This window comes from uncultured Microbacterium sp., assembly GCF_900078385.1.
Classification (GTDB): Bacteria; Actinomycetota; Actinomycetes; order Actinomycetales; family Microbacteriaceae; genus Microbacterium.
In genome coordinates this window covers 1-55,899 of sequence record NZ_FLQR01000006.1, presented here as the reverse complement: position 1 = coordinate 55,899, position 55,899 = coordinate 1, and the positions used below count along the sequence as shown (strand labels likewise).

Annotated in this window: 50 protein-coding genes, 3 tRNA genes, 3 rRNA genes and 1 pseudogene (1 of these 57 only partly in view); 36 read left to right on the top strand and 21 right to left on the bottom strand. The window is 69.5% G+C overall.

Features of this window, described 5'->3' with window-relative positions; genetic code table 11:
• Together menD and QZL85_RS05205 are read left to right on the top strand one after the other, a co-directional pair.
• Positions 1-793, top strand: partial view of a 2-succinyl-5-enolpyruvyl-6-hydroxy-3-cyclohexene-1-carboxylic-acid synthase gene (gene menD, locus QZL85_RS05210; RefSeq protein WP_295574500.1) — the 3' portion only. Its footprint begins 1,022 nt before the window's first position; the window shows 793 of its 1,815 coding nt (coding positions 1,023-1,815); the start codon falls outside the window, past its left edge; it ends in the stop codon at positions 791-793.
• A gap of 25 nt (positions 794-818) precedes the next feature.
• Positions 819-1,682: a polyphosphate kinase 2 family protein gene (locus QZL85_RS05205; protein ID WP_295574497.1), complete on the top strand. Its 864-nt coding sequence runs from the start codon at positions 819-821 to the stop codon at positions 1,680-1,682.
• A 30-nt stretch (positions 1,683-1,712) separates the two neighbouring features.
• Here QZL85_RS05205 and QZL85_RS05200 read toward each other — a convergent pair whose 3' ends face one another.
• Positions 1,713-2,474: a class I SAM-dependent methyltransferase gene (locus tag QZL85_RS05200; RefSeq protein WP_295574495.1), complete on the bottom strand. Its 762-nt coding sequence runs from the start codon at positions 2,472-2,474 to the stop codon at positions 1,713-1,715.
• A gap of 18 nt (positions 2,475-2,492) precedes the next feature.
• A complete protein-coding gene (locus QZL85_RS05195; RefSeq protein WP_295574493.1) occupies positions 2,493-3,758 on the bottom strand; it encodes an isochorismate synthase MenF in 1,266 nt (421 codons plus the stop codon).
• Positions 3,759-3,813: 55 nt separating this feature from the next.
• On the opposite strand from QZL85_RS05195, the gene QZL85_RS05190 reads away from it, so the two are divergent.
• The 5 genes from QZL85_RS05190 to QZL85_RS05170 all read left to right on the top strand — a co-directional run bounded on the left by QZL85_RS05190 (position 3,814) and on the right by QZL85_RS05170 (position 8,035).
• Positions 3,814-4,356, top strand: coding sequence for a DUF402 domain-containing protein (locus QZL85_RS05190; protein WP_295574490.1), 543 nt, complete (start codon positions 3,814-3,816; stop codon positions 4,354-4,356).
• Positions 4,349-5,068 carry a class I SAM-dependent methyltransferase gene (locus QZL85_RS05185; RefSeq protein WP_295574488.1) on the top strand — a complete coding sequence of 240 codons (720 nt, stop codon included), beginning with the start codon at positions 4,349-4,351 and terminating at the stop codon, positions 5,066-5,068. The genes QZL85_RS05190 and QZL85_RS05185 overlap by 8 nt, the downstream gene beginning before the upstream one ends.
• Positions 5,069-5,174: 106 nt before the next feature.
• Positions 5,175-6,185: a polyprenyl synthetase family protein gene (locus tag QZL85_RS05180; RefSeq protein ID WP_295575638.1), complete on the top strand. Its 1,011-nt coding sequence runs from the start codon at positions 5,175-5,177 to the stop codon at positions 6,183-6,185.
• Between the two features lie 39 nt (positions 6,186-6,224).
• The gene (locus QZL85_RS05175; RefSeq protein ID WP_295574484.1) at positions 6,225-7,598 is read left to right on the top strand and encodes an FAD-dependent oxidoreductase; all 1,374 of its coding nucleotides are present in this window, start codon (positions 6,225-6,227) and stop codon (positions 7,596-7,598) included.
• A gap of 80 nt (positions 7,599-7,678) precedes the next feature.
• Positions 7,679-8,035, top strand: coding sequence for a hypothetical protein (locus QZL85_RS05170; RefSeq protein WP_295574481.1), 357 nt, complete (start codon positions 7,679-7,681; stop codon positions 8,033-8,035).
• Here the strand turns inward: QZL85_RS05170 and QZL85_RS05165 are convergent.
• The gene (locus tag QZL85_RS05165) at positions 8,022-10,169 is read right to left on the bottom strand and encodes an FG-GAP-like repeat-containing protein (RefSeq protein WP_295574479.1); all 2,148 of its coding nucleotides are present in this window, start codon (positions 10,167-10,169) and stop codon (positions 8,022-8,024) included. The genes QZL85_RS05170 and QZL85_RS05165 overlap by 14 nt on opposite strands.
• Before the next feature lie 121 nt (positions 10,170-10,290).
• Entirely contained in the window at positions 10,291-10,779 is a 489-nt protein-coding gene (locus QZL85_RS05160; RefSeq protein ID WP_295574476.1) for a YajQ family cyclic di-GMP-binding protein, read from the bottom strand.
• A gap of 77 nt (positions 10,780-10,856) precedes the next feature.
• On the opposite strand from QZL85_RS05160, the gene QZL85_RS05155 reads away from it, so the two are divergent.
• The 7 genes and pseudogenes from QZL85_RS05155 (at position 10,857) to QZL85_RS05125 (ending at position 15,163) form a co-directional block, all read left to right on the top strand.
• Positions 10,857-11,357, top strand: a complete 501-nt coding sequence (locus QZL85_RS05155) for an FBP domain-containing protein (RefSeq protein WP_295574474.1) — start codon at positions 10,857-10,859, stop codon at positions 11,355-11,357.
• Positions 11,358-11,430: 73 nt separating this feature from the next.
• Positions 11,431-11,515: transfer RNA gene (locus QZL85_RS05150), tRNA-Tyr, on the top strand.
• 212 nt (positions 11,516-11,727) lie between these two features.
• Positions 11,728-12,066, top strand: coding sequence for a hypothetical protein (locus tag QZL85_RS05145; protein WP_295574471.1), 339 nt, complete (start codon positions 11,728-11,730; stop codon positions 12,064-12,066).
• A gap of 37 nt (positions 12,067-12,103) precedes the next feature.
• Positions 12,104-12,949: pseudogene (locus QZL85_RS05140) on the top strand (family 78 glycoside hydrolase catalytic domain); the annotation flags it as partial.
• Between the two features lie 56 nt (positions 12,950-13,005).
• Positions 13,006-13,512: an SDR family NAD(P)-dependent oxidoreductase gene (locus QZL85_RS05135; protein ID WP_295575635.1), complete on the top strand. Its 507-nt coding sequence runs from the start codon at positions 13,006-13,008 to the stop codon at positions 13,510-13,512.
• A 95-nt stretch (positions 13,513-13,607) separates the two neighbouring features.
• Positions 13,608-14,534: a VOC family protein gene (locus QZL85_RS05130; RefSeq protein ID WP_295574470.1), complete on the top strand. Its 927-nt coding sequence runs from the start codon at positions 13,608-13,610 to the stop codon at positions 14,532-14,534.
• Positions 14,534-15,163: an alpha/beta hydrolase gene (locus QZL85_RS05125; RefSeq protein ID WP_295574467.1), complete on the top strand. Its 630-nt coding sequence runs from the start codon at positions 14,534-14,536 to the stop codon at positions 15,161-15,163. The genes QZL85_RS05130 and QZL85_RS05125 overlap by 1 nt, the downstream gene beginning before the upstream one ends.
• Positions 15,164-15,258: 95 nt before the next feature.
• Here QZL85_RS05125 and QZL85_RS05120 read toward each other — a convergent pair whose 3' ends face one another.
• On the bottom strand, positions 15,259-15,762 hold the full coding sequence (locus tag QZL85_RS05120) for a MarR family winged helix-turn-helix transcriptional regulator (RefSeq protein WP_295574463.1): 504 nt from the start codon (positions 15,760-15,762) through the stop codon (positions 15,259-15,261).
• Positions 15,763-15,859: 97 nt separating this feature from the next.
• Here QZL85_RS05120 and QZL85_RS05115 point away from each other — a divergent pair, with 97 nt between their 5' ends.
• Together QZL85_RS05115 and QZL85_RS05110 are read left to right on the top strand one after the other, a co-directional pair.
• Complete coding sequence (locus QZL85_RS05115; RefSeq protein ID WP_295574460.1) at positions 15,860-16,483, top strand: NADPH-dependent F420 reductase; 624 nt, start codon at positions 15,860-15,862, stop codon at positions 16,481-16,483.
• Between the two features lie 342 nt (positions 16,484-16,825).
• Positions 16,826-17,839, top strand: coding sequence for a hypothetical protein (locus QZL85_RS05110; RefSeq protein WP_295574457.1), 1,014 nt, complete (start codon positions 16,826-16,828; stop codon positions 17,837-17,839).
• Here QZL85_RS05110 and QZL85_RS05105 read toward each other — a convergent pair whose 3' ends face one another.
• Positions 17,840-19,399 carry an NAD(P)/FAD-dependent oxidoreductase gene (locus QZL85_RS05105; protein ID WP_295574454.1) on the bottom strand — a complete coding sequence of 520 codons (1,560 nt, stop codon included), beginning with the start codon at positions 19,397-19,399 and terminating at the stop codon, positions 17,840-17,842.
• Between the two features lie 32 nt (positions 19,400-19,431).
• Here QZL85_RS05105 and QZL85_RS05100 point away from each other — a divergent pair, with 32 nt between their 5' ends.
• The 5 genes from QZL85_RS05100 to QZL85_RS05080 all read left to right on the top strand — a co-directional run bounded on the left by QZL85_RS05100 (position 19,432) and on the right by QZL85_RS05080 (position 23,612).
• Entirely contained in the window at positions 19,432-20,223 is a 792-nt protein-coding gene (locus QZL85_RS05100) for an inositol monophosphatase family protein (protein ID WP_295574452.1), read from the top strand.
• Positions 20,224-20,446: 223 nt separating this feature from the next.
• Positions 20,447-21,625: a M23 family metallopeptidase gene (locus QZL85_RS05095; protein ID WP_295574450.1), complete on the top strand. Its 1,179-nt coding sequence runs from the start codon at positions 20,447-20,449 to the stop codon at positions 21,623-21,625.
• A 63-nt stretch (positions 21,626-21,688) separates the two neighbouring features.
• Positions 21,689-21,760 (top strand) — tRNA-Thr (locus QZL85_RS05090).
• Between the two features lie 23 nt (positions 21,761-21,783).
• Positions 21,784-21,857, top strand: a tRNA-Met gene (locus QZL85_RS05085).
• Positions 21,858-21,977: 120 nt separating this feature from the next.
• Complete coding sequence (locus QZL85_RS05080; RefSeq protein ID WP_295574446.1) at positions 21,978-23,612, top strand: DUF5597 domain-containing protein; 1,635 nt, start codon at positions 21,978-21,980, stop codon at positions 23,610-23,612.
• 16 nt (positions 23,613-23,628) lie between these two features.
• On the opposite strand, the gene QZL85_RS05075 is transcribed toward QZL85_RS05080, so the two are convergent.
• The 3 genes from QZL85_RS05075 to QZL85_RS05065 are packed head-to-tail and all read right to left on the bottom strand — an operon-like array spanning position 23,629 to position 26,313.
• Positions 23,629-24,411, bottom strand: coding sequence for an SDR family oxidoreductase (locus QZL85_RS05075; RefSeq protein ID WP_295574443.1), 783 nt, complete (start codon positions 24,409-24,411; stop codon positions 23,629-23,631).
• A 47-nt stretch (positions 24,412-24,458) separates the two neighbouring features.
• The gene (locus QZL85_RS05070) at positions 24,459-24,785 is read right to left on the bottom strand and encodes a carboxymuconolactone decarboxylase family protein (RefSeq protein ID WP_295574441.1); all 327 of its coding nucleotides are present in this window, start codon (positions 24,783-24,785) and stop codon (positions 24,459-24,461) included.
• A gap of 28 nt (positions 24,786-24,813) precedes the next feature.
• Complete coding sequence (locus QZL85_RS05065; RefSeq protein WP_295574439.1) at positions 24,814-26,313, bottom strand: MFS transporter; 1,500 nt, start codon at positions 26,311-26,313, stop codon at positions 24,814-24,816.
• A gap of 146 nt (positions 26,314-26,459) precedes the next feature.
• Between QZL85_RS05065 and QZL85_RS05060 the strand changes: the two genes are divergently transcribed.
• Complete coding sequence (locus QZL85_RS05060) at positions 26,460-26,888, top strand: cupin domain-containing protein (protein WP_295574438.1); 429 nt, start codon at positions 26,460-26,462, stop codon at positions 26,886-26,888.
• 15 nt (positions 26,889-26,903) lie between these two features.
• Here the strand turns inward: QZL85_RS05060 and QZL85_RS05055 are convergent, their stop codons facing one another.
• Positions 26,904-27,395 (bottom strand): DUF2231 domain-containing protein, encoded by a 492-nt coding sequence (locus QZL85_RS05055; RefSeq protein ID WP_295574435.1) that lies wholly within the window; start codon positions 27,393-27,395, stop codon positions 26,904-26,906.
• A gap of 93 nt (positions 27,396-27,488) precedes the next feature.
• Here QZL85_RS05055 and QZL85_RS05050 point away from each other — a divergent pair, with 93 nt between their 5' ends.
• The 3 genes from QZL85_RS05050 (at position 27,489) to QZL85_RS05040 (ending at position 29,239) form a co-directional block, all read left to right on the top strand.
• Positions 27,489-27,995, top strand: coding sequence for a sigma-70 family RNA polymerase sigma factor (locus QZL85_RS05050; protein ID WP_295574433.1), 507 nt, complete (start codon positions 27,489-27,491; stop codon positions 27,993-27,995).
• Positions 27,992-28,666, top strand: coding sequence for a zf-HC2 domain-containing protein (locus QZL85_RS05045; RefSeq protein WP_295574432.1), 675 nt, complete (start codon positions 27,992-27,994; stop codon positions 28,664-28,666). The genes QZL85_RS05050 and QZL85_RS05045 overlap by 4 nt, the downstream gene beginning before the upstream one ends.
• A gap of 66 nt (positions 28,667-28,732) precedes the next feature.
• Positions 28,733-29,239: a hypothetical protein gene (locus QZL85_RS05040; RefSeq protein WP_295574430.1), complete on the top strand. Its 507-nt coding sequence runs from the start codon at positions 28,733-28,735 to the stop codon at positions 29,237-29,239.
• Between the two features lie 58 nt (positions 29,240-29,297).
• On the opposite strand, the gene QZL85_RS05035 is transcribed toward QZL85_RS05040, so the two are convergent.
• From QZL85_RS05035 to QZL85_RS05010, 6 genes are all read right to left on the bottom strand, one after another.
• The gene (locus QZL85_RS05035) at positions 29,298-30,188 is read right to left on the bottom strand and encodes an aldo/keto reductase (RefSeq protein WP_295574428.1); all 891 of its coding nucleotides are present in this window, start codon (positions 30,186-30,188) and stop codon (positions 29,298-29,300) included.
• 97 nt (positions 30,189-30,285) lie between these two features.
• On the bottom strand, positions 30,286-31,695 hold the full coding sequence (locus QZL85_RS05030; protein WP_295574425.1) for an MBL fold metallo-hydrolase RNA specificity domain-containing protein: 1,410 nt from the start codon (positions 31,693-31,695) through the stop codon (positions 30,286-30,288).
• A gap of 139 nt (positions 31,696-31,834) precedes the next feature.
• A complete protein-coding gene (locus QZL85_RS05025; RefSeq protein WP_295574423.1) occupies positions 31,835-33,589 on the bottom strand; it encodes a beta-galactosidase in 1,755 nt (584 codons plus the stop codon).
• Between the two features lie 82 nt (positions 33,590-33,671).
• Positions 33,672-35,021, bottom strand: a complete 1,350-nt coding sequence (locus QZL85_RS05020) for a sugar ABC transporter substrate-binding protein (RefSeq protein WP_295574421.1) — start codon at positions 35,019-35,021, stop codon at positions 33,672-33,674.
• Between the two features lie 72 nt (positions 35,022-35,093).
• On the bottom strand, positions 35,094-35,903 hold the full coding sequence (locus QZL85_RS05015; protein ID WP_295575633.1) for a carbohydrate ABC transporter permease: 810 nt from the start codon (positions 35,901-35,903) through the stop codon (positions 35,094-35,096).
• A 121-nt stretch (positions 35,904-36,024) separates the two neighbouring features.
• Positions 36,025-36,948, bottom strand: a complete 924-nt coding sequence (locus tag QZL85_RS05010) for a carbohydrate ABC transporter permease (protein ID WP_295574420.1) — start codon at positions 36,946-36,948, stop codon at positions 36,025-36,027.
• Between the two features lie 120 nt (positions 36,949-37,068).
• Here QZL85_RS05010 and QZL85_RS05005 point away from each other — a divergent pair, with 120 nt between their 5' ends.
• Positions 37,069-38,103 carry a LacI family DNA-binding transcriptional regulator gene (locus QZL85_RS05005; protein ID WP_295574419.1) on the top strand — a complete coding sequence of 345 codons (1,035 nt, stop codon included), beginning with the start codon at positions 37,069-37,071 and terminating at the stop codon, positions 38,101-38,103.
• 9 nt (positions 38,104-38,112) lie between these two features.
• Here QZL85_RS05005 and QZL85_RS05000 read toward each other — a convergent pair whose 3' ends face one another.
• The gene (locus tag QZL85_RS05000) at positions 38,113-38,445 is read right to left on the bottom strand and encodes a peptide ABC transporter permease (RefSeq protein ID WP_295574416.1); all 333 of its coding nucleotides are present in this window, start codon (positions 38,443-38,445) and stop codon (positions 38,113-38,115) included.
• Between the two features lie 150 nt (positions 38,446-38,595).
• Here QZL85_RS05000 and QZL85_RS04995 point away from each other — a divergent pair, with 150 nt between their 5' ends.
• A complete protein-coding gene (locus QZL85_RS04995) occupies positions 38,596-39,144 on the top strand; it encodes a MarR family winged helix-turn-helix transcriptional regulator (protein WP_295574413.1) in 549 nt (182 codons plus the stop codon).
• A 52-nt stretch (positions 39,145-39,196) separates the two neighbouring features.
• Positions 39,197-39,544: a hypothetical protein gene (locus QZL85_RS04990; protein ID WP_295574412.1), complete on the top strand. Its 348-nt coding sequence runs from the start codon at positions 39,197-39,199 to the stop codon at positions 39,542-39,544.
• A 9-nt stretch (positions 39,545-39,553) separates the two neighbouring features.
• On the opposite strand, the gene QZL85_RS04985 is transcribed toward QZL85_RS04990, so the two are convergent.
• The 3 genes from QZL85_RS04985 to QZL85_RS04975 all read right to left on the bottom strand — a co-directional run bounded on the left by QZL85_RS04985 (position 39,554) and on the right by QZL85_RS04975 (position 42,800).
• The gene (locus QZL85_RS04985; protein ID WP_295574409.1) at positions 39,554-40,018 is read right to left on the bottom strand and encodes a hypothetical protein; all 465 of its coding nucleotides are present in this window, start codon (positions 40,016-40,018) and stop codon (positions 39,554-39,556) included.
• A gap of 161 nt (positions 40,019-40,179) precedes the next feature.
• On the bottom strand, positions 40,180-41,841 hold the full coding sequence (locus QZL85_RS04980) for an alpha-amylase family protein (RefSeq protein WP_295574405.1): 1,662 nt from the start codon (positions 41,839-41,841) through the stop codon (positions 40,180-40,182).
• Positions 41,838-42,800 (bottom strand): TIGR03885 family FMN-dependent LLM class oxidoreductase, encoded by a 963-nt coding sequence (locus QZL85_RS04975; protein WP_295574402.1) that lies wholly within the window; start codon positions 42,798-42,800, stop codon positions 41,838-41,840. Before QZL85_RS04975 ends, QZL85_RS04980 begins: the two co-directional genes overlap by 4 nt.
• Before the next feature lie 140 nt (positions 42,801-42,940).
• On the opposite strand from QZL85_RS04975, the gene argH reads away from it, so the two are divergent.
• The 5 genes from argH to QZL85_RS04950 all read left to right on the top strand — a co-directional run bounded on the left by argH (position 42,941) and on the right by QZL85_RS04950 (position 47,938).
• Positions 42,941-44,368, top strand: a complete 1,428-nt coding sequence (gene argH, locus QZL85_RS04970; protein ID WP_295575630.1) for an argininosuccinate lyase — start codon at positions 42,941-42,943, stop codon at positions 44,366-44,368.
• A 74-nt stretch (positions 44,369-44,442) separates the two neighbouring features.
• On the top strand, positions 44,443-45,090 hold the full coding sequence (locus QZL85_RS04965) for a SatD family protein (RefSeq protein WP_295574400.1): 648 nt from the start codon (positions 44,443-44,445) through the stop codon (positions 45,088-45,090).
• Positions 45,087-45,782, top strand: coding sequence for a hypothetical protein (locus QZL85_RS04960; protein WP_295574397.1), 696 nt, complete (start codon positions 45,087-45,089; stop codon positions 45,780-45,782). Before QZL85_RS04965 ends, QZL85_RS04960 begins: the two co-directional genes overlap by 4 nt.
• 36 nt (positions 45,783-45,818) lie before the next feature.
• A complete protein-coding gene (gene tyrS, locus QZL85_RS04955; RefSeq protein WP_295574395.1) occupies positions 45,819-47,126 on the top strand; it encodes a tyrosine--tRNA ligase in 1,308 nt (435 codons plus the stop codon).
• 8 nt (positions 47,127-47,134) lie between these two features.
• Positions 47,135-47,938 carry a DUF4184 family protein gene (locus QZL85_RS04950; protein ID WP_295574393.1) on the top strand — a complete coding sequence of 268 codons (804 nt, stop codon included), beginning with the start codon at positions 47,135-47,137 and terminating at the stop codon, positions 47,936-47,938.
• Between the two features lie 3 nt (positions 47,939-47,941).
• Here the strand turns inward: QZL85_RS04950 and QZL85_RS04945 are convergent, their stop codons facing one another.
• Positions 47,942-49,228 carry a CoA transferase gene (locus QZL85_RS04945; RefSeq protein WP_295574391.1) on the bottom strand — a complete coding sequence of 429 codons (1,287 nt, stop codon included), beginning with the start codon at positions 49,226-49,228 and terminating at the stop codon, positions 47,942-47,944.
• A gap of 728 nt (positions 49,229-49,956) precedes the next feature.
• Here QZL85_RS04945 and QZL85_RS04940 point away from each other — a divergent pair.
• From QZL85_RS04940 to rrf, 3 genes are all read left to right on the top strand, one after another.
• Positions 49,957-51,478 (top strand): 16S ribosomal RNA (locus tag QZL85_RS04940).
• A gap of 410 nt (positions 51,479-51,888) precedes the next feature.
• Positions 51,889-54,992, top strand: a 23S ribosomal RNA gene (locus QZL85_RS04935).
• Positions 54,993-55,092: 100 nt separating this feature from the next.
• A 5S ribosomal RNA gene (gene rrf, locus QZL85_RS04930) occupies positions 55,093-55,209 on the top strand.
• Together the 16S, 23S and 5S rRNA genes form the textbook arrangement of a ribosomal RNA operon.
• Positions 55,210-55,899 lie beyond the last annotated feature (690 nt).

Below are 55,899 nucleotides of genomic sequence, written 5' to 3'. Positions count from 1 at the left end.
CCTCGACGTGTTCGCGGTGCGCGGTCCCGGCGAGCCGCTGAATCTCAACGGCGCGACCACCGCCGTGGATGCCGTCGTCGCCGCGACCGGCGAGACCGACCGTGACTGGCTCGGCGGCTGGCTGCGCGCGTCGCGCGACGCGGCCGTCGACCTCACCCCCGCCGCCCCCGATGCCGACGCGCTCGCCTCGGCGGTCCCCGCGGAGCGGCTCGGCGCGATCGCCGCCGAACTGGACGTCATCCGCGCACCGCTGGACCGGCCCGCCCTCGTCGACGCGCTGTGGCGCGCGACCTGGCCGCACGACCGCCTCGTCTTCGCCTCCTCCCGTCTCGTGCGGGTCGCCGACCAGCTGCTCGGCGGCAAGAAGGTGCCGGTGCACTCCAACCGGGGTCTCGCCGGCATCGACGGGACCGTCGCGACGGCCCTGGGCATCGCCGCGGCCGCCCATGCCGCGGGCGTCGCCGGCATCACCCGGGTGCTCGTCGGCGACCTGGCCTTCCTGCACGACGTCGGTGCGCTGCTGCTCCCGCCGGGCGAGGGCGAGCCCCGCATCCAGATCGTGGTGGGCAACGACGGCGGCGGGACGATCTTCGACGGACTCGAGGTCGCCTCCGTGGCTCCCGCCGACGCGATGGACCGCGTGCTGTACACGCCGCAGGCGGTGCGCATCGAGCAGCTCGCGACGGCGTACGGCTGGGAGTATCAGCGCGTCACGACGCGCGCGGCGCTGGACCAGGCGCTGACGACCCCGGTCGGCGGGCGTCAGATCATCGAGGTCCCCCTGGTCCGCTGACCGGACGCTCGGCCATGATGTGTCCATGACCGCGAAGAGCCAGACGGAGTGGACCGGAGACCCGAGCGAGCTGATGCGGGTGGGGGAGGGCTTCCGTCTCGCCGACGTCGACGCCGACTCCACGCCCGGCTACGACGGGGGCAAGAAGGACGGTGCCGCCGACCTGGAGGCCGGCGCTGGTGAGCTCGACGAACTGCAGGAGCGCCTCTTCGCGCAGAGCCGCGTGATCGAGGACAGCCCGGCCGTGCTGCTGATCCTGCAGGCCATGGACTCGGCGGGGAAGGGCGGAATCGTCCGACACGTCATCGGTGCGACCGACCCGCAGGGGGCGCACCTGAAGGCGTTCAAGGCACCCACCGAGGAGGAGCGCGCGCACGACTTCCTGTGGCGGATCGAGAAGGAGGTGCCGCCGCCCGGCTTCATCGGTGTCTTCGACCGGTCGCACTACGAGGACGTGCTGATCGGGCGCGTCCGCGCGCTCGCGCCGCCGGAGGAGATCGAACGGCGCTACGACGCCATCAACGACTTCGAGGCGCGACTGGTCGAGCGGGGCATCCGCATCATCAAGGTCATGCTGCACATCTCGCCGGACGAGCAGAAGGCCCGGCTGATGGAGCGGCTCGAGCGGCCCGACAAGCACTGGAAGTACAACCCGGGCGACGTCGACGAGCGGCTGCGCTGGCCGCAGTACATGGACGCCTATCAAACGGTGTTCGAGCGCACGTCGACGCAGTACGCGCCCTGGCACGTCGTGCCCGCGAACGCGAAGTGGTACGCCCGCCTCGCGGTGCAGGCGCTGCTTCTGCAGGCGCTCGAGGACATCGACCCGCAGTGGCCGGCCGCCGACTTCGACGTCGACACGGAGAAGAAGCGGCTCGCGGCCAGCTGAGCTCGCGGCCCGGGGTCCGGAACCCCGTTCTCAGGGTGCGGTGCCGCGTGCCGCCCAGGCCGTCGCGGTGGTCCTGATCGGGCCCGAGCCGACGAGTTCCCAGGCCCGCATGCGCACCCGCTCGATCGTGGCGTCGTCGAGCCCGTCCAGCATCCGCCCCGTCGACCCGATGCCGAGCGCGTGCAGCTCCCACCACGCGTCGAAGTCGTCCGCGCCCTCCGTCACGGTGAGCTCCGTCTCGCGCACGTCCCGGCATCCCGCCGCCGTCAGCCGCGCGGCCAGGTCGCCGCGGAACGTGCCGGGGCGACGCGGCGACGGCGCGCGGTCCACGCTCTCGCGCACCGCCCGGAGGAACGGGGAGTGCGGGGCCCGATCGCCGTCGAAGTCCCATACGCACGCCGCCACGACGCCGCCGGAGCGCGTCACGCGGACCATCTCGGCGAACGCGGCATCCGGGTCGGCGAGGAAGTGCACGACCAATTCGCTTACGGTCGCGTCGAACGCGCCGTCGGCGAAGGGGAGCTCCTCCGCCCACGCGACGCGGGCATCCACGCCCGGCAGGCGGTCGCGCACCGTCGCGACGAACCCCTCGGCCGGATCGACCGCCGCGACCGCGGCCGGCCCGAGCCGATCCGCGAGGACGCGGGTCAGGGCGCCCGTCCCGCAGCCGACGTCGAGCGCGCGGGCCGGCGGGGCGATGCCCGCGACGTCGGCGAACAGGGCGCCGAGGGGCGCCGAGAACCGGCCCATGAACCGGTCGTAGTCCCCGGCCGCGACGTCCCCGAACGACATGCCCGGAGTCTAGGACCGTCAGGCGAGCGCGTCGATGATGGGCCGGAACTTGACGCGGGTCTCGAGCATCTCGGCCTCCGGGTCGCTGCCCGCCACGATGCCCGCGCCGGCGTGCGCCGTGAACGGGATGCGGTCGGCGGGGCCGGTCTCGAGGTCGAACTGCGCGCAGCGCAGCGCGATCGCCCACTCGCCGTCGCCGTGCGCGTCGATCCAGCCGACCGGGCCGGCGTAGCGCGCCCGGTCGAAGGGCTCGAGGCGCCGGATGAGCTCGATCGCGGACGGCGTCGGGGTGCCCGCGACGGCGGCGGTCGGGTGCAGGACTCCGAGCAGGTCGAGTGCCGACGCGTCGGCATCCAGGGCGCCCTCGACGTCCGTCGCGAGGTGCCAGACGTTCGGGAGCTTCAGCATGAACGGCTGCTCCTCGGCGACGAGGGCGCTCGTGTGCGGGCGCAGCGCGGCCAGCACGCTCTGCACCGCGTACTGGTGCTCGTCGAGGTCCTTCGCGCTCGTCGCGAGGGTGACGGAGGCCGCGGTGTCGGCGTCGGCGTCCGCGCCGCGGGCGATCGTGCCGGCGAGGACCCGCGCCGTCACCGTGCCGCCCGAGACGGTCACGAGCGTCTCCGGGCTCGCGCCGATGAGGCCGTCGACGGCGAACGTCCAGGTGTCGGGGTAGGCGGCTGCGAGAGCACGCACGAGCCGGCGGAGGTCGGAGCCGGCCGGGACGGAGCCGGCGAGGTCGCGCGCGAGCACGACCTTGCTGACCGCCCCTGCGCGGATCTCGTCGAGGCCGGCGCGGACGGCATCCTGATATCCGTCGGGCGTCAGCGTGCCGGGGCCGACCGTCGCGGACCAGTGCGGGCCGTACGGGGTCGGCTCGAGCGGGTCCTCGCGCTGCGTGTCCTCGACCCGGTGGATGCGGGTGACCCAGCTGCGGCCGTCGCGGCGGCCGAGGATCACCTCGGGCACGGTGAAGGAGGCCGTCGCCGCCGACTCGGCGTCGAACGGCAGGGTGCCGAAGGCGACCAGACCCGTGCCGGGGATGCCGACGGTGTCGTCGACCTCGGCCGCCGCGGTGACGTCATGCCACCACTGCGTGAGCACGGTGCCCTCACGCCGGGGTCTGCCCTGGAAGCTCACAGCCGAGCCGATGCCGACGAGCATGTCGCCGCGCCTCGACCACACCGTGGGATTGCGGGGCGACGCGTACTCGAGGAGGTCTTCGATCGCAGCGATCTCGCGGGTCACCGCTCGCAGCCGTGCGCGGCTGAACGAGGGGTCACTCACCCCTCCAGCCTATCGGCGCCGCCCGCCCCCGCGGCGGACCTGACAGACTCGCACCGTGACTGATCGCCCGGCCCCCGGCACGCCGCTCGCCTTCCGCTGGCGCAAGTGGGACGGCTCGCCGCACTGGGTGCACGAGTGCGTCTATCTCGGCGCCGATCAGTGGGGGGACTGGGTCGGCCAGCCCCCGGGTGCGCGCAGCGCCCGCCCGGGCCGCGAGGCCGTCGCGGAGGGCCCGAACGCCACCCTCATCCCGCCGAGCGGCGAGTACGCGGCGACCTTCAACCTCAGCCACCCGCGGGTGTGGATCTACATCGACATCGCGTGGGGTGTCGGCTGGGAGGGCGGTGAGCCGGTCGGCATCGACATGGACCTCGACGTCGTCAAGGCGCTCGACGAGCGCGGCATCTTCATCGACGACCGCGACGAGTGGGACGAGCACCGCGTCCGACACGGCTACCCGCCCGAGATCGTCGCGCGCCTCGAGCAGCTCGCGCTCGACCTGGAGGCACAGGTCACGGCGGCCGTCGCACCGTTCGACGAGGCCACCGCCGTCCGCTGGCTCGGGGTCCTCGCCGACATAGACTCGAACGGTGACTGACCAGCCGCATCGCGCCGATCTCGGCAAAGACCCCGCACGCGTGAGCGGCATGTTCGACGAGGTCGCGGCCGGTTACGACCGCACCAACACCGTCCTGAGCCTCGGCAACGACCGGCTCTGGCGGATCGCCACGACCCGCGCGATCGCCCCCAAGCCCGGCCAGAAGATCCTGGACCTCGCCGCCGGCACGGGCGCCAGCTCGGTCTCCCTCGCCCGCAGCGGCGCGGAGGTCGTCGCCGCCGACTTCTCTCCCGGCATGATCGCCGAGGGACAGCGCCGGCACAGCGGCATCCCGAACCTGCGCTTCGTCGAGGCGGACGCCACGGACCTGCCCTTCGCCGACGGGGAGTTCGACACCGTGACGATCTCGTTCGGGCTGCGCAACGTCAACGACCCGAAGAAGGCGCTCGCCGAGCTGCTGCGCGTGACGGCGCCCGGCGGCAAGCTCGTCATCTGCGAGTTCTCGCACCCGCCTCGCTCCGGCTTCCGCGCGCTCTACCGGTTCTACAACGACCGCATACTCCCCCTCGTCGCCCGCGGCGTCAGCTCGAACGCGGACGCGTACGACTACCTCAACGAGTCGATCCGCGACTGGCCCGACCAGGCGACGCTCTCCGGCTGGATCCGGGATGCCGGGTGGGTCGACGTGGCGCATCGCGACCTGTCCTTCGGCATCGTCGCGCTGCACCGCGCACACCGCCCGCGCAGCTGAGCCGAGCACCCCGCCCGGCCGACCGGGCCCGCGCGCACCCCGGTAGGCTGTCAGGGTGACCCCGCGATCCCACGCGTCCAGCTCGCAGCTGGCCAGCAGCCTCGGCATGACCGAGCGCATCTTCGTGGGGCCGCGGATGCGGAAGCTCGCCACCCATGTCGAGGACGGGCTCACCCGTGTCGAGGACACTCTGGCCGTCGAGCTGCGGGTCAGCGACGCGCTCGCCGACGCCACGACCCGCTACCTGTACGAGGCCGGCGGCAAGCGCCTGCGCCCCATGCTGACGCTGCTCACGGCGCAGCTCGGCGGGGGCGTGAACGACGACGTCATCTCCGGCGCCGCGGCGCTCGAGATGACCCACCTCGGGTCGCTGTACCACGACGACGTCATGGACGGCGCGGACGTCCGCCGCGGGGTGCCGAGCGCGCACGCCGTGTGGGGCAACAGCGTCGCCATCCTCACCGGCGACCTGCTCTTCTCCCGCGCGAGCCAGCTCATGGCGCAGATCGGCGAGCGGGCCATCCGCATGCAGGCCGACACGTTCGAGCGGCTGGTGCTCGGGCAGATGCACGAGACGGTCGGCGCGCAGCCGGGGGATGACCCCGTGGAGTTCTACATCCAGGTGCTCGCCGACAAGACCGGCTCGCTCATCGCCGCCGCCGCCCAGGCCGGCGTCGTGTTCTCCGGTGCGCCGGACGAGTACGAGCACGCCGTGCTGGAGTTCGGCGAGAAGGTCGGCGTCGCCTTCCAGCTGCTGGATGACGTCATCGATCTGTCGGCCGACCCCGAGGAGACCGGCAAGGTGCCCGGCACCGACCTGCGCGCCGGCGTCCCGACGATGCCGTACCTCCTGCTCGGCCGCGCCGCCGACCCCGCGTCGCGCGAACTGAAGGTGACGATCGACGACGGCGTCGCCCGCATCGCCGACGGCGCCGACCCCGCACTCCTGGACGATGCGCTCGGACGCCTGCGCGACCACGCCGCGACCGAGGCGACCCGTCGCCTCGCGCTGGAGTGGTCCGAGCAGGCCGTGGCAGCGCTCGCACCCCTGCCGGACGGACCCGTGCGCGACGCCCTCACGCGCTTCGCGCGCGTCGTCGTCGACCGTTCCAGCTGACATCGGGCGCTCGCCCGGCACCACCCTCGGAAGGACCCCATGACCAAGCTCAGGCTGGCCATCGTCGGCGCCGGACCCGCAGGCATCTACGCCGCGGACATCCTGCTGAAGGCGGAGCGGAAGTTCGACGTGTCGATCGACCTCTTCGACCAGCTGCCCGCCCCGTACGGGCTCGTCCGCTACGGCGTCGCCCCCGACCACCCCCGCATCAAGGGCATCATCACGGCGCTGCGCGACGTGCTCGACCGCGGCGACATCCGCATCTTCGGCAACGTCCGCTTCGGCGAGGACATCACCCTCGACGACCTCAAGCAGCACTACCACGCGGTCATCTTCTCCACCGGGGCGATCCGAGACGCCGACCTCGACATCGCCGGCATCGACGCAGCGGGCTCGTACGGCGCCGCGGACTTCGTCAGCTGGTACGACGGGCACCCCGACTTCCCCCGCGAGTGGCCGCTGGATGCGGCATCCGTCGCGGTGCTCGGCAACGGCAACGTCGCGCTCGACGTCGCCCGCATGCTCGCCAAGCACCCCGAGGATCTGCTCCCCACCGAGATCCCGGACAACGTCTTCGAGGGACTCAAGGCCTCGCCGGTCACCGACGTGCACGTCTTCGGGCGTCGCGGACCGGCCCAGGTGAAGTTCACGCCGCTCGAGCTGCGCGAGCTCGGCGAGCTGCGCGATGTCGACATGGTCGTCTACGACGAGGACTTCGACTACGACGAGGCCTCGCGCGCCGCGATCGCCTCGAACAAGCAGGTCATGGTCATCGACCGCGTGCTCCAGTCGTGGCGTCAGCGGCCGAGCGTCAACAACGCCGGCGGCGAGGCCAGCCGCCGCCTCCACCTGCACTTCTACGCGAAGCCCCTCGAGATCAGGAAGGATGCCGGCGGCCGCGTCGCCGCGCTCGTCTACGAGCGCACCCGTCCCGACGGCGAGGGCGGCGTGGTCGGCACCGGCGAGATCCGCGAGGTGGCGGTGCAGTCGCTGTACCGCGCGGTCGGCTACTTCGGCTCGCCGCTGCCCGGCGTCCCGTTCGACAAGCGGCACGGCGTCATTCCGAACCACGAAGGCCAGGTGCTCCGCAAGGACTCCAACGAGCGCGTCCCCGGCGTCTACGCGACCGGCTGGATCAAGCGCGGCCCCGTCGGCCTCATCGGCCACACGAAGTCCGACGCCATGGAGACGATCCGGCACCTCATCAACGACCAGGGCTCCTGGTGGCAGCCCGTCGACCCGTCCGAGGCGGCCATCCTCACGCTCCTCGCGTCGCGGGGCGTGCGGTGGACCGACCTCGAGGGCTGGCACCGGCTCGACCAGCACGAGGTCGCGCTCGGCGCTCCGCAGGAGCGCGCGCGGGTGAAGGTCGTGGACCGCGACGAGATGGTCCGGGTCTCGCGGGGGGAGTGAAGGCACGCGCGTCGGACCTTCCGATACGCGCTCTCGTCGGCAGGATCCACGCAGCGCCCGATTAGGCTGGCTCACCGGAGGTGCCCTTGTCCGACCCGAACGCCGATCCGCGCACGGAGTCCACCGAGAACGAGGACGGCGGCCTCGACTCGACCACCGCGTGGCTCGAGAAGATCATTCGCGACCCGATGGCGGATGCCGTGACCGGCCGGGTGCGGGTGCTGTCGGCGTCCGAGCCCGCCCGGCGAGGGCGGTATCAGGAGTGCCAGGTCGAACTGGCCGTGGAAGCCCCCGGCATCCCGACGACGGTGGCCCGTCAGTCCCTCGTCTTCCCGCGCAATCGGTGGCCGCGGGCCGGCGACATCGTGCCGGCGCGGATCTCCCGCTCGCAGCCCGACGCGCTGGAGGCGGACTGGGACCGGCTCAGCCCGCGTTGATCCCGCGGGGCTTGGTTCGCACGAGCCAGTGGCCGGTCGACTTCCCCCACCCGTACTGCGCGTTCCAGTGCGATGCAGCGCCGAAGCGGCTGCCGGTGCTGAGGGCGACGTGGACGCCGTGACGGGCAAACCCCACGATGTCGGCGCGATCATCGCCGTTGACGTCGGCGACGCCGCGCGGCATGACGCCGAGGGTCCACTCCGTCGATCCGTAGTCCGTGGTCCACCGTGCCGCTGAGGTGAAAGCGGACCCGGTGTTGCGCGCCACCCAGGCGCCGCCCGTGCGGAGTCCGACGATATCGGGCCTGCCGTCGCCGTTGACGTCGGCGAGGACGCGCGGATCGCGGGTCGTCTGCCATCCCCGCGATCCGGACGACAGCCCGAAGCTCGTGGTCCAGCGGCGGGCGGTGGCGAAGGACGAGCCCGTGTTCAGGGCGACGTACACCCCGTCGCGGCCGAAGCCGACGACATCGGGTCGGCCGTCGGCGTTCATGTCCGTCAGCTGTCGGGGGGTCACATCCACGCGCCAGCCCCGATCGAGTCCGAATGCCGCGCTCCACGACCTCGGCGCGGCGAACCCGTCGCCCGTGCTGAGGGCGACCTGCACACCCGACGCGCCGAAGCCGATGAGATCGGCCCGGCCGTCGCCGTTGACATCCCGCACGAACCGCTGATGACGCGTCGTATCCCAGGAGCCTGCGGCCTCCCCTCCCATGGCGTTCGACCACCGGCGCGGCGCCCCGAACGCACCACCCGTGTTGAGCGACACGGACACGCCGTACTTGCCGAAGCCGATGATGTCGCGCAGACCGTCGCCGTTGACGTCGGCGAGGGTGCGCACGTGCCCGGACAGCGACCAGCCGGAGCCCGCGCTGAAGGCGGTCGTCCATCGGCTGGGCGACCCGAAGCCTCCACTTCCGTTGCCGCGGGCCACGAACACCCCCGAACCGCCGAATCCGACGATGTCCGGTGCTCCGTCGCCCGTGACATCCATCACCGTGCGCAGCGACGTCGACGTCGACCATCCGGTCTCGGTGCCGAAGCTCGACAGAGCCCGGGTCGCGGTCGTGAACACGGATCCGGTGCTGCGGCTGACCATGACGCCCGTGGTGTCGAAGGCGACGATGTCTGCTCGCCCATCGCTGTTCAGATCCGTGTCCCACGGGTTGACCTCGGCGCGGTCGTCGATGCCGTTGCCGTTGGCGTCGGGAAGAACCGCCTTCGGACTGGACGGGCCGATCCGCGTGGATGCGGTGAGGCAGCACGTCACGCGCTCCGAGGTCAGCACCCGCGCCCCCGACATGTCGCGCCACACGCCGTTGTACGCGCCGCTCGAGTCGTAGAGCTCGTAACGGTCGAACTGGATGCCGCTCACGGGGATGTACTGCCGCTTGCCGCTCGGAACGTCGACGACCTCGTTGAGGATCGAGAGGTGGACGTGAGGGCTCGAGCCGGGTGTTCCGCCACAGGGAAGGGTCTGGCCGGCCAAGCCCAGAGCGGCACCCGCCTCCACCCACTTGCCGACCAGCGCGGAGTTCGCGCTCCGCAGGTGGTAGTACTCCGACATCCATCCGCCGCCGTGGTCGATCCCGAGGAACCAGCCACCCGCGCAGGACACCCGGTACACCTGTCCGGCGGCGACCGCGCGCACGACGGTGGTGCTCGACCCGAGCGGGGCGAAGTCGATGGCCCCCTCGTGGATCCCGTCGCTGTCGGCGTGCGGACCACTGGCGCCCCAGCGCTTGCCGGGCGCCCACGGGAAGTGGAAGACCGGCTGAGGCCCGTAGGAGCTGGACAGGCGCGTTGTCGGGACGGTCGGCACGCCCGGGTCGACCGTCCTCGTCGGAAGCTCCCGCGTGAGGGGCATCGTCGGCCCGTCGGTCTCCAGGTGCTCGTGGTCCTCGTCGCCGGGAAGCGGGGACGAGGTGGGCAACGGCTTCGGGAGGTCGCCGGCCGTCGCCGTCGGCGTCGGCGTCGGCGTCGGCGTGGGTGTGGCCGTCGCCGCAGGCTCCGCTGTCGCGGTCGGTGTCGCGGTCGGTGCGGGAGACGTCGTCACGGCGCCGCCAGAGGTCGCGTCGGCGGGCATCGCGGGCAGCGGGACCAACGACAGCGCGAGCGCTCCGGCAATCGACAAGCCGACGATTCTGCTCTTCGTTCCGCGCATCCGCCCTCTCCGGGGTCACCCCAGACCTGATCCCCAGATTAGGTCAGCACCCAGCCTGACGGCACAGGCTTGATTACTGGCGCGCTCCGCGCTAGCGGTAGTTGACGAACTGCAGGTCGACGTCGAGGTCGGCCGCCTTCAGCAGGCGCTGCACTTCCTGCAGGTCGTCGCGGCTCTTGGACTGCACACGCAGCTCGTCGCCCTGGATCTGGGACTTCACCGACTTCGGCCCCTCGTCGCGGAGGAGCTTGCCGATCTTCTTCGCGATCTCCTGCGAGATCCCCTCCTTCAGCGTGGAGGTGATCCGATACTCCTTGCTGCCCGCGACCGGGTCGCCGGTCTCGAGGCTCTTCAGCGAGATGCCGCGCTTGATGAGCTTGGTCTGGAAGACATCGAGCACGGCCTTGGCCCGCTCCTCGGTGTTCGCCTTGATCAGGATGGCCTCGCCGCTCCACTCGATGGCGGCGTCGGTGCCCTTGAAGTCGTAGCGCTGCTCGACCTCCTTGCGGGCCTGGTTGAGGGCGTTGTCCGCCTCCTGGCGGTCGATCTTGGACACGATGTCGAAGGAGCTGTCAGCCATGGCGCCGATTCTAGCCGGGAGCCCTCATCCCGGGCGCGACCCGACCCCGCCCGCCCGAGGGTTCGTAGACTGTCGGGATGCAGACCCTGACTGAAGAGCAGGTACGCGCGGCCCTCGTCAACGCGTCGCCGGAGGAGCAGGAGCGGCTTGCCGTTCCGGTGGACTTCGCCCTGGTCGACTGGGATCACCTCGACTTCCTCGCCTGGCGCGACCCCCGCACGCGCGGCCGCGGCTACGTGCTCACGGAGCTCGACGGCCGACTCACCGGGATCGTCCTGCGGGCCACCGACGGCTCCGGCCACGGCCGCCCCGCTCTGTGCAACATCTGCCACACGATGCAGCCCGGCGATCAGGTCGCGCTGTTCACCGCCCGCAAGGCAGGGGACGCCGGCATCCGCGGCGACAGCGTCGGCACCTACGTCTGCGCGGACCTGTCCTGCCACGAGAACGTGCGGCTCGCCGCGCCGCTCGCTCCGAACGAGATCCGGGCCTCCGTCGACCGTCGCATCGACGGCACCCGGCGCCGTGTGGAGTCCTTCGTGGAGCGCGTCGCCGCGGGGGCGGACCGCGTGGTTTGAGTGCCTCGCCACGGCAGGTAATATGGTTGATCGCGCCTCCGGTCGACTGCACAAGCCGGGCGGGTGCGCACCCGGCGAGTTACCCAAGCGGCCAAAGGGATCTGACTGTAAATCAGACTGCACTGCATTCGGGGGTTCGAATCCCTCACTCGCCACCACGGGGACGACGAGAAGGACCGCAGAGGAATCTGCGGTCCTTCGTCGTTCCGGGCGACGCGGTATCCGCGAATCCGATAGTGCGGATAGCGGATGTCACCTTCCATGACGCGCGCCGCGGCCCCAGATTCGAACGGGGAGGGCGCTGCTGCTCCCGACATCATCTCGAGGGAGCGGACGATCTCGTCGGCGCCCGACCCGGATTGGACGCGTCGTGACGGCACTCGGAATCCTCCGCGTCGAACAGCTGGATCGTCCGCTCGGCGTGTGGACCGCGCGCCCGCGGTTCTCGTGGCAGGTGGTCACGACGACGAAGGTCGATCTGATCCAGACGGCGTACGAGCTGGAGGTGGAGGCGGTCGGTGGCCGCGGCTCTGCGCGTCGCTCCGGCCGGATCGAGTCGCGCGACTCCGTGCTCGTCGAGCTCGACGGCTTCGAGGCGGAGACGGCCACCGCGTACCGCTGGCGGGTGCGGTGCTGGACGAACGCGTCGGCCGATCCGACCGCGTGGGGCGGAGTCCACGTTCGAGACGACGCTGCTGAGCGCCGATGACTGGCGCGCGCGGTGGATCGAGCCCGAGCAGGTCTCCGTGAGAGAAGACGGCGCGGCGGACTTCCGCGAGCTCTTCAGCCTGCGCATCGACAGTCCGCCCGAGGAGCGACTGCTGCCGGCGCCCTACCTGCGACAGCGGTTCCACCTCGCGCACTACCCCGTACGCGCCCGCCTCTACGCCACCGCCCACGGCATCTACCATGCCGAACTCAACGGCGAGCCGGTCTCGGATGAGGTGTTCGCACCCGGCGTGGAGAGCTACGACATCCACCTGTCGTTCCAGACCTACGACGTCACCGACCATCTGGCGTTGGGCGAGAACGTGCTGGGCGTCGTTTTGTCGGACGGCTGGTACGCCGGGCGCGTCGGGATCCTCGGAGCGAGCAAGGGCTACGGCGACCGGCTGAAGGCGATCTGGCAGCTCGAGGTCGAGTACGCCGACGGCACGACGCAGACGATCGCCTCGGATGGGTCGGCGGTCTCGTCGACCGAGGGCCCCATCCGGTATGCGGACCTCGCGGTCGGTGAGGCATACGACGCCCGGATCGACTGGAACGGCTGGAGCACCGCCGTCTTCGATGACTCCGCATGGGCTCCCGTGACCGAAGTCGACCTCGAGCAATCGCTCGTGCCGTTCGTCGGCGAACCCGTGCGCCGCGTGCTCGAGGTGCCGGCCGTGGAGATCATCCGCACCCCCGCCGGCGAGACCGTCGTCGACTTCGGGCAGGTCATCGCCGGGCGCGTGCGCTTCCGGGTGCGGGGTGGCCGCGGGCACGTCGTCCGCCTCGAACACTCCGAGGTCCTCGATCGGCACGGCAACTACTTCCACAACATCGTCGGCCCGAACAAGGACCAGACGGACGTCTACACGCTCGCCGGCGATCCGGACGGCGAGAGCTCCGCTCGCTCCTCCACGGCGCCGTCCGTCGCTGGGGGCGGATCGACACGGTCGTCGCCAACGCCGGGGCTGCACTGGATGATCCGAACGCGACCGATCACGATGAGACGCTGGAGCGGATGCTGTCCCTGCATGTGCGTTCGGTCGCCCGCCTCGCGGACATCGCCCTCCCGGTGATGGCGGACACCGGGGGTGGATCGTTCGTCGTGATGTCGAGCATCGCCGGCCTGCGCGGCAACCGCATCCTCACGGGCTACGGGGTCAGCAAGGCCGCCAATGCGCAGATCGCACGGAATCTCGCCGTCCAATGGGGGAGTCGGGGCATTCGCGCGAACGCGATCTCGCCCGGCGTGATCGCCACCGATTTCGCGCGTCCGATCACCGACGACGCCGACGCGGCTCCCGTGCGGCTGGCGAAGACGCCGCTCGGGCGGTTCGGCACGCCCGCCGAGGTCGCGGGCGCGGTCGTCTGGCTGGCGTCGGCCGCCGGCGCGTTCGTGACGGGGCAGAACATCGTGATCGACGGCGGCACGCTGATCTCGGACTGACGCGTCTCAGGCCGCCGCGCGGCGCGGGAATGAATTCGCCGACCATGAAGTTGTAGATACAACAGAAGACATTCGCCGCACTCCCGGAGACCGCCATGACGAACCCGCAGACCACGTCGACACCCGACCGCATCCTCAACCCGCAGACCGGGATGGATGCCGTCACGCTCCGCGTCGGCGATCTCGAGCTGATGTCCTCCTACTACGCCGGAGCGCTGGCGCTCACGCCGCTCGAGGAGCGCGCCCGGGGCCCCGAGGTGCACCGCGTGCTCGGTCGCGGCGACACCCCGATGGTGCGGCTCATCAGCACGCCCGCGCTCCCGGCGGTGGACCCGCGGCAGGCGGGCCTCTTCCACACCGCGTTCCTGTTCGACGACGCGGCCGCGCTCGCCGCGACGGTGCTCCGCGCCGCGCAGGACCCGCGCAGCCGCTTCACCGGGTCGAGCGACCACCTCGTGAGCGAGGCCTTCTACTTCACCGACCCGGAGGGCAACGGCATCGAGCTGTACGTCGACCGCGCCCGCGACGCGTGGCAGTACGTGAACGGCGAGCTGCAGATGTCGACGCTCTACCTCGACCCCAACGAGTACCTCCAGCGGCACCTGAGCGATGCCGCCGTGGCGGGCGTCGCCGAGGCCGGCGGCATCGTCGGGCACGTACACCTTCAGGTGGGCGACATCCGCACCGCCCGAGCCTTCTACGTCGACGCACTCGGCTTCGAGGTGACCGTCGCCACCTACCCGGGCGCCCTCTTCGCGTCCGCCGGCGGCTACCACCACCACGTCGCCATGAACACGTGGAACAGCGGCGGGGCGGGGCCGCGCGCCGCGAGCCTGGGGCTCGGCAATGTCGCGATCACGGTCCCGACCCGCGATGACCTCGATGCCCTCGCGGCGCGCCTCACGCACCACAAGCTCGCCTTCGCGGACGACGGACGCCGCATCGTCCTCTCCGACCCGTGGGACACGCAGGTCACGGTGGCGCTCCCCGGCGACGGCGTCGACGACATCCTCGCGCGCTGATGCTGCACGCCGTCGCCTCTCCCGAATGGGCGGACTCCGCCGATCCCGCCGTCGCCGTCTTCCTGCACGGCTACGGGTCCGACGAGCGGGATCTCCTCGCGCTGGTGTCCGCACTGCCGCCGGGGCTGCCGTGGGCATCGCTGCGCGCCCCGATCGCGCTCGGCCCCGGGGCGCACGCCTGGTTCCGCATCACCGAGCCCGGGAACCCCGACCCGGCGCCGGTGGCGGCCGCGACCGACGCCATCTGGGCGTGGGTGGACGAGGAGCTCCCCGCCTCGACCCGGGTGATCCCGATCGGGTTCTCGCAGGGCGGCCTGATGGCATCCCAGCTCCTGCGCACCGCACCGGACCGCGTCCTCGCGCCGGTCATCCTCGGCGGCTTCGTCCAGGCGGCTCCCCAGCCCGCCGACGCGGCACTGACGCGGACGCTCCCCGCCGTGTTCTCTGGGCGCGGCGAGGAGGACCGGGTCATCGCGGCGGCGGCCGTCGCGCGCACCGAGACCTGGCTCGACGCCCACACCACGGCCACCGCCCGCCGGTATCCGGGCCTCGCGCACGGCATCGACGCGCGCGAACTGGCCGACGTGCGGGAGTTCCTGGCGCAGCAGCTCGCGGCCGCCGGGCGATGACGGCCGCGACGGCCTTCGAGATCGGCATCTGCACGTTCGGCGAGCTCACGCGCCGTGCATACGGGGCGGGCGATCCGTGCTGATGACGGGCTGAGTCAGCTCGACGATGCGCGCTCAGAGGCGGCGAACCCGACGCGATTCTGCGGGTCGAGGCGGTCGACGAGCGGCTCCAGGACGCCGACCAGCGCCTGCAGCTCCGCAGGGGACAGGCGGTCGATGACGAGCTGCTTCACCAGGGCGATATGCGCGGGGACGGCGCGGACGAGTTCCCGGCGCCCCGCGGTCGTGAGGTGCACGTTGACGACGCGGGCGTCGCCGTCGCCGCCGAGCCGTTCGACGAGTCCGCGCTCCGCGAGTTTTCCGACCACGCGGGACAGACGCGGCATCGTCGCGTTCACCGCCGCCGCGAGGTCCTTCGTGCGCAGCGACACGCCGTTGGCCTGCTGCAGGGTGCTCAGCACCATGAACTCGAAGTGCGTGATGCCCGAGTCGGCCTGCAGCTGGGCGTCGAGGGCAGCCGGCAGCAGCTCCGCCGTCCACACGAGCGCGAGCCACGCTCGGGACTCGAGCGCATCCATCCGGGGAACCTGGTAGGCCATGACCGTCCGAGTCTATCGACGGGAATAGATGCAGCTACAACCAAGTTGGATTAATTAGTTGCAACTGCAACCTTCTATCTCTGTGGAGGACGACATCATGGCAAACATCTCCGTCATCGGAACCGGCAACATGGGCTCGGCGATCGCGAGCATCTCGGCGAAGGGCGGGGCGTCCGTGCAGATCGTCGCCCGCGACGCCGCGAAGGCGCAGCAGCTCGCCGCGCAGGTCGACGGAAGCGCCGCGGCCTTCGGCGACGCGCTGACCGGCGACATCGTCGTCCTGGCGCTGCCCTACCCCGCGCTCGCCGACGTCGCATCGACGTACGGCGCGCAGCTCGAGGGCAAGACGGTCATCGATGTGACGAACCCCGTCGACTTCGCGACCTTCGACGGCCTCACGGTTCCCGCCGACTCTTCGGCGGCGGCGGAACTGCAGCAGGCACTGCCTGGCGCGAAGGTCGTCAAGGCATTCAACACCAACTTCGCCGCCACGCTCTTCTCCGGCGAGGTCGGCGGTGTGCCGACGACCGTCGTGATCGCCGGCGACGACGACGCGGCGAAGACGCAGCTGACCGAGGTCATCTCGGCCGGTGGCGTCACGGTCGCCGACGCGGGCGGACTCTCGCGCGCACGGGAGCTGGAGGCGGTCGGATTCCTGCAGATGGTGCTCGCCGTCCGCGAGCAGGTCGCCTGGACCGGCGGATTCGCCGTCCGCGCCTGACCCCGCGCCGATCCCGCGCGGGCTCCCGCCGGAGCCGGCGCCGTGCCCCCGCCGAGCTTCGCCCGCGGCGAAGTGCGGGTCGGTGCGCCCCGCACCCGCACTCTGCCGCGGACGAGCATCCGGCCCCTCGTTCGCCCGCGCCGGAGTGCGGGTCGAGGGGCCCCGCACCCGCACAGTGCCGCGGGCGAATCACGGGGCCGGGTGCTCGAGGCATCGCGGGCGCTCCCGCACTCTGCCGCGGGCGACGCGCGGTGCGGGGTACCCGGGTACATCCTCCGCGCCCACGCAGGTGTCGTGCCAGGATGGAGGCCACGCGGACCCGCGCCGGTGGAAGGACGCCCGATGACCGAACCGATCACGTCACCGAACTCCAGCAAGCTGCTGCGCTCATCCATCTGGGTGGCGATCGGGGCGCTCATCGCCGCGGCCATCGTGTGCGTCGTGTGGGTGCTGATCGGCGACGCGAACGGCATGGTGGGCAAGGCCTTCCTGACGATCCTGCTGCTCGCGGCGTTCGCCGGCATCGCGATCCTCGAGGCCAACCTCGCGCCGCGCCGCCCCGCCTGGTTCGCGCTGGCGAGCATGGTCAGCTGGGTGCTGATCCTCCTGCTGGGCGCCTTCCTCATCTGGATGCCGGAGACCGACGACTACTTCGGCAGCGGCGCCGAGCGGTTCATGAAGTTCCTGCTCATCGTGCTGATCGTCCAGGCCGCGCTCCTGCACATCCGGCTGTTCTCGAAGGCACACGCCCGGCACGAGACGACGTTCACGACGATCGTCACCTACGTCACGATCGCCCTCGTCGTCATCCTCGCCGTGATGCTGATCGTGCCGATCATGGTCGAGGAGTACGTGGACTTCCTGCCCCTGTACTGGCGCGTGGTCGTGGCGCTCGCGATCCTCGCCGCGGTCGGTACGGCACTCGTCCCGCTCGTCAATGCGCTCTTCGCGCCGAAGAAGGAGCGCCCCGCGCGCGTCGCCGCCGCGTACCCCGGTGCCCCGGCCGCCGTGCAGTGGCCCACCTACGGCGACGGCGCCACACCCCTTCCGGTCATGCCCGACGGCAGCCCGGACTGGAACGCGTACTACACCGGCTACCCGACGTACCCGCAGGGATACCCCGCCGCGATCGCGGGCCAGCCTGCGCCTTTCGCGGCCGGCTCGCCCTCGGCCCCGGCCGACCCGTCCGCTCCGGCGATCACGCCCTCCGAGCCCAGCCCGCCCTCCGAGCCCAGCCCGCACACCGAGCCCAGCCCGCACACCGAGCCGCCCGCGCAGGGACAGCAGCAGGGACAGCAGCAGGGACAGCAGCCCGGTTACCAGGGCTACCCGCCGCCCCCGCCGCCGCCGCAGTAGTCAGCGGCCGAGCAGCTCCAGCGCCGCCATGGCCGCGTTGTGGCCGCCGATGCCGCTGACGGCACCGCCCCGGCGCGCGCCGGATCCGCAGACCAGGATGCGCTCGTGGGAGGTCGCGACGCCCCATCGCTGCGCGGGGGTGTCGAGCGCCTCGTCGTCACCGGCCCACGGCCAGCTCAGCGCGCCGTGGAAGATGTCGCCACCGGTCATCGCGAGCGACCGTTCGAGATCGCCGGTCGTCCGCGCCTCGATGCACGGCGTCCCGTCCGGGGCCTCGTAGAGGCAGTCGGCGATCGGCTCGGCCAGCACGGAGTCCAGCGACCGCTGTGCGGCGGCGAGCAGCTCGGCGCGCACGGCGTCGGCATCCGCCCCCGCGACGAGCCGGTGCGGCACCTGCAGACCGAACAGGGTGAGCGTCTGTGCGCCGGAGGCGCGGAGCTCCGGGCCGAGGATCGAGGGGTCGGTGAGCGAGTGGCAGTAGATCTCGGCGGGGAGCGGGTCGGGGATCCGTCCTGCGGTCGCGGCGTCGTGCGCGGCATCCAGCTGGGTCATCGTCTCGTTGATGTGGAAGGTGCCGGCGAAGGCCGCCTCCGGCGCGACGGTGTCGTCGCGGAGGCGCGGGAGGCGCGACAGGAGCATGTTGACCTTCACCTGAGCGCCCTCCGGCCCGCCTTCCGGGCTGGGCGATGCGAGCAGCCGGTCGAGCACGGCCGGGCCGACGCCGCTCAGGATGAGACGTCCTGCGATCACGGTGCCGTCCTGCAGGGTGACCTCCCCGTCCGGGGACACGGCGGAGACCGTCGCGCCGGTGCGCAGCTCGGCGCCCGCCGCGCGGGCGGCCCGCTCGAGGGCGCCGCTGACCTGTCCCATGCCGCCGACCGGCACGTCCCAGTCGCCGGTCCCGCCGCCGATCACGTGGTAGAGGAAGCAGCGGTTCTGACTGAGGGACGGGTCGTCGGATGCGGCGAACGTGCCGATCAGGCCGTCGGTCAGCGCGATGCCGCGCGCCAGGTCGGACGAGAAGGAGTCGCGGAGCAGCCCATCGAGCGGACGCCGGATGACGGCATCCCACAGATCGGCGTCGCGGATCTCCCCGCGCACGTCCGACTCGCGCCGCAGCGGCTCCGTCACCGTCGGGAACAGGATGCCGGCGAGCGGCAGAAGCCGCTCGTAGAAGGCCGCGAACCGCTCCGCCTCGCGCCCGTCACCCGTCGTGCGGAGGAAGCTCGCGGCGGTGGCCGCCGCATCCCCGTTGTCGACGAGGCTGCCGCGTCGCGGGTCGGCGGGATCCGGGGTGTACGACGAGTACCGCCGGCGGCGCAGGTCCAGCGTCAGGCCGAGGTCGTCGATGACGCGCCGGGGGAGGAGGCTCACGAGGTACGAGTAGCGCGAAAGCCGCGCATCGACGCCCGCCCAAGGCCGTTCGGACACCGCCGCACCGCCGAGATGATCGAGCCGTTCCAGCACGATGACCCGCCGTCCGGCGCGGCCGAGATACGCGGCGGCGACGAGGGCGTTGTGCCCTCCGCCGACGATGACGACGTCGTACGGTGCAGTCATGGCTCCACGCTAGTGCGCGTAGCGTGGGAGCCATGGTGGATGCGCAGGAGCTGCTCGAACTGGCCCGCGGGATCGCTCGGGAGGCCGGAGCGCTCGCCGTCCGGCGGCGCCTCGAGGGTGTCGAGATCGCCGCGACGAAGTCGGCCGTCGCCGACATCGTGACCGCCGCCGACCGTGAGGTCGAGGCGCTCATCCGCCGCCGGCTCGTCGAGGCGCGTCCGGGCGACGGCTTCCTCGGCGAGGAGTCCGCCGCCGAGCGCGGCACGACCGACATCACGTGGGTGGTCGACCCGATCGACGGCACCGTGAACTACGCGTACGGCATCCCGCACTTCGCCGTCAGCATCGCCGCCGTCGCGGGCGAGCCGGTCGCGACCGACTGGATGCCGCTGGTCGGCGTCGTCTTCGATCCGTCGCACGACGAGCTCTTCTTCGCGACGCGCGGGGGCGGAGCCTGGCTCGGCGAGCAGCGGCTCGCCGTCTCCGGGCCGTCCGAGGCCGGCGCGCTGCTGGCCACCGGGTTCGGGTACGACCCCGCGACCCACGAGGGCGACCTCGCGAGGGTGCGTCGCGTCATGCCCCTCGCCCGCGACCTCCGCCGGGCGGGAGCGGCCTCGCTCGACCTCGCGTACGTCGCCGCCGGGCGCCTCGACGGCTACTTCGAGCGCGGGCTGCACCCCTGGGACCACGCCGCCGGCGGCCTGCTCGTCACGGAGGCCGGCGGAGTGCTCGGCGGACAGCCGCACGATGTGCCCGGTCGGGACATGACGATCGCCGCCGGGCCGGCACTGTTCGAACTGATCACACGCGCGGTATATCGGTAAGTCGTTCATGGCGCTCTCAGGATTGTCGCGGTAGTGTTTACCCGATCGTTACCTTTGCACCCGAAGCAAAGAACGGTCTGATTCCCCCGAAATACCCCCCGCTTACCCGAGCGGCCCGACCCGAGAGCCACCCGATTTGACCCTCGACGCCCATGTGGCTGACAGCGCGCCCACGCGCCGCAGCCGTCGTCCCTCCGCGCCCGCCCCGGCGTCGCAGGGCGCCATGACGCGTGCCGAATGGCGTCGGCTGACGGCCGAGATCGACGGCGCTCCGCGCGTCGAGGCTGCTCCGGTGGACGAGCACGTCGACGGATCTCCCGTCTCCCTCGTCGAGACCGTCCTCGCTGAGGCGTTCGTCGAGGCGCTCCGCACCGACGTCGCCGAGGCCGCTGCGGCCCCCGAGGCGACGGTCGCACCGCTGCGCCGTCGGGTCCGTCCCGCGCAGGCGCCGTCCGAGGAGCCCGAGGCCGCGGCCGCCGCCGGTGCCGCCTTCACGGCCGTGACGCCGGACGAGACGGATGACTGCCTGGCCGACGAGTTCGAACGCGCCGCGCGACTGTTCTCCTTCACCGGCGAGGTCCCGGTTCAGCGCTCCGCGACGACCGGTGCCGACGATGCCGCACCGCCCGTGCGCGCGGCATCCCTCGCACCCGTCGCCGCATCCCGCCGGTCGGCGTTCAAGCGTGTCGCGGCCGCATCCTTCTCCGTCGGCGTCATGGGCATCGTCGGTCTCCTGGCGGTCGGCATCACGACGCCGGCCTCCGCCGTCGCCGCGGTCAGTGACGGCTCCGCCGACCTGACGGTCTCCTCGAGTGTCACCGAGGTGGCCGGGGACGAGATCCAGGCCTACGTCGCGGCATCCGACACCCAGTCCGACACCCTCAACCGGCCCGAGGCCTACGACGTCGCGTCGATGGCCGACATCGCCGCCGACTCCGGCGTGACCGAGTTCGCCGGGACGTGGGTCAGCGACCCTTCGGCGGCCATCCAGTGGCCGTTCCCGGTCGGTGTGCCGATCTCCGCCGCCTACGGCTCGGGAACCTACCTGGCGCAGTTCTCCTCGCCGCACCGCGGCGTCGACCTGACGCCGGGCGCCGGCGCCGAGGTGCACGTGATCGCGGACGGCACCGTCCGGATCGCGACCGAGGGCGGCGGGGACTACGGCGTGACCGTCGTCGTGGACCACGTCATCGATGGTCAGCTCGTCTCGACGCGCTACGCGCACATGCAGTACAGCTCGCTCCGCGTGCAGGCCGGCGACCGCGTTTCGACCGGCGATGTCATCGGTCTCGTCGGCGCCACCGGCAAGGCCACCGGCGCGCACCTGCACTTCGAGGTGCTGCTGGGCGGCACGACCCGGACCGACCCGATCGCCTGGATGTACGCCCACACGAAGGGCTGAGCGAGTTCTGAGGGATGCCGCGCCTCTGGTATCCTGTTCTGGTTGCCCGCACGCGGGCAGCACGCCCCGATAGCTCAGTGGCAGAGCACTTCCATGGTAAGGAAGGGGTCGTCAGTTCAATCCTGACTCGGGGCTCGTAACACCTCCCGGTGTCACGCGGCAGGGTAGCTCAGCTGGTCAGAGCGCACGACTCATAATCGTGAGGTCGCGGGTTCAAGCCCCGCTCCTGCTACAGATGAGAACCCCCGGATATCCGGGGGTTTTTGCGTTCCGTCGTGCGTGTCGAGGCCGTCCGCTTCGCCGCGCGCCCGCTCGCCGGGCGTAACGTCGTGGGGAACCGAGAGGGAAGAACATGACGGAGAACCCCGTGCCCGCAGCGCGCCCCTGGTCCATCGGAGACGGAGCGGGCCTGCGCCGAGACGGGGTGCCGGCTCTCCTCGTGGGAGGGCAGGTGTTCAACTCGTCGTCGTCGTCGCCCCGTGCGATCGGCCAGTCGTTCGCGCACGTCCGCCGGATGAACGGCAACGTCGTGCTCGCACCCGTGAGCTGGGCGCTCACGGAGCCGGTGGAGGGCGCGTTCGACTTCGCGCTGGTCGACCGGATGATCGAGGAGGCGCGGCACAACGAGCTCCGACTGGTGCTGCTGTGGTTCGGCGCCTACAAGAACGCGGCGTCCACCTACGCGCCGCGGTGGGTGCGCGCCGACACCGAGCGGTTCCCACGCGCCGTCGTGGAGTCCGTGGGTCGGCCGCCGTTCAGCTACGCGGGGGAGACCGCGAAGCCGGTGCTGTCGGTGTTCGGCCGCGAGCTCCGGGAGTCGGATGCCGCGGCGTTCGAAGCGCTGGTCCGCCATCTCGTGCAGGCGGATCCGGGCGGCGTCGTCGCGATGCTCCAGGTGGAGAACGAGTCGGGCCTGCTCGGCGACAGTCGTGATCGCAGCGCGGACGCGGCGGCGGCGTGGGCCGGTCCGGTGCCGGCGCAGGTGATCGCGCGGCTGCCCGACGCGCCTGACGGGGCCTCCTCCGCCCGCACGCTCTGGGAAGCGCGCGGGTCGAGGACATCCGGGTCATGGGCCGAGGTGTTCGGTGAGAGTTCCGCGGCCGATGAGGTCTTCATGGCGTGGGCCTTCGCCGATTATGTGGAGCACATCGCACGGAGAGGGCGCGCGATCGCCGACATCCCGATGTTCGCGAACGCATGGCTGGGGCCGCAGCCCGGGCAGGACGAGCCCGGGCAGTACCCCAGCGGCGGTCCCGCTTCGCGTGTCCTGGACGTGTGGCGGGGGGCTGCGCCGTCGCTCTCCCTTCTCGGACCGGACATCTATGTCGAGCATGCGGACGCGGTCATGCGGGACTACGCGGCCGGCGGTCATCCCTTCTTCGTTCCCGAGAGCCGACTCAGTGCGGGAGAGCTCGTGCGCGCGGTCGGAACATATCGGGCCTTCGGGTGGTCGGGGTTCGGCGTCGACGGCGCGAACCCGGACGGGCAGGTCGCGGCGACGCTGGCGTTCCTCGCGGCGCTCGAAGGTCAGATCGCGGAGGCGCAGCTGAGCGGACGCATCGGCGCCGCGGTGGTCGAGACCGGGGTCGAGGTCGTGCGCCTGCACCTGGGCGGTATCCACGTCGACGCCCGGGGAACGCTCGCGCTCCTGCAGACGATGCTGCTGGACGCCGGCGTGAGCGTCCCGGTTCCGGGTATGACGGTGCCCGACGAGACCCTCCCGGACGCACCCGTGCAGCACCGCGGGGACACGCGCCCGTTCGGACTCGTCTTCGCCGTCGCGGAGGACACGGTCATCGTGATCGGTCGCGAGCTCACGCTGGACTTCTTCGCGGACGATGCGCGGATCGAGATCGACGCCGTCGAAGAGCTGCTCGTGGAAGACGGTGAGGTCACGGTCGCGCGCGTGCTCAACGGCGACGAGCGCCTGCGCATCGTCCCGACGGAGCGGGTGGGCGCCGCACGCATCCGGCTCGTGCGGGTGTGACGCGGCCGGGCGCGGTCTACGAGGGCGCCACGCGGCCGGCGACCCGATCCAGGTCCTCGCGCACCGCGGCCGGCTCAGCCTCGAGGGGCTGATTGTCGCGGTCGTGGGCGCCGTCGAGATCGATGTCGGCGTCGAGCGCCGCGAACAGGGGCTCCATGTCGCTCTGGGCGGTGCCGCGCTCGGCCACCAGCTCGAAGGTCTTCCCGGCGGCTGCCGGTGAGGTGAGCGAGACGACGAGCACATCGGCGATCTGAGAGCGGGCGATCACCCCGTCCGACGCGTTTCCGGCGCGGCGTTCGTCGCCCTGCAGGAACTGCAGCCGGTGCTGGTCGGCGTCGTTGTCGTCGAACCATCCCGGTCGCACGATCGTGTACGGATGGCCGCTCGCACGGACGAGCCGCTCGGCGCGGCGCTTCCAGTCGTGCGCCTTCGTGGACCGGTTGTAGGAGCCGTCGCGGACGGTGACGCCGATGGCGGTCATCAGCGCGATCCGCACCGGACGTGCGCCGATGGCGGTGAGGACATTGCGGACGCCGCCGTAGTCGACGTCGCGGACCCCCGCTTCGCCGCCGTGGGTCCCATGGGTGAAGATGACCGCGTCGATGCCCTCGACGGCGGCGGCGAGGCCGGCCGGGTCCGTCAGGTCGCCCGAGACGACATCCGTGCCGGCAGCGGCAGAGCGCGCCGTGCGGGAGAGGATGCGGATGCGGTGCCCGGCGCGGGTCGCGGCGGCGGTGACGTGGCGGCCGATGCTGCCGGTGCCGCCGACGAGGAGGATCGTGAGTGCGGAGCTGGTCATGCTGTGGTGCCTTTCGGATGCGCGGGTGTGATGATCTGCACGTGTGCTCAGGCGTCCGGGATCGCGCCGAAGACCTGCTTGGCGACGGTGAGGGCGCTCATCGCGCGGGGCCAGCCGGCGTAGAACGCCAGATGGATGATGACCTCTTTGAGCTCATCGTGCGTGAGCCCGTTGTCCTGCGCGATGCGAAGGTGGCCCACGAGCTGCTCCGTCGATCCGTTCGCGATCAGAGTGGCGACGGTGATGAGGCTGCGATCGCGCGGTGCGAGACCGGGCCGTTTCCAGATGTCGCCGAACAGGACGTCATCGGTCAGCTCGACGAGCTTCGGGGCGAAATCGCCGATCGCGCGCTGCGCGGGAGTGGGTTCTGTCATCACGGGTTCCTTTCGTCGTGGTTCGCGATCACGCCGGACGTGCGGCGGCGAGGGTGGTGGGTGCGTGATCGCCGTCGGCAGCCGACGTCGCGTCGCGGCGGCGGAGGGCTGCGGATGCCGGGACGATGACGGCGAGCACGATCAGGAGGGCAGCGAGGAGGAAGACGCTCCCGGCGGTCAGGGCTGCCGTGGCTTCGACGGTGATGGCGGCCGCGACCCCCCGGTCGGTCCCGACTGCGGCAGCGCCCGCCACGGCGACGAAAATGCCGAGGCCGAGGGAGGACCCGACCTGGTGGAAGGTGTTCACGACGCCGGAAGCGGCGCCGGCGTCCGCTGCGGTGGCACCCGAGATCCCGAACGTGGTCATCGGCGCGAAGGCGAGACCCTGCCCGGCGCCGATCAGCAGCATGGGGAGGGCGACGGCGGTGAGGTAGCTGCTGTCGGGGGCGATGCGACTCAGCCAGAGCATCCCCGCCAGGGTCAGCGCGATGCCGACCACGAGCGGCAGGGTGTTTCCGAACCGGGCGGTGAGCCGCGGAATCGCGACCGCGACGGCGAAGTTGACGAGCGTCATCGGCAGGAATGCGAGTCCCGCCTGCAGCGGAGTGAAGCCGAGCGCCTCCTGCAGGTACTGGCTGGTGAAGAAGAAGAAGCCGATCATGGCGCCCAGGTACAGCAGTCGCGTGAGGTAGGCGCCGGTCCGCAGGCGGCTGGCGAACAGACGCAGCGGCATGATCGGCTGCACTGCACGTGCCTCGGCCACGATGAAGAGTGTCAGCACGACCGCCGCGACGGCGAAGCCGACCAGCGTCGCGGGGCTGGCCCATCCGTTGTCGGCCGCGTTCAGGGTCGCGAAGACGAGGGATCCGACGCCGACGGTGGAGGTCAGCGCCCCGATGATGTCGAACCGGCCGGGCAGCGGGGGAGTGCGCGGGAGGAACCGCGGCGCCAGCACCAGCATCGCCAGTCCGATGGGGACGTTGATGAAGAATCCCGCGCGCCAGGAGAACCACGACGCCATGGCCCCGCCGACGACGAGGCCCAGGCTGGCGCCGATGCCGGCCGTCGCGGAGTACCAGGCGACCGCGCGGGAGCGCTCCTGACCGTGGAACGTCACCGTGATCAACGACAGGGCGGAGGGCGCCACGATCGCTGCGCCGACGCCCTGGAGGGCACGAGAGGCGATGATCCACCATCCGGCGGGGGAGAGGGCGATGAGGAGCGATGCGACGGAGAACACGATGAGCCCGATGATGAAGACGGGCTTCCGGCCCAGGATGTCGCCGGCGCGGGCGCCGAGGAGCAGCAGTCCGCCGAAGACGAGCGTGTACGCGTTCTGCACCCAGGCCAGCTCGGTGCCGCTGAGCTGCAGGTCGGCCTGCAGGCTCGGCAGTGCCGTGAAGATCACGGAGTTGTCGAGCAGGATCATGAAGTAGCTCACGAGGACGATCGTCAGGATCGCGCCCTTGTGCAGCGGTGCCGTGCCGTTCGCATCGGTCATCGAGGTCATCGAGGTCATCGAGGTCATCGGTCTGCCTTCGCCGTGGGTGGATATGCCAAGACAATCGCCTCGCTCGCGCGTGCGGGAGTGGCTGCCTTCCCCGGTACTGGCAGACCCTCCCAGTCCCTCGAGGGCGGAGCGTAGCGTCGACGTCGACCGAGAGAGGCAGTCGAATGGACATCGAACCGAGCCGACCCACCACCAAGAACCCGCCGGCGCAGTTCGCCGGTGATGTCTGGTTGGATGTCGTCGCTGCGCCGCACGAGCCGGATCAGCGCATGACGGTGGCGATCGTGCGCTTCGCGCCCGGTGCGCGCACCGCGTGGCATTCGCACGCGCGCGGGCAGTATCTCCGCGTCACCCAGGGCGTCGCCCGATTCGGGCGCCGCGATGGCACGGTCATCGAGGCGCACGCGGGGCAGACCGTCTACACGCCGCCGGGCGAGGACCACTGGCATGCGGCATCCCCGGATTCCTACATGGAGCACATCGCCATGCTCGAAGCCGGCGACGACCCCGCACGGACCACGGTGTGGAAGGAGCACATCACCGACGACGAGTACTCCGGTCCGGTCGCTGCGCCGGGGACGGCTGACCGCTAGACCGCCGACACCCGCTCAGCCGAGGGATCCCCAGACCGCGCGAGACCCGGACTCTCCGGCGAGCACGACGACCACCACGCTGCCCGCCGCGGCGATCACGGCGACGGCGATCAACCCGATGTCGACCGCGCGTGCGGTGCCCGGGGCGGCCGCGCGCACACGCGTCCGCCCGACGCGATGCCACACCCATTGCGCGGTCGCGACGAGGAACACCGCGATCGCCCACGGCAGCAGCATCCGGCCGAAGCCTTCGTGCCGTTGGACGGCCGGGAGCGGCCCGACCGCCTCCTTTAGGGATTCGCCGGCGAGGACCGTGATCGGCACGAGCACCAGCACGACGAGCGCGGCGATCGGGGTCACGAGCCCGAGACGGGCACGGGCAGCGGGCCACACCGCGCTCAGGAGGAGCGCGAGGGCGGTCAGCGGCACGAGGATCACGACCGCGTGCACGACCAGCGGGTGGAGCGGGAGGCCCGATACCTCGAGCGCCGTCTGCGAAGGGTTCATACTCGGACCACGGAACACGCGCCCGTCCGGTTCACCCGCCGCGGATGAACCGGCGGGGCGCGCATCTCGTGTCCTCTCCGAGGGAGGTGACCGATGCCGGCCGATGATGCCGCACGCCTCACTGCGCTCTACGACGCGCACGCCGGACCGGTGTGGCGGTACGTCGTGCACCTGACCGGCGATCGGACCGGCGCCGACGACGTGGTGCAGGAGACTCTGCTGCGCGCGTGGCGCAGCCCTCGCATCCTGGAGCAGGATCCGGCGACGACGCGGTCCTGGCTGTTCACGGTCGCGCGGCACCTCGTGGTCGACGAGGTGCGCAGCGCGCACCACCGGCACGAGCAGGCGGTCGCCGATCTGCCCGAGCGTGCGCGCAGCGACGATACCGACGCCCTGTTCGAGGCGATCCTCATCGAGGAGGCGCTCGCCACGCTGAGCGCCGACCATCGTGCGGTCATCGTCACCGCCTACTACGGCGGGCGCAGCATCGCGCAGGCCGCGACCGAGCTCGGCGTCCCCGAGGGCACCGTCAAGTCCCGGCTGCACTATGCGCTGCGCGCTCTGCGGCTGGCGTTCCAGGAGAGAGGAGTCACCCAATGAATGTGGAGCACCCGCAGTACGCGGAGTGGGACGCGGCTTATGTGCTCGGGGCGCTCTCGACCTCCGATCGGCGTCTGTTCGAGGCCCATCTCGCCGAGTGCGCGCTGTGCCGCGCGGCCGTCGCCGAACTCGCCCCCACCGTCGGGCTGCTGTCCCGCGTGACCGCCGACGTCGTGACCCGCCTGGACGAGGGGCCGGATGCCGGTGGCCCCGCGGCGCTGATCTCGCTGGCCGGCGAACGCCGCCGTCGCCGGCGCCGGGTGGGGTGGATCGCCGCGGCCGCGGCGATCGCGCTCCTCGTGCCGGCCGCGGTGGGGACGGGACTGGCGCTGAGCGCGGCCACGCAGCCGACCGCCTCGTTCGCGCTGGAGGAGGTCCGCGACGTGACCCTCGAGGCGTCCGTCCGGCTCACCGACGTCGCCTGGGGGACCCGGGTCGATCTGGAGTGCCGCTACCCGCCCGGGGGCGACGCGCCGCCGGGCGGGTGGGTGTACGCGCTCGCCGTCATCGGCGTCGACGGGGACGAGACGGTGTCGACCTGGCGAGCCGCGCCCGGGACGACCTCCACCCTCAGCGGGGCGACCGCGCTCGCCGTCGAAGACATCCGGGCCGTGGAGATCCGCTCGGCGTCCGGGGAGGTCCTGATGCGCCGCGATCTGCCTGCCGACTGAACCATTCACCCGCCGCCGTCGTGTCACCGACGGGCCGCGTCCGCGGCCGGATCGGAAGGATGTGCCATGCGGATCAGACACGCCGCGGGGGCCGCTGCCCTCGCGCTCCTGCTCGCCCTCGCGGGCTGCTCGGGATCGACGTCACCCGACGGCGACGGGACGTCGGCCTCCCCCTCGGACCCCGGTCCGAGCGCGGAACCCACCGACGGTGCGTCCTCGGATGCGGCGCTCATGCTCGCGGAATCGCCGCTCGGCGAGATCGTCGTGGACGGACAAGGCATGACGGTGTACATGTTCGACAACGACACCCAGGGCGCCACGACGAGTGCCTGTACCGGCCAGTGCCTCGCGAACTGGCCGATCGTCACGAGTGACAGCGCGACGCCGGCCGTCGAGGGCGTCACGGGCACCGTCGCGACGATCGACTCTCCGGACGGACAGAAGCAGGTCACCCTCAACGGGTGGCCGCTGTACTACTTCGTCGGCGACTCGGCCGCCGGAGACACCGCCGGCCAGGGCGTCAACGACGTCTGGTGGGTGCTCTCGGCCGCGGGGGAGAAGATCAGCGGTTGACCACGGCGACGCGACGGGGCCCCGCACCCCCCAGGGCATTCGGGCCTCGTCGCGCTGCTCAGACCTCGATGCCGACGCTCCCCGTGCAGCGGGCGAGTTCCTCCTCGGTCAGTCGCAGGTCCCCGGCCTTCGCCGAGTCGGTGATCGACTCCGGGCGTCGGGCGCCCGGGATGGGGACGACGCGGGGGCTCAGGGAGAGCTCCCAGGCGAGCACCACCTGCTGCGCGCTGACGCCGTGGTCCGCGCCGATCTCCCGGAAGGCGGTGAAGCGTTCGCCGACCTCCCGGCCGCCGCCTCCCGTGCCGCCGAGGGGGCTCCAGGGGAGGAACGCGATGCCGTGCGCGTCGCAGTACTGCAGTTCGCCGTAGCTGCCCGGGTGTCGCGGCGAGAACTCGTTCTGGACGCTGGCCAGGTTCCCCTCGCCGAGCACCTGCTGCGCGATCTCGATCTCCTCGACGCTGGCGTTGGAGATGCCGACCGCGCGGATGAGGCCCTCGGACTGCAGGGTGCGGAGGTTCTCCATGATCTCGCCGTAGACCATCCAGCGGTCCGGGCGGTGGTACTGGTACAGGTCGATGACGTCGACGCCGAGGTTCTCCATCGAGCGCTCGATCGCGGAACGCAGGTAGGAGAGGGAGCCGTCGCGGCCGAAGTCCTTCTCCTCGGTCCGCGTGATCCCGCCCTTCGTCCCCACCAGGATGCCGGACGCGTCGCCGTCCCATGACCGCAGCGCATCACGGACGATGCGCTCGTTGTGACCCATCTCCTGCCATGACGGGGAGTAGATGTCGGCGGTGTCGATGAACGTCACGCCGGCCTCGAGCGCGGCGTGCACGGTAGCGACGGCGTCCGCCCGCTCCGGGTAGACGCGGTCGCTGTTCATCGACATGGGCATGGCGCCGAGGCCGATCGCCGACACGGTGAACGGTCCGATGGTGCGCTGATCCACGATGGCTCCTCTGTTCCCGAGCGCCCCGGGCGGGGCGAAACCCGACGGCATCCACTCTGTCAGAGGGGACGCGCCGGGATCACGGTCCGCGCGGGGATCACGGCGATGGCGACTCCACGGGGTCCGGCAGCGTCACCGACGCCAGGTGCTCGGGCACGTGGACGTTCCAGCCGAGCTCGCGCTTGATCCGGGCGCGGAGGGCGTCGGCCGCCGCGGGTTCGCCGTGCGTGACGTAGACGGCGCGGGGCGGCGATGCCGTCGCGCGCATCCAGGCGATGAGGCCATCGGCATCCGCGTGCGCCGACATCGTGTCGACGTTGACGACCTCCGCTCGGATCGGAACGTCCGTGCCGAAGATCCGGACCTCCGACGCGCCTCCGAGAAGCGCGGAACCCCGGGTTCCGCCGGCCTGGAAGCCGGTCAGGATCACCGCATTGCGCGGGTCGGGCCCGTAGGCGCGGAGATGGTGCAGGATCCGCCCGCCGGTCAGCATCCCGCTGGCCGAGATGATGATCATCGGCCCGCCCCGCAGGTTGAGGAGCTTCGATTCGTCGACCGACCGAACCGGTGTCGCCAGGTCGTACAGCCGGCGCACATCGGCGACCGACAGCCGGTGCTGGTCGGGGTGCCTGGAGTAGACATCGGCCACGCTGACGGCCATCGGGCTGTTCAGGAAGATCGGCACGTCGGGGATCTCGCCGCGGTCGCGCAGCCGGGCCAGGTGGAGCAGGACCGTCTCCGTCCGGCCGACCGCGAATGCGGGGATGAGCACGACTCCGTTCCTGCGCACCACCCGCCGGATCACGTCTCCCAGCACCGCTTCCGGGTTCACGTCGGCGTGGTGTCGATCGCCGTAGGTGGATTCGGTGACCAGGACGTCGGCGGGTTCGAAGGGGTGCGGCGGCTGCATCAGCGGATCGTCGGATCGACCCAGGTCGCCGGTGAAGTGCACGAGACGCCCATCGATGCGCAGTCGCACCCCGGTGGCGCCGAGGATGTGACCGGCGGGGACCAGGCGGACCGCGACGTCCGGCGCGATCGAGCGCTCGTCCCCCTCCTCCAGCACCTCGAAGCGGTCCAACGCCCGCTGGGCGTCTGCCTCGGTGTACAGGGGCCGCGGGTCGGTGTGGGAAGACCACTTGTGCTTCGCGGCGAACCGGGCTTCCTCCTCGAGGAGATGGGCGCTGTCCGGCAGCATGATCCGGCACAGCTCGGCGGTCCCTCGGCTGGCGTAGATCCGGCCGGGGAAGCCATCGCGCACGAGCGCGGGCAGATACCCCGAATGGTCCAGATGGGCGTGGCTGACGACGACCGCGTCGATGGAGTCCGGCCGCACCGGGAACGGAGCCCGGTTCCGTTCGCGAAGGACCTTGAACCCCTGGAACATGCCGCAGTCGACCAGGACGCGCGCTGACCCGTCGTCGATCAGATAGCGCGATCCCGTCACGGAGTCGGCCGCCCCGAGGAACGACAGGGTCGGTCGCGCGACGCGAAGCTGCGCGTCCATGATCATCCGCCGGACGATGACCGGCGCGCGTTCCCCACGTTCATGGCTCCAGCCTCGCGCCGGTCGGAAGCGCAGGTCGGGACCATCGTCACGTCGGTTTCGCCGACCCGGCGATCCGCTCGGTCCGCCCTCGTCCGGCTCAGAAGTCGGTGTGGCCGAGGTCCGGTCGCGCCGCGAACCGCACCTCCGCGCGCGCCGCGTGCAGCTCGAAGACGATCAGCTCATTCGTGCCGGCGCGCAGCACCGCTGCGGGGACGTAGAGCGTGTGCTGCGGACCGCGCGACCAGTAGCGGCCGAGGTGGAACCCGTTGATCCACACGATCCCCTTGCCCCACGAGGAGGTGTCGAGGTAGAGGTCGGCGGCCGCATCCAGCTCGAACCGGGCGCGGGCGAAGGACGGCCCCGGCACGGCGGCCCCGTCGAGCGGTCGCAGCGCGTCGCGCACGGCATCCGGCGAGTCGAGACGAAGCGTCAGCACGTCCCAGCCATCGACGACCTCGCCGCCGACGCGCACGTCGCCGATGAGACCCTTCGGCTCGCCGATCCGGGGGCCGTAGTTGACTCGGCCCTGGTCCTCGACGAGCAGCTCGAGAGTCCCGCGGGCACCGTCCGGCAGGGCGAGGGCGGTGTCGTGGTGATCGCGCGCCAGCACGCCGACGGGTGCACCGCCCAGGGAGACGAGGGCCCGGTCGCGGACCTCGTCGACCTCCAGCACGGCTGCGCCGTCGACGGCGATCTGGGTCCGGTAGAGCGCGAACCCGGTGAAGGCGCCCAGGGCGTCCATCGTCGGGACCGCCTCATGACGGCTCCACTCGCCGAGCGCATCGACGACGTCGGCCAGCGCGACGACGTCGGTGAGCGCCGCCGTCGGTGTCGGCGCGGGGAGAAGCTCCGACGGCACGTCGTCCGGCACGGCGGCGTGCTTCGCGATCACCTCGCGGAAGGCCCAGTACTTCTCGGTCGGCGCGCCGGCCTCATCGAGCGGTGCGTCGTAGTCGTAGCTCGTGATCAGCGGCTGGTAGACGCCCTTGTCGTTCGCACCGTTGGTGAGCCCGAAGTTCGTCCCCCCGTGGAACATGTAGAGATTCACCGACGCGCCGGCGGCGAGCAGATCGTCGAGGTCGGCGGCCGACTGCGCGACGGAGGTCGTGTGGTGGTGCGCGCCCCAGTGGTCGAACCAGCCGTCCCAGAACTCCGAGCACATGAGGGGACCGGTGCTCTGGTGCCGGCGCAGCGTCGCGAGGCGCTCGACCGAACGCGATCCGAACGACGCCGTCTTGTGCAGGCCCGGAATGCTGCCGGCCTCGAGCATCTCGGGCGTCGGCTGGTCGACCGTCGTGAACGGGACCGTCAGGCCCACCGCCCGGTTGATGTCGACGAGGCGCTCGAGGTAGGTGGCATCCGAGCCGTACGCGCCGTACTCGTTCTCGATCTGCACGAGGATGACAGGGCCGCCCCGGTCGATCTGGCGGGGGACGAGGACGGGCGCCAGCTGCTGCAGATAGCGTTCGATCGCCGCGAGATACTGCGGCTCGTTGCGGCGCACCCCGACGGTGCCCGACCGGAAGAGCCACGCCGGCAGACCGCCGTTGTCCCACTCGGCGCAGATGTAGGGGCCGGGGCGAACGATCGCGTACATGCCCTCGGCGGCGACCTCGTCGAGGAACCGGCCGAGGTCGAGCCCGCCGCTCAGGTCGAACGCATCCTCCTGGGGAGCGTGGGCGTTCCAGGCGACGTACGTCTCGATGGTGTTGAGTCCCATCTGCCGCGCCTTGCGGATGCGATCCCGCCACTGGTCCGGGTGCACGCGGAAGTAGTGCAGCGCACCGGAGAGGATGCGGAAGGGGCGGCCGTCGAGCTCGAACTGCTCGTCGCCGATGCGGAAGTCGGGCATACGGCCCTCCGGGGATAGATGAAGACAGGGGGAGTGGGGGATGCGGCGACCCGGAGGCCGCCGCATCCCCGTGCGGGCGGGCCTACTCGACCGTGAAGCCCTGCTGGTCGCCGTACTCGATGAGCTGGTCCTGCCACGTCGTCAGACCCTCGTTGAGGTCGCCCGAGTTGAGGTAGGACTGCCCGACGGTGTCGCCGAAGATGCTGTTGGCGTACACCTGGTAGGGGAGGTACTGCCAGCCGCTGGGCACGTTCTTCGCCGCGTCGACGAGCACCTCGTTGATCTTCTGCCCGCCGAAGTACTCGGGAGCCTTGGCGAGGAACTCGTCGGACTCGAGGTCGGCGGTCGTGGCGGGGAAGCCGCCGGAGGCGAGGAAGACCTCGATGGATGCCGGGTCGGCGTTGAGCCACTTGAGGAACGCCGCCGCGAGCGCCGGGTTCTTGCTCTGCTTCAGGACGACCTGGCCGCCGCCGCCGTTCTCGGCGGTCACGGGCGTGCCGTCGTAGGTCGGCATGGGCGCGACGCGCCAGTCGCCGGCGGCGTCGGGCACCGACGACTCCAGCACGCCGGGCATCCAGGCGCCGGTCAGCAGCGTCGCGATCGAGCCGTCGCCGAGCGCGCGGTACCACTCGTCGCTCCACCCGGGGGTGGTGGCGAGCAGGCCGCCGTCGACGAGGCGGTTCCAGCTCTCCGCCCACTTCTTCGACCCCTCGTCCTGCAGGTCGATCGAGACGTTCGTGCCGTCGGCGGTGAACGGGTGGCCGCCGGCCTGCCAGATCATGCTCGTCGTGAAGCCGGCGTCGCCGGTGTCGGAGGTGATGTACGCCTTCGGGTCGGCGGTGTGCAGCTTCTCGGCGGCGGCGACGTACTCGTCGTAGGTCGTCGGGACCTCGATGCCGTACTTCTCGAACACGGTCGCGTTGTAGAACATGGCCATGGGGCCGGAGTCCTGCGGCAGGCCGTAGACGGCATCCCCGACCGTGACGGCGCCCCACGGGCCGGGCGTGTACTGGTCCTCCAGATCGGCGAAGCCGTACGGCGCGAGGTCGACGAGGGAGTCGGACAGCGCGAACTGCGGAATGGCGTAGTACTCGACCTGTGCGACGTCGGGCGCGCCCGAGCCGGCCGTGATCGCGTTCTGCAGCTTGGTGTACTCCTCGGTGTTGGTGCCCGCGTTGACGAGCTTCACGTCGACGTTGGGGTACGCGTCCTCGAACGCGGCGACCTGCGCCTCGGCCGACGGGGTCCAGCTCCAGTAGGTGATCTCGCCGCCGGCTTCGAGAGCCGCCTCGAGCTCGTCGGCGCTGGCGCCGGGCTCATCGGCGGGAGCGCCGCTCGAGCTGCAGCCGGCGAGGGTGAGACCGAGCGCGACGACGGATGCTGTGGCCACGGCGATCGTGCGTCGCCGTGAGCGGGTGATGGTCGACATCATTGTTTCCTTTCGGGATTCACTTCGTTGTAAATGGAGTGGGCAGGACGCCCGGGAAGGGATCGTGGGGGACCGTCACTGCTTGACGCTTCCCGCGCTCAGGCCGGACTGCCAGAAGCGCTGCAGGAAGAGGAAGGCGACGACGATGGGGATGATCGTGAGGAGCGAGCCGGTGATCACCAGGTTGTAGATCGGCTGGGCGGCGACGCCGCTCGCCTGCGCGCTCCACTGGCTGAGGCCGACCGTGAGGGGGTACCACGTGGGTTCGCTGAGCATGATGAGGGGCAGGAAGTAGTTGTTCCAGGTGGCGACCACCGCGAACAGCAGCACCGTCACGATGCCCGGGGCGAGCAGCCGCAGCGAGATCGTGAAGAAGGTGCGGAACTCTCCCGAGCCGTCCATGCGCGCCGCCTCGAGCAGCTCGGTCGGGACGGCGTCGACCGCGTACGTCCAGATCAGGTAGAGGCCGAACGGGCTGATCAGCGACGGCAGGATGACGGCCCACGGCGTGTTGGTCAGTCCGAGCTGGCTGAACATCAGGAACGTCGGCACGGCGAGGGCCGTGCCCGGGATCGCGATGGCGCCGAGGACGACCGCGAAGACGGCGCGCCGGCCGGGGAAGTTGTACTTCGCCATGCCGTACCCGGCCACGGTGGCCAGCAGCGTGGCGCCGCCGGCGCCGACGACGACGTAGAGCAGGGTGTTGCCGAACCACTGCACGAAGATGCCGTCGCGATAGGTCACGGTGTCGACGATGTTCTGCCAGAGGTTGAAGTCCGACCCGAACCAGAGTCCGAACGTCGAGAACAGGTCGCTCTGGTCCTTCGTGGCGTTGATGAGCAGCCAGGCCAGCGGCACGATCGAGTAGATGACGAAGACGGCCATCACGATCGTCAGGACGATGGACTTGCGCTGCCGGGAGGGGCTGCGCCGCACGTAGTTCGGGCGCTTCGCCGCCGAGCGCGTGCGGGTGGTGGTCACGGGTGCGATGGTCTCGGTGCTCATCTCAGCGCACCTCCTGTCGGGAGCCGCGCAATTGCACGATGTAGGCGATCGTGGCCGTGATGACACCCATCACGATCGCCACGGTCGCGGAGTAGTTGAACTGCTGGCCCGCGAAGGAGAGGTTGTACGCGTACATGTTCGGCGTGAAGTAGCTCGAGATCACGTTGGGGGCGAGGCTCTTCAGCAGGTTCGGCTCGTTGAACAGCTGGAAGCTGCCGATGATCGAGAAGATCGTCGCGATCACGATCGAGCCGCGCAGCGACGGGATCTTGATGTCCGAGATGATGCGGAACTGTCCGGCTCCGTCGATCTCCGCCGCCTCGTACAGGTCTGTCGGGATGACCTTCAGCGCGGCGTAGAAGATGAGCATGTTGTAGCCCATGAACTCCCACGTCACGATGTTGCCGATGGATGCCAGGATCCAGTCGGCGCTGAACGGTCGGAGCATCTCGAACCCGATGAGGTCGTTGATCGACCCCGACAGGCCGAACTGGTTCCCGTAGATGAAGCCCCAGATGAGCGCGGCGACGACCCCGGGCACGGCGTAGGGCAGGAAGATCGCGATGCGGAAGAAGCCGGTGCCGTGCAGTCGCGCGCTGTCGATCGCGAGCGCTGCGACCAGAGACAGGGCCAGCATGATCGGCACCTGGATGAGGAGGAACAGCGTCACGCGCAGCAGCGACTCCCAGAACTTCGCGTCCTGGAAGAGGGCGATGTAGTTCTCCAGTCCCACGAACGCGGTGCCCCCGACGAGCTGCTGGCGGAAGAGGGTCAGGATCACCGCATAGACGACGGGGGCCACGAGGACGGCGAGGAAGACGATCATGAACGGGCCGACGAAGGCCCAGCCCCGCCAGTCCCGCCGCGTGCGGTTCGGACGTGGAGGGAGCTCCCGTAGCGCGGGGGGTGCTGACGCCGTCGTCATCATCAGAGTCCGTTCGTTGACTTGAAGAATGTTTACGCGAACATTTCGGGGGCGAGCCTAACATGTTTACGCAACCATGCAATAGTGATGACATCGGGTTCGCAACGAGGCAAGGACGACATGACGCAGACGGACGGCACGCCCCACGCGCGGCCCAAGGCGGCGTCCATGGCCGATGTGGCCCGCCATGCCGGCGTGTCGTCCCAGACCGTCTCGCGGGTCGCGAACGGCCTGAGCAACGTCGACACGTCCACCCGGGAGCGGGTCCTGGCATCCATGCGCGCCGTCGGCTACCGGCCCAACGGCGCGGCCCGGGCGCTCAAGTACGGGCGGTTCCACACCGTGGGCGTCATCATGTTTACGCTCGAGACGCTGGGCAATGTCCGCACGCTGGACGCCATCGCGACCGAGGCCGCGGCCGCCGACTACAGCGTCACGCTCATGCCGGTGCCCGACCCGACCATGGGCGCCGTCACCGGTGCGTACCGGCGCCTCAGCGAGCAGGCGGTGGACGGGATCATCATCATCTTCGAGGCGTCGCTGCTGGACCGGGTGGAGATCACGCTCCCTCCGGGTCTTCCCGTCGTCGTGATCGACTCGAACGCGGGCTCGGGGTTCACGGTCGTCGACACCGACCAGGCGCTCGGGGCGCGGCTGGCCACCCAGCACCTGCTGGACCTCGGTCACCGGCAGGTGTGGCACATCGCCGGCCCGCGGTCATCGTTCTCCGCGGGGCATCGCGCCGATTCCTGGCGCGCGACGCTCGAGCGTGCGGGCATCCGGCCGCCCGAGCTGCAGCACGGCGACTGGTCGACGGACTCCGGCTATCGGATCGGCCTGGAACTGGGGAAGCGTCCCGAGGTCACGGCGATCTTCGCCGCCAACGATCAGATGGCGCTCGGCGCGATGCGTGCGCTTCACGAGCTGGGCCGCGACATCCCGGGAGACGTCAGCGTGGTCGGCTTCGACGACATGGACGAGGCGCGCGCCTTCTGGCCCCCGTTGACCTCGGTGCGACAGAACTTCCGCGAGGTGGGACGCGTGGCGATGGAACGCCTGCTCGAGCAGATCGCCGATCCGGATCAGACGGCCGAGACCACCCTCATCCCGACGGAGCTCATCGTGCGCGACAGCAGCGGACCCGCTCCGGCGTGAGCCTCGGCGTCACCATCCCGGCGCGAGCACGCCCGCGGCCAGCACCATGATGCCCGCGACCGCGCCCGACACGGTGGCCCCGGCGAAGAGGGCACGCTCCACGTGCCGGCGCCGACGGGCGGTGGCCGGGTCGGGGCTGACCGTCCCGGTCGACGCCTTCGCGGATGCGAGGGACCCGTAGCGTCCGATCGGCTGTGCGCGGGAGTCGAAGGCGACATAGCTGCCGTCCGCCGTGGACTCGACGAAGCCCACGAACTCCCCGCGCCGACTGCCCACGACGAGCCCGTCGTCGACGGGTGCCCAGGTGACGATCGGCAGCGAGTCCAGCAGTGCAGTGCTCATGGGGGCCTCTCTCGGGCGGTGCGGACGTGTCCGGGTTTCTCACATGGATTGGTATCTCAATTGGTAAGTTACTTGCTTAGTGAGTTACTTGCAAGTCGGATATAGTCGTCGCACGTCGCCGGTACGGGCCGACGGGAAATGAGGCCGCGCATGACCGAGAATCCTCCGTCATCCCGCGCGTACTGGTACCCCGAGGATGAGACGCGGGCTCTGCGCGTCGGCGTCCTCGAGGCGCTGCGGATGTACCGGGCGGCGGAGACCGCCATGCGGCGGCGCACGCAGCAGTCCATGGCGATGGGCGAGAACGAGCTTCTCGTCCTGCGTTTCATCACGCGCGCGTCGGGACGCGGCGAGCAGGTGACGCCGATCGACCTGGCGCGCTACCTCGGTCTCAGCACGGCATCCATCACGGCGCTCGTGGACCGCCTGGAGCGCAGCGATCATGTGCGACGGCAGCCGCATCCCACCGACCGGCGGAAGGTCATCATCACCACGACATCGCAGACCGAGGACGAGATCCGTGCGACTCTCGGGCAGATGCACGCCCGCATGCACGATGCGACGGCGGCCGTCACGGCGGACGACGCGAAGGTGATCATCGGCTTCCTCGAGCGGATGCGGGCGGCCGTCGACGAAGTCGATGCCCACGCGCCCGGTGTGTCGCGGCGGAAGAATGCACGACGGCCCGCCGATACGTGAAAATGATCACGTCTTATAGAGACCTTGTCGCTGGGTGAAGGAGGCGGGGCGCATGCCATACCGTACGAAGGAAACGCTGGAGATCTGGCTCGAGGAGTTCTACACGCTCGGGCACGCGATGGCGGAGACGCTGAAAGTCATGCCGCAGGACGGCAGCGAGGGTGCCGACACGGGGCTCGTCGGCATCACGCTGATGAGTGCGCAGACCATCACCTACATCCAGCCGGAGCCCCCGGGCTCCACGAACTGGATGATCACGTTCGAGGCGCGCGATACCGCGGTGGTGCTCGATGCCGACGGCGCGCTGCGGTTGTCGCAGGAGCTCGCCGTCGTATCGGAGCTGTGCCGCTTCCTCCAGACGAGGTCCGAGGCGTACATGGCCGGCGGCGGCGAGGACTGACCCTCTGCCCTAGCAGGGTGGGCCGCCGTCACCGGCCGTGCGGGTGAACGAGACCGAGGCGGGCCCGCGGGCGCCCGGCGGGAGCCGCAGGACCCCGACCGCACCGTCGCCCCCTCGTATCGACCGCAGCAGTTCGGCCTGCTCGCGCGGCAGGTAGAGCAGGGTGATCGTGTAGTTCGTGTCGACCGGGAGCACACGGGGCGTCAGGGTGGTCCGCGTGCGCCAGGTCGTCGCACTGGTCCAATCGGCGACCTCCGTGGCGCGGTGAGTGCCCCACTTGTCGCGCACCCAGATCCAGAGCGGGTAGTCCAGGGACTGCTCGGCGCTGCCGGTCAGTTCGATGCACGAACGGTCCGACACGAACTCCGCGCCGTCGACCTGGATCAGCCGCTCCGGCCCGCGGTCGAGCACGGCACCGAGCTGCCCCGCGGCCACCAGGACGCCGACGAGCACGATCGCCAAGGGCACCACCACGCGCTCCGCCCACCAGCGGGGCGCCCGCAGGAACGCCCAGGATCCGCCCCTTCGGGCGGGAGCCCCCGTGCTCTCCTCAGCTCGAGCCGCCGGTGTATCGCTGCTCATGTCGGAATGGTCTCACGGGGTGACCGGGGGCGCACCTGCCTCGGTGCTGCGGGTCAGCTGATGCGGGTGTCGCCGGGTGATGACACGCGAAGCCACCGGAACCCGAAGGCCGCGAGCTCGATCTCCAACCGGCCTCGTGGGTCGAGCGTCAGGCGCTCGGTGCCGTGCAGGTCGAAGAGGACGGTGCCTTCCGGGACGGGACCGAGGTCGAGCGCGACGCGCACCGGCACGTCGGTGAAGTTGTGCAGCGCCACCATGCGGCCGACGTCCGAGCTCAGCTCGTGCGCCAGCACCCCGGACGCGTCATGGTCGAGGACGCGCGGAGTGCCCCATCCGATCTCGGGCGATGTGCGGTAGCGGTTGATCAGCTGCTGCACGAACCTCAGCAGCGATCCGTCGTCGGCGCGCTGCTGCCGCGCGTTGACGTGGTCGGGGGCGTAGCCGTCGGTGGGGATCGGCGCGACGAGGCGACCACGTGCCGCCTGCGAGAACCCCCCGTTCTTGCCGTCCGACCACTGCATGGGGGTGCGCACGGAGGCGCGCCCCGGAACGTCGGGGTTCTCGCCCATCCCGATCTCCTCCCCGTAGAACAGGACCGGCGTGCCGGGCAGCGAGAACAGCAGGCTGTAGACCATCCGGATGCGGCGCGGGTCGCCGCCGAGCATGGTCGGCAGGCGACGGGTGATCCCGCGGCCGTACACGCGCTGCGCCTCGTCCGGCGCGAACACGTCGAACACCTCGGCGCGTTCGGCATCCGTCAGCTTGTCCAGGGTCAGCTCGTCGTGGTTGCGGACGAAGTTCGCCCAGCCCGCCTCCGGCGGCACCTCCGGCCGGGAGCGCAGCGCCTTGACGAGGGGCGCGGGATCGTGACGGGCCAGGGAGAGGTAGAGGGCCTGCATGCCGATGAAGTCGAACTGCAGGTCCAGCTCCCCGCCGCGCGCGCCTCCGAAGAACTGCACCTGCTGCCTGTACGGCACATTCACCTCGCCCAGCAGCGCGGCATCGCCGACGCGGCGCTGGAGGAAACGTTTGAGGTCGCGGAGGAGCTCGTGCGGGTCGCCGACGTCGACGCCGTCAGGCGGTTCGATGAAGAACGGCACGGCGTCCAGACGGAAACCGGAGACGCCGAGCGCCAGCCAGAATCCGATGGTCTTCGCGATCTCGTCGCGGACGCGCGGATTCGCGACGTTCAGGTCGGGCTGGTGCCGATAGAAAACGTGCTGGAAGTACTGCCCGGTGCGCTCGTCGTACTCCCAGACGCTCGCCTCCTCGCCCGGGAACACGGTCGGCTCCTCCTTGGCGGGCGGCGCGTCGCGCCACACGTAGAAGTCGCGGTACGGGGAGGTGCGACTGCGACGCGCCGAGACGAACCAGGGGTGCTTGTCGGAGGTGTGGTTCACGACGAGGTCGATGATGACGCGCATCCCGCGATCGCGGGCGGTGCGGATCACCTCGACGAAGTCGCCGTGGTTCCCGAGGCGCGGGTCGATCCCGTAGAAGTCGCTGATGTCGTAGCCGTCGTCGCGGTCGGGCGTCGGGTAGAAGGGCATGAGCCAGAGGCACGTGACGCCCAGATCGGCCAGATAGTCGATGCGCCGCGCGAGGCCCGCGAAGTCGCCCACCCCGTCGTCGTCGCCGTCCATGTACGTCTCGACGTCGAGGCAGTAGACCACTGCTGACTTCCACCACAGATCGCTCGTGTCGGTGATCTTCACAGCGCCCTCCTCACCGCGGGGAGCAGCTCGCGTTCCGCGCGCTCCAGGAACCTGGATTGGTCGGGCCCGATGCCGTGGAGGTACACGCGGTCGAAGCCCAGCCGGACGAGTTCCGCGATGCGTTCGGCCACCCGCGCGGCGTCGCTGCCGAGGATGGCTCCCGCACGCAGCGCGTCGTCGGTGGGGTCGCCGGCCAGCGCATCGAAGTCTTCGGGCTGCTCGATGTCCCACAGCGACTCGTGGATGACGCTGTGCCGCCACTGATCGCGTGCGACCGCGAGCGCCGCCTCCTCGGAGTCTTCGAGTGCGATGTGCACCTGGAGTGCCCGCGGTCCCCGGCCGCCGGCATCCCGGTAGGCGGCGAGGACACCCTCGAGCACGTCCCGCGGCTGCGCGACCGTCGCCAGACCGTCGGCCCACCCGGCTGCCCAGGCCGCGGTCTCCGCGGTGACCGCAGCGCCGAGGAGTGGCGGCGGGGTGGCGGGGAGGCTCCAGACGCGGGCGCGATGCACCTCGATCTCGCCGCTGCGTGTCACCTCGTCGCCGGCCAGAAGCGAGCGGATCACGTCGACCGATTGGATCAGGCGCTCGTTGCGGCGCGGTTTGGGCGGCCACGCATCGCCGGTCACGTGCTCGTTCACGGCCTCGCCGCTGCCGAGCGCGGCCCAGAAGCGGCCCGGGAACATCTCCTCGAGCGTCGCGATCGCCTGGGCGGTGATCACCGGGTGGTACCGCTGGCCGGGCGCCGTCACGACGCCGAAACTGAAGGAGGTGGATGCCAGGGCCGCTCCGAGCCAGCTCCAGGCATAGCCGGACTCGCCCTGGCGCACGCCCCAGGGCGCGAGGTGGTCGGAGCACATCGCGGCGTCGAACCCGGCCTCTTCGGCGCGGATCACCGCCGCGAGGAGTCGTCCGGGCGGAAGCTGTTCGTGGGAGGCGTGGTATCCGATGAGCACCATGGCCGCGAGTCTTCTGGGTGCAGGGAACCTGCTCAAGGCTCTTGCGCCACGAGCCGGCGCGGCTTATGGGGCGGGAGGCGGCGCCGCGCCCTGACGGCGGACCCGAGCGCGCTGCGGCGCCCCGGTAGGCTGGCCGGGTGATGGAGAGCAAGGCCGAGGGAACCAACGCCGGCGCGCTGTGGGGCGGACGATTCGCGTCCGGGCCGTCGCCCGAGCTGGTCGCGCTCAGCAGGTCGACCCACTTCGACTGGGTCCTCGCGCTCTACGACCTCGCCGGCTCCCACGCCCACGCGAAGGCGCTCGCCGCCGCGGGCTACCTGACGGCCGATGAGGAAGAGCGCATGCACGCGGGGCTCGATGCCCTGGCCCGTGCGATCCAGGACGGCAGCCTCGTCGCACAGCCCGGCGACGAAGACGTGCACGGCGCGCTGGAGGCCGCCCTCATCGCGGAGATCGGGCCGGAGCTCGGCGGGAAGCTGCGGGCGGGACGCAGCCGCAACGACCAGATCGCGACGCTCGTCCGCATGTACCTGCTCGACCACGCGCGGGTGATCGCCCGCGACATCCTGCGCCTCATCGACGCCGTGGTCGCGCAGGCCGAGGCGCACCCGACCGCCGTCATGCCGGGCCGCACCCACCTGCAGCACGCCCAGCCGATCCTCCTCGCCCACCACCTGCAGGCCCACGCGTGGCCGCTCGTGCGCGACCTCGAGCGGCTCCGCGACTGGGCGGCGCGCGCGAGCGTCTCGCCCTACGGCGGGGGAGCGCTCGCGGGCGCGACCCTCGGCCTCGACCCGCAGCTCGTCGCATCCGAGCTGGGGCTCGCCCGCCCCGCCGAGAACTCCCTCGACGGCACGGCCGCGCGCGACGTCGTGGCGGAGTTCGCCTTCATCGCCGCGATGATCGGCGTCGACCTGTCCCGCTTCGCCGAGGACGTCATCCTCTGGAACACGCGCGAGTTCGGCTTCGTCTCCCTCGATGACGGCTACTCGACGGGCTCGAGCATCATGCCTCAGAAGAAGAATCCCGACATCGCGGAGCTCGCCCGCGGCAAGGCGGGGCGGCTGATCGGGAATCTGTCCGGGCTGCTCGCGACGTTGAAGGGTCTCCCGCTCGCGTACAACCGCGACCTGCAGGAGGACAAGGAGCCGGTGTTCGACTCCGTCACGACCCTCGAGGTCGTGCTGCCGGCCTTCGCCGGCATGGTCGCCACGCTGCGCTTCGACACGGAGCGGATGGCGACTCTCGCGCCCGCGGGGTTCTCGCTCGCCACGGATGTGGCCGAGTGGCTCGTCAAGCGCGGGGTGCCGTTCCGCGACGCGCACGAGATCTCGGGTGCCCTCGTGCGGGCGTGCGAGGAGCGGGGGATCGGACTGGAGGATGCCGACGACGAGCTCCTCGAGCGGGTGTCCGCGCATCTGACGCCGGCCGTGCGCGACGTGCTCACCGTCGACGGGTCCGTCTCGAGCCGCACGGGTGTCGGCGGGACCGCCCCGGTCCGCGTCGCGGAACAGCGCGCCGAGCTCGCGGCGCGCGCGCAGGCGGCCGTCCACGCCCTGGGGCTCTGAGCTGCGTCGACTGATATCCACGCGATATAAGCCTTGGGCTGATATTCCATCCACATAAGCGATACGCTTATCGCATGACCATCGCCGTGATCGCCGACATCGTCGGCTCGCGCGAGCTGCCGAACCGGGATGCCGCGCAACGCGCGATCGAGGACGCGATCGCGCGCGTCGACGCGGAGCATCCTGCCGCCGACCGTGCGCTCACCGCGACCGTCGGAGACGAGTTCCAGGGGGTCTACCGCACGCTGCCGGAGGCGCTGCGGTCGCTGCTCCTGCTCCAGCTCGCGCTTCCCGACGGCATCCAGTGCCGGTTCGGCGTCGGCGTGGGAGAGGTCGGCGCCGTCGACTCCGCCCAGGGAGCGATCTCGGACGGGCCGGGGTGGTGGGCGGCGCGCGACGCGATCGAACAGGTGCACCGGATGGAAGACCGCGCCGTGCCGAGCGCGCGCACGCGCATCGTCGGAAGCCCGGGGGAGGATGCCGACATGGCCGCGCAGATCCTTTACGCCAACGCGTACCTGCTCGCTCGCGACGAGATCGTCGGCGCGATGAGCGCTCGCGCGCGCCGTCTCACCTACGGGCGCTGCCTGGGCGTGACGCAGCGCGACCTCGCCCGGACCGAAGGCATCACCCAGTCCGCGGTCTCGCAGGCGCTCGCGGGTTCCGGTGCCGCGCCCGTCGTGGCAGGATTCCGTGCCCTGGACGAGGGGGTGAGCCGATGATCGGCGCCGGCATCGTCCTCCTGTGCGTCGGAGCGGCCGACCTCATCCGCCTGTACGCGTCGCGCGGGTGGCGGATCGTCTGCTTCGCCGTCGCCGCCCTCCTCGTGCTGCTCGGCTCCGCGGGCGCGGATGCCGCTGTGTGGAGCTTCGTCGGCTTCGCCGTCGCGGCCGTGTGGGTGCTGGCGACGCCCGAGCGGCGCGGGGGCAGGGCCGGTCTCTGGCCGGTCGTGCTGGTGGCAGCCGTGTGCCTGGCGGCGGTCGCGCAGACGGGTGCGCGCAGCGCGCAGGGTCCGCTCGGCGCCCTGTGGCCGGAGCGTTCGCCGCTCGGCGCGGTGAGCCTCGATGTCGCCGTGCTCGTCCTGGGCGCGGTCGTGTTCCTGCTCGAGTCCGGCAACGTGATCGTGCGCGCCGCGCTCCGCGGCGGCGACGTGCCCGCGGAGGAGGATCGCCCGGTGCTCAAGGGCGGCCGGCTGATCGGCCCGCTCGAGCGAGCGCTCGTCTTCGCCCTGACCCTCACAGGCGCCTTCACGCTCCTCGCGGCGGTGCTCGCGGCCAAGGGCATCGTGCGCTTCCCGGAGATCTCCCGCGACGGCGACGGCGGCACACGCGCCGAGTACTTCCTCGTGGGGAGCCTCGTGAGCTGGGTCACGGCCCTGGTCGCGGCGTTCCTGGTGTGGTGGGGCGGCGTCTGACCGCTGCGGCCGACCGCCGCTGATAGCCTGAAGCGCGTGTCATTCGAAGCCCTGACGACGGCCGTCGTCGCCAACGATCCCGCGTTCGAGAACGTCTGGGACGAGGTGGTCTGGCGTGGCCTGGTCCACGTGTCCACCGACCAGGAGGCGCTGCGCGCCCTGCTCGGCGGCGCCCCGGTCACGTACTACTGCGGCTTCGACCCGACGGCCCCGAGCCTGCACCTCGGGAACCTCGTCCAGCTGCTGCTGCTCCGGCGTCTGCAGCTGGCCGGACACAAGCCGCTCGGACTCGTCGGCGGATCCACGGGTCTCATCGGTGATCCGCGTCCTTCCGCCGAGCGCACGCTCAACACGAAGGACACGGTCGCGGAGTGGGTCGGCTACCTCCGCTCACAGGTCGAGCGCTTCCTGAGCTTCGAGGGCGACAACGCGGCCCGCATGGTCAACAACCTCGATTGGACGGCGCCGCTGTCGGCCATCGACTTCCTGCGCGAGATCGGCAAGCACTACCGCGTGGGCACCATGTTGAAGAAGGATGCCGTCGCTGCCCGACTGAACTCGGACGCGGGCATCAGCTACACGGAGTTCAGCTACCAGATCCTGCAGGGACTGGACTACCTCGAGCTGTTCCGCTCGTACGACTGCCTGCTGCAGACCGGTGGCAGCGATCAGTGGGGGAACCTCACGAGCGGGGTGGATCTCATCCACCGCGTCGAGGGCGCGCACGTCCACGCGATCGGGACACCGCTGATCACGAACAGCGACGGCACCAAGTTCGGCAAGAGCGAGGGCAATGCGATCTGGCTCGACCCGGCTATGTGCAGCCCGTACCGGATGTACCAGTTCTGGCTCAACACCGACGACGCCGACGTCATCTCGCGGCTCAAGGTCTTCACGTTCCTGACGAGCGCGGAGATCGGCGAGTTCGAGCGGCTCGTGGCAGAGGAGCCGTTCCGCCGCGCCGCGCAGAAGCGGCTCGCGCTGGAGGTCACGGCGACGGTGCACGGGCTCGACGCGACGGCCAAGGTCATCGCGGCATCCGAGGCCCTCTTCGGCCAGGGTGACCTCACCACATTGGATGCGGAGACACTGCGCACCGCGGTCGACGAGCTGCCGCACGCCGAGGTCCCCGCTGGAACGCCCGTCGTCCAGGCGCTCGTCGACACGGGTCTCGTCGCCAGTCTGAGCGAGGGCCGGCGCGCCGTCGCGCAGGGCGGCGTGTCGCTGGACGGCGTGAAGGTCGACGACGAGACGGCCGCGGTCACCGGAGCGCTGCCCGGTGGGGTGTCGGTGCTGCGCCGCGGCAAGAAGACGCTCGCGGGCGTTCTCGTCAGCCAGGCCTGAGCCGGCGGATGCCGTTCACGCCGGCGCACGCGGTCATCGCGCTGCCGTTCGTCCGGACGCCGCTGCTTCCGGCGGCCGTCGCCGTCGGCGCGATGGCGCCCGACCTTCCGCTGTTCCTGCGCGGCACGCCGCTGACCTACCAGGTGACCCACACGAACCTCGTCGTCACCGTGGTCCTCGCGTTCGTCCTGCTCGCCGGCTGGTACCTCGTGCTGCGACCTGCGGTGCGTGAGTTGATCCCGCGCGTTCTCGCCGCACGGCTTCCGCGGGAGTGGGATGCCGGCGGCCTCTCGGTCATCCGCACGGTGAGCGCCCCGCGGGAGCGCGCGGCGCGTCCGATCTGGGGTGACGCCGTGCGGTTCCCCATCCTGCTCGTCGTGTCGCTGCTCATCGGGGCGCTGAGCCACGTCGTCTGGGACGCGTTCACGCATGAAGGACGCTGGGGCGTGGAGCTGGTCCCCGCTCTGGCCGCGGAGTGGGGCCCGCTGTCCGGCTACAAATGGCTGCAGCACGGTTCCAGCATCTTCGGCGTGACGGTGCTCGCGATCTGGGGTCTGATCTGGGTGGCGCGGCGTGGCGGCGATGGGGCCGTCGACCGCTCGTTGCCGGACGGGGTGCGGTGGGCGTGGGGGCTGTCGCTTCCCGTGATCCTCGCGATCGCCTGGTTCACGGGGCTCGCCGCCCGGGGACCGTTCACCGAGGCGTTCACGCCGCAGCATCTCGGCTACCTCGTCCTGCCGCCCGCGTGTGCCGTGTGGGGCGTCATCACGATCGTGCTGTGCGTGATGGTCCAGGTGCTCCGGCGACGCTGAGGCTCAGCCCCGCCACGCGGGTTCGTCCTCGCCCCAGGGGCGCGGCGCGGCGAACTGCTCGGGCCCGCCGGCGTAGGTCACCGCCGGGGCGGCGGTGACGACGTCGACCCCCGCGACGCGGAACCGCTGCGTGTGTCCGCTTGTGTCGAGGGCGATCGGCGACACGTCGCCGATCGCGCGCGGCCGCCCCAGAAGTTCGGCCGCGATGCGACGCAGACTCGTCTCCGCGAGCCACGAGCCGCCGGCCGAGGCGCGACGCCCGAGAAGCCCGATGATCGCGGCGGCCAGGAGGTACCCGGCGGAGTGGTCGAGGGCCTGGGCCGGCAGCGCGCCGGGCGTCGTGCCGTCGGCGGATTCGATCATCGCGATCCCGCACGCCGCCTGCACGATGCTGTCGAAGCCGCGGGACTCCGGGACGCCCCACGCGGAGAGGCGGGCGACGACCACGCCGGGCGCGCGGTCGGCGAGCGCCGCGGGGGAGAGTCCCAATCGGTCGAGGCCGGCGGGACGGTAACCGAGTACGACGACATCGGCCGAGGCCAGGAGCTCGAAGAGCCGAGCGTCGCCGGCGGGGGAGGCGACGTCCAGAAGCGCCGAGCGCTTGCCGTGTCCGGTGTCGAGGTGCTGCGCGGCGATCTCGGGCAGATGCGGCGGATCGAGGCGCAGCACCTCGGCGCCCAGCAGAGCGAGCGTGCGCGTGCAGACCGGACCGGCGATCACGCGGGTGAGATCGAGTACCCGCACCCCGGCGAGCGGCGCCTCCGGACGGGGATGCGGCAGAGGCCGCGCCGGTGCGTCGCCCAGCCGTCGCGTCACGACGTTGCCTGCCGATCGCGAGCGTGCGTCGGCGGCAGGGTCCTCCGGGCGCACTGCGGCGCAGATGCCGCCGGCCGAGACGATCCGCTCGGTCGCATGGTCGGCGTCCGTTCGCTTCAGTGCGTGTGCGACGCCGTCCCGGTCCGCGTCGTCGGCGAGACCGAGCGCCCGGCGGAGTGCGGCGGCATGGTGGGGGTAGTTCCCGTGGGTGCGCACCCACCCGTCCGCCGTTCGGAAGAAGCCCGACAGCTCGGCGAAGGCCGTCGGCTGCGCGCCGTCGATCCGCAGATGACGCTCGCTCGAGTACGCCGTCGCGATGCGCACGGGGTCGAGCCGCGGTTCGCCGCCGGTCAACCGTGCGGCGGCGCGCGTCGCGGCCAGCACGCTGGCAGCCGCAAGCCCGCCGACGTCAAGGCGTGCCGCCAGCGGGACCGCGCCCGAGAGATCGGCCTCGCCTCGTCGCCGCTCGTCCATGCGTCGACGCTATCCGGCGGCGGTGAGGTTGTCACCGCCGCCCACGACCGCGGAAACATGCGGGAAACGAGCGCGACACGCCCGGGGTGCGCGCAGGATTTGCCCAACCCGCAGGAGCCACGTAACTTATTACTTGTTCGCCCCACAGGGAAGCGGAGAGGCCGAGAGCCTTACCCCCCTCAAGCGGAGAGCCACCCCCCAGTTCACAGCCACTCTTGAGTGCGCCAGACCCCCGGGTCTAAACTGGAGGTTCCCACTCCTCGAAAGCTTGTCGATGAGTGCTGCCGGAGACGCTGAAAACAGTCACGGACAGCCGATTTGACACGCTGAGCGAGAGGGATAAGATAGAGAAGTTGCCCCGCGGGCCGGCTGAAACGCCGAGACGCAGGGCGCCTGATCTAGCTTCGTGAGATGTCGTCACTGACAGCTGCTCTCGACTTCGAGTCGAGAAACGCCGATTTGACAAGCGGATCACGAAGTATAAGATAGAGAAGTTGCCCTGCGGGCAAGGCCGAGAGGCTGAGCAGCAGGAGCATCCGATCCTTGAGAACTCAACAGCGTGCACTTGTCAAATGCCAAATAACCTCGTTCCAGCTTCGGCTGGAAGAGATTCCTTTGGATCAAAGTCCGACCTTCGGGTCGGCAACGGATAGTCAGCAATGACATTCATTTGGTCAGATCAAACTCGCTCGGTCGAACCTATTCCGGTCCGATCGCAGCAAAATTCTTTTACGGAGAGTTTGATCCTGGCTCAGGATGAACGCTGGCGGCGTGCTTAACACATGCAAGTCGAACGGTGAAGGAGAGCTTGCTCTCCGGATCAGTGGCGAACGGGTGAGTAACACGTGAGCAATCTGCCCCTGACTCTGGGATAAGCGCTGGAAACGGCGTCTAATACCGGATACGAGCTGCGAAGGCATCTTCAGCAGCTGGAAAGAACTTCGGTCAGGGATGAGCTCGCGGCCTATCAGCTAGTTGGTGAGGTAATGGCTCACCAAGGCGTCGACGGGTAGCCGGCCTGAGAGGGTGACCGGCCACACTGGGACTGAGACACGGCCCAGACTCCTACGGGAGGCAGCAGTGGGGAATATTGCACAATGGGCGCAAGCCTGATGCAGCAACGCCGCGTGAGGGACGACGGCCTTCGGGTTGTAAACCTCTTTTAGCAGGGAAGAAGCGAAAGTGACGGTACCTGCAGAAAAAGCGCCGGCTAACTACGTGCCAGCAGCCGCGGTAATACGTAGGGCGCAAGCGTTATCCGGAATTATTGGGCGTAAAGAGCTCGTAGGCGGTTTGTCGCGTCTGCTGTGAAAACCCGAGGCTCAACCTCGGGCCTGCAGTGGGTACGGGCAGACTAGAGTGCGGTAGGGGAGATTGGAATTCCTGGTGTAGCGGTGGAATGCGCAGATATCAGGAGGAACACCGATGGCGAAGGCAGATCTCTGGGCCGTAACTGACGCTGAGGAGCGAAAGGGTGGGGAGCAAACAGGCTTAGATACCCTGGTAGTCCACCCCGTAAACGTTGGGAACTAGTTGTGGGGTCCATTCCACGGATTCCGTGACGCAGCTAACGCATTAAGTTCCCCGCCTGGGGAGTACGGCCGCAAGGCTAAAACTCAAAGGAATTGACGGGGACCCGCACAAGCGGCGGAGCATGCGGATTAATTCGATGCAACGCGAAGAACCTTACCAAGGCTTGACATATACGAGAACGCTGCAGAAATGTAGAACTCTTTGGACACTCGTAAACAGGTGGTGCATGGTTGTCGTCAGCTCGTGTCGTGAGATGTTGGGTTAAGTCCCGCAACGAGCGCAACCCTCGTTCTATGTTGCCAGCACGTAATGGTGGGAACTCATGGGATACTGCCGGGGTCAACTCGGAGGAAGGTGGGGATGACGTCAAATCATCATGCCCCTTATGTCTTGGGCTTCACGCATGCTACAATGGCCGGTACAAAGGGCTGCAATACCGCAAGGTGGAGCGAATCCCAAAAAGCCGGTCCCAGTTCGGATTGAGGTCTGCAACTCGACCTCATGAAGTCGGAGTCGCTAGTAATCGCAGATCAGCAACGCTGCGGTGAATACGTTCCCGGGTCTTGTACACACCGCCCGTCAAGTCATGAAAGTCGGTAACACCTGAAGCCGGTGGCCCAACCCTTGTGGAGGGAGCCGTCGAAGGTGGGATCGGTAATTAGGACTAAGTCGTAACAAGGTAGCCGTACCGGAAGGTGCGGCTGGATCACCTCCTTTCTAAGGAGCATCTGGCACCCTCGGGTGTCCAGGCCCCTGATCAGAGCGAATGTCTCTGCAGGGAGCTCATGGGTGGAACATTTGACAAGGTGCCGGAAGACGAACTCCGAACTCAGTACGCTGCTTGCAGCTGGAAAGGTTCGGTGCGAGTCAGCCGGCACATGCACGCTGTTGGGTCCTGAGGGACCGGATGCGCTCCGATCTACGGATCGGGAGCAGACGAACCTCAGGACCTTTTCTGATTGCCATCACGGCAACGGGAGAGGTACCGCCCGTACTTTGAGAACTACACAGTGGACGCGAGCATCTTTGAACTGACGCAAGTCAGTTCATATAGATGATCTTAAAGATCATTAGTCAATTTCGAGTCGGACTTCGGTCCGGACCGATTCTTGATAAAACTCATGTGATTTCAAGTCTTTAAGAGCAAACGGTGGATGCCTTGGCATCTGGAGCCGAAGAAGGACGTAGCAATCTGCGATAAGCCTCGGGGAGTGGATAAGCACACTTTGATCCGAGGATCTCCGAATGGGGAAACCCCGCTGGGCGGCTTGCCGACCCAGTGACTCCCGCCTGAATATATAGGGCGGGTAGAGGGAACGTGGGGAAGTGAAACATCTCAGTACCCACAGGAAGAGAAAGCAACCGCGATTCCGTTAGTAGTGGCGAGCGAAACCGGAACAGGCTAAACCGAGTACGTGTGATATCCGGCAGGAGTTGCGTATTCGGGGTTGTGGGACTTTTCAGGCTGCTCTGCCGAGCAGCCGGCGTTACAAGAAGGTATAGACGAACTGGATTGAAAGCCAGGTCATAGAGGGTGCCAACCCCGTAGTCGAAATGCCTCTCTTGACGCGAAGAGTATCCCAAGTAGCACGGGGCCCGAGAAATCCCGTGTGAATCTGTCAGGACCACCTGATAAGCCTAAATACTCCCAGATGACCGATAGCGGACAAGTACCGTGAGGGAAAGGTGAAAAGTACCCCGGGAGGGGAGTGAAATAGTACCTGAAACCGTTTGCTTACAAACCGTTGGAGCCTCCCTAGTAGGGGTGACAGCGTGCCTTTTGAAGAATGAGCCTGCGAGTTAGCGATACGTGGCGAGGTTAACCCGTGAGGGGTAGCCGTAGCGAAAGCGAGTCTGAATAGGGCGATTCAGTCGCGTGTCCTAGACCCGAAGCGAAGTGATCTATCCATGGCCAGGTTGAAGCGACGGTAAGACGTCGTGGAGGACCGAACCCACTTAGGTTGAAAACTGAGGGGATGAGCTGTGGATAGGGGTGAAAGGCCAATCAAACTTCGTGATAGCTGGTTCTCTCCGAAATGCATTTAGGTGCAGCGTTGCGTGTTTCTTGCCGGAGGTAGAGCTACTGGATGGCCGATGGGCCCTACAAGGTTACTGACGTCAGCCAAACTCCGAATGCCGGTAAGTGAGAGCGCAGCAGTGAGACTGTGGGGGATAAGCTTCATAGTCGAGAGGGAAACAACCCAGACCACCAACTAAGGTCCCAAAGCGCGTGCTAAGTGGGAAAGGATGTGGAGTTGCCTTGACAACCAGGAGGTTGGCTTAGAAGCAGCCACCCTTGAAAGAGTGCGTAATAGCTCACTGGTCAAGTGATTCCGCGCCGACAATGTAACGGGGCTCAAGCACGCCACCGAAGTTGTGGCATTGACATTATTGGTAGGCCTTCGTGGTCCAGCCGTGTTGATGGGTAGGAGAGCGTCGTGTGGCCAGCGAAGCGGCGGTGTGAACCAGCCGTGGAGGCCACACGAGTGAGAATGCAGGCATGAGTAGCGAAAGACGTGTGAGAAACACGTCCTCCGAAAGACCAAGGGTTCCAGGGTCAAGCTAATCTTCCCTGGGTAAGTCGGGACCTAAGGCGAGGCCGACAGGCGTAGTCGATGGACAACGGGTTGATATTCCCGTACCGGCGAAGAACCGCCCAAGCTAATCCAGTAGTGCTAAGTGTCTGAATCCCAGTGACCGATCCCTTCGGGGTGACGCTCTGGGCCTAGCGCACGACCCCATTCTGGTGCGGTTAGCGTATTAACAGGTGTGACGCAGGAAGGTAGCCCAACCCGGGCGATGGTTGTCCCGGGGCAAGTGCGTAGGCCGAGAGATAGGCAAATCCGTCTCTCATTAAGGCTGAGACACGATGCGGATAAAAAGTGGGTGATCCTATGCTGCCAAGAAAAGCATCGACGCGAGGTTCTAGCCGCCCGTACCCCAAACCGACTCAGGTGGTCAGGTAGAGAATACCAAGGAGATCGAGAGAATCGTGGTTAAGGAACTCGGCAAAATGCCCCCGTAACTTCGGGAGAAGGGGGGCCTTCGACGTATAAGGACTTGCTCCGAAAGCGTTTGGAGGCCGCAGAGACTAGTGGGTAGCGACTGTTTACTAAAAACACAGGTCCGTGCCAAGTCGCAAGACGATGTATACGGACTGACGCCTGCCCGGTGCTGGAAGGTTAAGAGGACCGGTTAGCCGCAAGGCGAAGCTGAGAATTTAAGCCCCAGTAAACGGCGGTGGTAACTATAACCATCCTAAGGTAGCGAAATTCCTTGTCGGGTAAGTTCCGACCTGCACGAATGGCGTAACGACTTCCCAACTGTCTCAACCGCGAACTCGGCGAAATTGCATTACGAGTAAAGATGCTCGTTACGCGCAGCAGGACGGAAAGACCCCGTGACCTTTACTATAGTTTGGTATTGGTGTTCGGTGTGGCTTGTGTAGGATAGGTGGGAGACTTTGAAGCAGGGACGCTAGTTCATGTGGAGTCATTGTTGAAATACCACTCTGGTCACTCTGGATATCTAACTTAGAACCGTAATCCGGTTCAGGGACAGTGCCTGATGGGTAGTTTAACTGGGGCGGTTGCCTCCCAAAAAGTAACGGAGGCGCCCAAAGGTTCCCTCAACCTGGTTGGCAATCAGGTGGCGAGTGTAAGTGCACAAGGGAGCTTGACTGTGAGACTGACAGGTCGAGCAGGGACGAAAGTCGGGACTAGTGATCCGGCAGTGGCTTGTGGAAGCGCTGTCGCTCAACGGATAAAAGGTACCTCGGGGATAACAGGCTGATCTTGCCCAAGAGTCCATATCGACGGCATGGTTTGGCACCTCGATGTCGGCTCGTCGCATCCTGGGGCTGGAGTAGGTCCCAAGGGTTGGGCTGTTCGCCCATTAAAGCGGTACGCGAGCTGGGTTTAGAACGTCGTGAGACAGTTCGGTCCCTATCCGCTGCGCGCGCAGGAAGTTTGAGAGGATCTGACCCTAGTACGAGAGGACCGGGTTGGACGAACCTCTGGTGTGTCAGTTGTTCCGCCAGGAGCACCGCTGATTAGCTACGTTCGGGATGGATAACCGCTGAAAGCATCTAAGCGGGAAGCCGGCCTCAAGATGAGACTTCCATGCCTTCGGGCGAGAGGCTCCCAGCCAGACTACTGGGTTGATAGGCCAGATGTGGAAGCGTGGCAACACGTGCAGCTGACTGGTACTAATAAGCCGATGACTTGATAACACACCGTTTTTGGTGCTTGCGTCCACTGAGTGGTTCTCGATGTACGGTCGAGAACCGCATGACAATGACTTTGTTGTGCAGACTGAAACATCAATAGTGTTTCGGCGGCCATAGCGAGAGGGAAACGCCCGGTTACATTCCGAACCCGGAAGCTAAGCCTCTCAGCGCCGATGGTACTGCAGGGGGGACCCTGTGGGAGAGTAGGACACCGCCGGACTTCTTTCGTGAAATGGCCACCCATCGTTGGGTGGCCATTTCTCGTTAACGCGCGTGAGAGGATCCGAGACCGATGACAGATGAAGAACGCCCCCGCAATGACGGTGGCAAGCCCCGGTACTCCTCCGACGCGCGCTCGCGCCAGAACCGTCCGCAGCGCGACGGCGGCAAGCCGAGCACACCCCGCGATGGCGAGCGGAAGCCTTACGTCAAGCGCGACGGTGACAAGAAGCCCTACGCCCCTCGTGACGACGAGCGGAAGTCGTACCCGCCCCGAGACGGTGAGCGGAAGTCGTACGCCCCGCGTGACGGCGAGCGTCGTTCGTACCCGCCCCGCGATGGTGAGCGGAAGTCGTACCCGCCTCGCGATGGTGAGCGGAAGTCGTACCCGCCCCGTGATGGTGAGCGGAAGTCGTACCCGCCGCGCGATGGCGAGCGGAAGGCCTACCCGCCCCGCGATGGCGAGCGCAAGTCGTACGCCCCGCGTGACGGCGAGCGTCGTTCGTACCCGCCCCGCGATGGTGAGCGGAAGTCGTACCCGCCCCGCGATGGCGAGCGGAAGTCGTACCCGCCTCGCGATGGGGAGCGGAGGTCGTATCCGCCTCGTGACGGTGAGCGTCGTTCGTACCCGCCCCGCGATGGCGAACGGAAGTCGTACCCGCCCCGCGACGGTGAGCGGAAGTCGTACCCG

What these genes read in the sequence shown, in the direction of transcription:
- QZL85_RS05205 (WP_295574497.1), top strand. Translation starts at nt 819, where the DNA reads ATGACCGCGAAGAGCCAGACGGAGTGGACCGGAGACCCGAGCGAGCTG.
- QZL85_RS05200 (WP_295574495.1), bottom strand. Translation starts at nt 2,474, where the DNA reads ATGTCGTTCGGGGACGTCGCGGCCGGGGACTACGACCGGTTCATGGGC.
- QZL85_RS05180 (WP_295575638.1), top strand. Translation starts at nt 5,175, where the DNA reads ATGACCGAGCGCATCTTCGTGGGGCCGCGGATGCGGAAGCTCGCCACC.
- QZL85_RS05175 (WP_295574484.1), top strand. Translation starts at nt 6,225, where the DNA reads ATGACCAAGCTCAGGCTGGCCATCGTCGGCGCCGGACCCGCAGGCATC.
- QZL85_RS05160 (WP_295574476.1), bottom strand. Translation starts at nt 10,779, where the DNA reads ATGGCTGACAGCTCCTTCGACATCGTGTCCAAGATCGACCGCCAGGAG.
- QZL85_RS05155 (WP_295574474.1), top strand. Translation starts at nt 10,857, where the DNA reads ATGCAGACCCTGACTGAAGAGCAGGTACGCGCGGCCCTCGTCAACGCG.
- QZL85_RS05130 (WP_295574470.1), top strand. Translation starts at nt 13,608, where the DNA reads ATGACGAACCCGCAGACCACGTCGACACCCGACCGCATCCTCAACCCG.
- QZL85_RS05125 (WP_295574467.1), top strand. Translation starts at nt 14,534, where the DNA reads ATGCTGCACGCCGTCGCCTCTCCCGAATGGGCGGACTCCGCCGATCCC.
- QZL85_RS05120 (WP_295574463.1), bottom strand. Translation starts at nt 15,762, where the DNA reads ATGGCCTACCAGGTTCCCCGGATGGATGCGCTCGAGTCCCGAGCGTGG.
- QZL85_RS05115 (WP_295574460.1), top strand. Translation starts at nt 15,860, where the DNA reads ATGGCAAACATCTCCGTCATCGGAACCGGCAACATGGGCTCGGCGATC.
- QZL85_RS05110 (WP_295574457.1), top strand. Translation starts at nt 16,826, where the DNA reads ATGACCGAACCGATCACGTCACCGAACTCCAGCAAGCTGCTGCGCTCA.
- QZL85_RS05105 (WP_295574454.1), bottom strand. Translation starts at nt 19,399, where the DNA reads ATGACTGCACCGTACGACGTCGTCATCGTCGGCGGAGGGCACAACGCC.
- QZL85_RS05100 (WP_295574452.1), top strand. Translation starts at nt 19,432, where the DNA reads ATGGTGGATGCGCAGGAGCTGCTCGAACTGGCCCGCGGGATCGCTCGG.
- QZL85_RS05095 (WP_295574450.1), top strand. Translation starts at nt 20,447, where the DNA reads ATGACGCGTGCCGAATGGCGTCGGCTGACGGCCGAGATCGACGGCGCT.
- QZL85_RS05080 (WP_295574446.1), top strand. Translation starts at nt 21,978, where the DNA reads ATGACGGAGAACCCCGTGCCCGCAGCGCGCCCCTGGTCCATCGGAGAC.
- QZL85_RS05075 (WP_295574443.1), bottom strand. Translation starts at nt 24,411, where the DNA reads ATGACCAGCTCCGCACTCACGATCCTCCTCGTCGGCGGCACCGGCAGC.
- QZL85_RS05070 (WP_295574441.1), bottom strand. Translation starts at nt 24,785, where the DNA reads ATGACAGAACCCACTCCCGCGCAGCGCGCGATCGGCGATTTCGCCCCG.
- QZL85_RS05065 (WP_295574439.1), bottom strand. Translation starts at nt 26,313, where the DNA reads ATGACCTCGATGACCTCGATGACCTCGATGACCGATGCGAACGGCACG.
- QZL85_RS05060 (WP_295574438.1), top strand. Translation starts at nt 26,460, where the DNA reads ATGGACATCGAACCGAGCCGACCCACCACCAAGAACCCGCCGGCGCAG.
- QZL85_RS05055 (WP_295574435.1), bottom strand. Translation starts at nt 27,395, where the DNA reads ATGAACCCTTCGCAGACGGCGCTCGAGGTATCGGGCCTCCCGCTCCAC.
- QZL85_RS05050 (WP_295574433.1), top strand. Translation starts at nt 27,489, where the DNA reads ATGCCGGCCGATGATGCCGCACGCCTCACTGCGCTCTACGACGCGCAC.
- QZL85_RS05045 (WP_295574432.1), top strand. Translation starts at nt 27,992, where the DNA reads ATGAATGTGGAGCACCCGCAGTACGCGGAGTGGGACGCGGCTTATGTG.
- QZL85_RS05040 (WP_295574430.1), top strand. Translation starts at nt 28,733, where the DNA reads ATGCGGATCAGACACGCCGCGGGGGCCGCTGCCCTCGCGCTCCTGCTC.
- QZL85_RS05030 (WP_295574425.1), bottom strand. Translation starts at nt 31,695, where the DNA reads ATGGACGCGCAGCTTCGCGTCGCGCGACCGACCCTGTCGTTCCTCGGG.
- QZL85_RS05025 (WP_295574423.1), bottom strand. Translation starts at nt 33,589, where the DNA reads ATGCCCGACTTCCGCATCGGCGACGAGCAGTTCGAGCTCGACGGCCGC.
- QZL85_RS05020 (WP_295574421.1), bottom strand. Translation starts at nt 35,021, where the DNA reads ATGATGTCGACCATCACCCGCTCACGGCGACGCACGATCGCCGTGGCC.
- QZL85_RS05015 (WP_295575633.1), bottom strand. Translation starts at nt 35,903, where the DNA reads ATGGCCGTCTTCGTCATCTACTCGATCGTGCCGCTGGCCTGGCTGCTC.
- QZL85_RS05010 (WP_295574420.1), bottom strand. Translation starts at nt 36,948, where the DNA reads ATGACGACGGCGTCAGCACCCCCCGCGCTACGGGAGCTCCCTCCACGT.
- QZL85_RS05005 (WP_295574419.1), top strand. Translation starts at nt 37,069, where the DNA reads ATGACGCAGACGGACGGCACGCCCCACGCGCGGCCCAAGGCGGCGTCC.
- QZL85_RS05000 (WP_295574416.1), bottom strand. Translation starts at nt 38,445, where the DNA reads ATGAGCACTGCACTGCTGGACTCGCTGCCGATCGTCACCTGGGCACCC.
- QZL85_RS04995 (WP_295574413.1), top strand. Translation starts at nt 38,596, where the DNA reads ATGACCGAGAATCCTCCGTCATCCCGCGCGTACTGGTACCCCGAGGAT.
- QZL85_RS04990 (WP_295574412.1), top strand. Translation starts at nt 39,197, where the DNA reads ATGCCATACCGTACGAAGGAAACGCTGGAGATCTGGCTCGAGGAGTTC.
- QZL85_RS04975 (WP_295574402.1), bottom strand. Translation starts at nt 42,800, where the DNA reads ATGGTGCTCATCGGATACCACGCCTCCCACGAACAGCTTCCGCCCGGA.
- argH (WP_295575630.1), top strand. Translation starts at nt 42,941, where the DNA reads ATGGAGAGCAAGGCCGAGGGAACCAACGCCGGCGCGCTGTGGGGCGGA.
- QZL85_RS04965 (WP_295574400.1), top strand. Translation starts at nt 44,443, where the DNA reads ATGACCATCGCCGTGATCGCCGACATCGTCGGCTCGCGCGAGCTGCCG.
- QZL85_RS04960 (WP_295574397.1), top strand. Translation starts at nt 45,087, where the DNA reads ATGATCGGCGCCGGCATCGTCCTCCTGTGCGTCGGAGCGGCCGACCTC.
- QZL85_RS04950 (WP_295574393.1), top strand. Translation starts at nt 47,135, where the DNA reads ATGCCGTTCACGCCGGCGCACGCGGTCATCGCGCTGCCGTTCGTCCGG.
- QZL85_RS04945 (WP_295574391.1), bottom strand. Translation starts at nt 49,228, where the DNA reads ATGGACGAGCGGCGACGAGGCGAGGCCGATCTCTCGGGCGCGGTCCCG.